The following is a 57,671-nucleotide window of genomic DNA, read 5'->3' on the forward strand; positions in this document are numbered from 1 at the left end:
GTCGGAATCACGTTATCCACGGTTACTTCTTCACCTTTTGAAGCGGCCAAAATCGTATACGTCCCCGCTTCAATCCGGTCTGGGATAATCGTGTGTTGGCATCCTTTTAACTCATCGACGCCTTCAATTCGAATCACATCTGTCCCAGCACCTTTAATATTGGCACCCATACTATTTAATAACGTTGCCACGTCAATAATTTCTGGTTCTTTGGCTGCATTTTCGATCGTCGTCTTCCCTTTTGCTCTAACGGCCGCCAGCATAATATTAATCGTGGCACCAACACTGACAACGTCTAAATATATTTTCGCACCAATTAATTCATCAGCTTGTAAATAAATAGCGCCTTGTTCGTTGGTGACTTGAGCACCTAAAGCTTCGAAACCTTTAATATGCTGATCAATCGGACGTGGGCCTAAATTGCAACCTCCAGGCAAACCAATCACAGCCTTCTTAAAACGGCCGAGCATTGCACCCATAAAATAATACGAGGCACGTAGCTTTTTCACACGTCCGTTTGGTAAAGGCATTGAGACCATATGTGACGGATCAATCGTGATATCCTCACCGTTTTGTTCCACGTCACCGCCGATATCGCGTAATAATTCTTTTAATATTTGAATGTCGGAAATATTCGGAAGGCCTTCAATGGTGACCTCAGATTCAGCTAAAATAGTCGCTGGTAACAAAGCTACAGCACTATTTTTAGCCCCGCTAACCCGCACTTCACCGTTTAATTGATGGCCGCCTTCAATAAGCAATTTATCCATATGCCATGCTCCTTATTAGGTTCGTTCATCCTTTAACTGTTAGCGTACCCTAGCTGAACGCGAATTATTTATTCGCTTCTTCCCAATCGTTCAAGAATTTTTCAATGCCTTGGTCAGTTAATGGATGTTTAACTAGTTGTTGAATGACTTTAAATGGAACTGTTGCAATATGCGCGCCATTAATCGCTGCTTCTGAAACGTGCATCGAATGGCGTACGCTTGCTGCGATAATCTCTGTATCAATACCATGTGTATCAAAAATCGTTGCGATCTCGTTAATTAAATGGAGGCCATTTTGCCCCATATCATCCAAGCGCCCTAAGAAAGGTGACACATAAGTTGCGCCTGCACGTGCAGCAAGTAATGCTTGGTTCGCTGAGAAGACGAGTGTCACGTTAGTTTTGACACCTTTGTCTGTCAATGCTTTACACGCTTTTAAGCCTTCTAATGTCATTGGTAATTTCACCGTAATATTTGGTGCAATTTTAACTAGTTCTTCTGCTTCTTTTAGCATACCTTTTGCGTCTTCCGAAATGACTTCAGCACTGACAGATCCTTCTGTTACTTCTTGCGTGATTTCTTTTAATCGGTCGTGAAAAGACACGCCTTCCTTCGCAACAAGTGAAGGGTTTGTTGTGACACCTGATAATATGCCTAATGCATTTGCTTCTTTAATTTCATCTAAATTTGCTGTATCAATAAAAAATTTCATGTTAATCCGTCTCCTTTAAATGTCTGTTGATACACGAAAAGGCTAACCCAGTCGCGCTGAGTCAGCCAATTTCATCACATGTCTATCGTCAGAAAACCGTCTACATCTACTCGTGAGTTGTGACTAACCTTAGATAATAGTGTGGACACGACGGTTTCCTCCCCTAATGTTATTCTATATCTATTCTCTTACTAGAATACCAAGTGTGTCGATTTTTCGCAACATTACTCCAGGGCTTTTTAGTTATTTTAAAAAATAATGCACGACTTGTGAAACATCTTCTAGTGTGAACGGCTTTTCCAATATGTCTTCGTAAGACACGTCCGTTTCCTGTTCTATTTGGCTTTTACCCATGCCCGTCATTAAGACAGCAGGTGCTGTTTCACCTTCATCTCGAAGTTTTGCAATAAATTGATCACCTTTCATATAAGGCAATAAATAATCAACAAAATAAAGGTCTGTCCGAGTATTTTTCATCGCATCTAAAGCTTCGGAACAGTTTGTAAACTGTTTAACCTCTAGCCCTTCTTGTTTTAAAAAAGCCGCCATTAATGTTGCGATTGATTCTTCATCATCTACGACAACAGCTTGATACTTTCCCATACCATCACCTGTTTCCAGTTCAATTTCTTCAACTTCACTTTACATGATTAAAACAGGAAAATCAATCCATTTCACAATTTTATACACAATTGGCTTATTTTACGCAATGCTCGACAAATTTCTTGAATAACGGCTGTGGTCGAGTTGGTCTTGATTTAAATTCTGGATGGAATTGTGACGCGACAAACCATGGGTGATCACTAATTTCAATAATTTCTGCTAAGCGTCCATCTGGGCTTAATCCTGAGAAAGTAAAGCCAGCCGCTTCCATTTGCTCACGGTACGTATTATTAAATTCATAACGGTGACGATGGCGCTCGTAAACAATTTCATCCTGATAAGCATCATACGCATGCGTACCTTCTTGTAGGCGACATGCATAAACACCAAGACGCAGTGTACCACCTAAATCTTCCACTTCCTTCTGTTCAGGCAGTAAATCAATGACTGGATGCGGCGTTGATGGATCGATTTCTGCAGAATGTGCTCCCTCGAGTCCTAAAACATTTCGCGCATATTCAACCGTTGCAAGTTGCATGCCGAGACAGATACCTAGGAAAGGAATCTTTTCTTCTCGCGCATAACGAATCGCTTCGATCTTACCATCAATCGCACGATCGCCAAATCCACCTGGGACGAGTATACCGTCGACATCGCTTAATTCAGCGTCAACATTATCTCTTGTTAACGTTTCTGAACTCACCCATTTGACTTTAATATCGGAATCAAACGCAAAACCGCTGTGTTTCAAGGCTTCGACTACAGAAATATACGCATCTTGCAGTTGGACATATTTGCCGACTAGAGCGATCGTCGTTGTTTTCGACAAATTTTTCACCCGGTCGATCAGCTCATGCCATTCCGTCATATCAGCTGCTGGAGTCGATAATCCGAAGTGCTGACACGCTAAATCATCTAAGCCTTGTTGCTGCATCTCAAGCGCCACTTCATATAACACTTCACAGTTACGCGCTTCGATGACAGCTTTCTCATTAATATCGCAGAACAGCGCAATTTTATCTTTCATACTCTGGCTAATCGCCATTTCAGTTCTAAGCACGACAACATCTGGTTGAATACCGAGTGAACGCAACTCTTTAACGGAGTGCTGCGTCGGCTTCGTTTTCATTTCCCCTGCTGCTTCTAAATACGGCACTAAAGTACAATGAATATACATGACATTGTCACGCCCGACATCACTCTTTAACTGACGAATCGCTTCTAGGAATGGTAAACTTTCGATATCACCGACAGTTCCGCCGATTTCTGTGATGACGACGTCCGCATTCGTTTCATTTCCAGCTTGATAAACTTTGTCCTTAATTTCGTTTGTAATATGAGGAATCACTTGGACAGTTCCGCCTAAATAGTCACCCCGACGTTCCTTCCGAATAACCGTCGAATAAACTTTACCCGTCGTAATATTGGAGTATTTATTTAAATTTATGTCAATAAAACGCTCATAATGCCCGAGGTCAAGGTCCGTCTCAGCGCCGTCCTCAGTCACAAATACTTCACCATGCTGATAAGGACTCATCGTACCAGGGTCCACGTTTAAATACGGATCGAACTTCTGAATCGTGACATTTAATCCTCTGTTTTTGAGCAAACGTCCTAATGATGCAGCGGTAATTCCTTTACCCAAAGAGGAAACAACCCCGCCCGTTACAAAAATATACTTCGTCATGTTCACAGCCTCACTTTCTATACTTCCATTTATGATGTGTTAATGAATTGGAGTTTAGTTTCAAATTCGTCTATAAAAAACAAAAAAAGCTCCCGAAACCAATATTCGGGAGCTTTAATCACGTTTTTTTAGAGAGCCCACATAGAATAATACGCCTGAACCAAGGGAAAGTCAAGCATACTTTATAAGTCTTCTTCCTCGTCACCTTTATCTAGGTTCTTCTCGAGATCATCGACTTCATCTTCAAACGGCTCCTCTGCTTCTGGTTCTTCTCCAGTTGTATCAACATCGTCTTCAAGCAGGGTTTCATCTTCAGCTGCTGGTTCTTCTGCTTTATCTTTTTTCTTTTTCTTCTGCTTCTTCTTCGGTTTTTCCTCAGCAACAAACGCATCTTCAACCGTTTGATCAAATGGATACCAATGCTTTAAGCCCCATAGATTGGAACCAACTGATAAGAAACGACCGTCAATATTAAGATCGGTATAAAATTGAGAAATGTATAGTTCTTTTTCCTTCTGACTGAACTCTTTCGCTTCAGCAACAAGCTGGTACATATCTTGGAAATTTCTCGCTTGATTCTCACCATGCATGATTTCATAAGCAATATCAATCATCGACATTTCTTGAACTTCTTCTTGTGTATACTTTTCTAAGCTCACAACCAGCACTCCTTTATCCAGTTAGCAGTAACTTTAGCTACTTTCCTAGTTTACAGAATATCATATATCATCGTCAATTCAAGAACAAATTATAATGATTGATATGGAGGAGTAGCTTTGGAGACTTTTCGGCGCTCGCCGTTATATTTCGGCGAACGCTGAAATATTTGCTGAGGCGCCGATATATTCTAGAGGGCGCCGTTATTTCTGAGATGGCGCCGATAAAATTTTGAAGGCGCCGTTACCGCTTATTTATCGGCGCTATCATATACGAAGACGCTTATATACCAAAAATATCGGCGACTCACTCATCCTTACTCACAATTTAAACTCACTGATACCCACGCAAAATCTCCAATAAATAAAAAATCGTAGGATTCGACCCCAGATCGAATCCCACGACTTAGTTAAAAGCTTTTACATATTACGGCGATATTGGCCACCGACTTCGTATAGCGCATTGGTAATTTGGCCAAGGCTAGCAACTTTGACGGTATCCATTAGTTCCGCAAAAATATTGCCGCCTGATGCTGCCACTTCTTTTAAGCGCGCTAAAGCCACTTCAGCTTCCGCAGCATTTCGTGCTTGGAAATCGCGTAAGTTCTGGATTTGTCCTTGTTTCTCTTCTTGCGATGCACGAGCGACTTCCATTGAGTTGATGTCATCTTCAGATGGCGGGTTCGGATTCTGGTACGTGTTCACACCAACAATCGGTAATTCTCCTGAGTGCTTCTTACCTTCATAATAAAGCGACTCTTCTTGAATTTTACCGCGTTGATATTGACGTTCCATCGCACCTAGCACGCCACCACGTTCATTTAAACTTTCGAATTCAGCTAACACAGCTTCTTCCACAAGATCCGTTAATTCTTCTAAAACAAACGCACCTTGCAGGGAGTTTTCCGTCTTCGTTAAGCCGAATTCTTTATTAATAATCATCTGAATCGCCATCGCACGTCGAACAGATTCTTCTGTCGGCGTCGTGATCGCTTCGTCATATGCGTTCGTATGAAGCGAGTTTGTATTATCTTGAATCGCGAGTAACGCCTGAAGCGTCGTACGAATATCGTTAAAGTCGACTTCTTGCGCATGCAGGGAACGGCCTGACGTTTGAATATGGTACTTCAATTTCTGACTGCGATCGTCGGCGCCGTATTTGTCACGCATTGCGACCGCCCAAATTCGGCGAGCAACTCGACCAATCACGGTATACTCTGGATCCAACCCATTCGAGAAGAAGAACGATAAGTTCGGCGCGAATTTATTAATATCCATACCACGACTTAAGTAATATTCAACGTACGTAAAGCCATTCGCCAACGTAAAGGCAAGCTGACTAATCGGATTCGCACCCGCTTCAGCAATATGATACCCCGAGATCGACACAGAATAATAGTTCTTCACATCCTGCTCAATAAAGTACTCTTGAATGTCACCCATCATACGCAGGGCAAACTCAGTTGAGAAGATGCATGTATTTTGACCTTGATCTTCTTTCAAAATATCAGCCTGAACCGTTCCGCGTACCACCGAAATCGTTTCTGACTTCAATCGCTCATGTTCATCTGCGCTTGGCTCACGACCATTTTCATCTTTAAATTTATCAAGCTGTTGATCAACCGCGGCATTAAAGAACATCGCTAAAATAATTGGCGCCGGCCCGTTAATCGTCATCGAAACAGACGTCTTCGGATCACTTAAATCAAAGCCATCATACAGTTTCTTCATATCTTCAACGGTACAAATACTGACGCCTGACTCGCCGACTTTACCATAAATATCTGGACGCTCATCTGGGTCTTCACCGTATAACGTAACCGAGTCGAACGCTGTACTCAAGCGTTTGGCTGGTTCATTCTCGGATAAATAGTGGAACCGACGATTCGTTCGTTCTGGCGTTCCTTCCCCAGCAAATTGACGCGTCGGATCTTCTCCGCGACGCTTGAACGGGAACACACCGGCTGTATAAGGGAAATAGCCTGGTAGATTCTCAAGCATCATAAACTCTAAGCGGTCGCCCCAGTCTTGATAACTCGGTAGCGCCACTTTCGGAATCTTTATACCTGACAGACTTTCTGTATTCATCTCGACTTTAAATTCCTTACCGCGCACTTCATAACTCATTTCATCTTTAGAATACGTGTCCTGGAATTGGTCGTAATCAGCTAATTTCTGTGTACTTTCTAAATCTAATTGCTGTTCATAATCGGCAATCAGCTGATCAAGCGCATCGACTTCGTGACCCGCGAGTTCATCTTTCGTGCCCTTCAACTGATAAACTTTACTCGCAATCTCGCTTTGACGACGTGCATGGTCTTTATAGCCACGAACCGTCTCGGCAATATCACGTAAATATTGGCGTCGTTCAGGCGGGATAATTAAGTTTTGCTTCTCAGCAATTTTCACACTGGTATCAAACGGGACTTCTACATTCCAATCATAACGCTCATTTAGCGTTTCGACCATCGCAGCAAATAAAGTATTTGTCCCCGCATCGTTAAACTGGCTCGCAATCGTTCCGAAAACAGGGAATGTCGCGTGATCTTCATGGAACAACATATGACTACGCTCATACTGTTTACGGACTTGTTTAAGTGCATCATCAGAGCCTTTTTGTTCAAATTTATTAATGACAATAAAGTCTGCAAAATCGATCATGTCGATCTTTTCAAGCTGTGAAGGCGCACCGAATTCGGCGGTCATCACATACATGGACAAGTCCGTGATTTCAGTAATTTCTGCGTCACCCTGACCAATTCCGCTCGTTTCAATGATAATAAAATCAAAATGCGCCGCTTTCGTCACGTTAATCGCATCCGTAATCGCTTTTGACAATTCGCTCTTAGAGTCACGTGTTGCCAGTGAACGCATGTACACACGCGAATCAAAAATCGCATTCATGCGAATTCGGTCACCAAGCAAAGCGCCGCCTGTCTTCTTCTTCGTCGGGTCAACTGAAATAACCGCAATCTTCTTATCAGGGACTTCATTTAAAAAGCGACGAATTAACTCATCGGTTAAGGAACTTTTACCAGCGCCACCCGTTCCGGTAATCCCCATAACAGGCACGTTTGAACCGTCAATCGCTAGCAATCGGTCCAACTCTTCACTTGAAACTGAACCATTTTCCACATGCGTGATTAAGCGAGCAACCGCTTGATTGTCGCCATCCTTCGCCGCTTTAGCGTCCGCTTCTAATTCAATAGGCGTCGGGTGATCGCACTCTTCTAACATCGTGTTAATCATCCCTTGAAGCCCTGTTTCACGACCATCTTCAGGTGAAAAGATGCGCGCAACCCCATAGTCATGAAGCTCTTTAATTTCACGCGGCAAAATAACACCGCCACCACCACCGTAGACTTGGATGTGGCTTGCACCTTTTTCATTTAATAAGTCGACCATGTATTTAAAGTATTCGACATGGCCTCCCTGATAAGACGAAATCGCGATTCCTTGTGCGTCTTCTTGAATCGCGGCATTAACCACTGCTTCAACCGAGCGATTATGGCCTAGATGAATAACCTCTGCACCACTCGCTTGTAAAATTCGTCGCATAATATTAATCGATGCATCGTGACCATCGAATAAACTTGATGCCGTCACAAACCTTACAGGATTCTTGACTTGATATGCTTCCACTTGCTGCATTATGACACGCCTCCTTGCTTTTGATTATAAGCTTCATACGACAATTGGTTCGTTAACCATTTAAATTGAAGATTCGTATAATCCTCTAATGTAAATGTTTTTTGTAGCGTCCAACGACGAAAGCCCCACATCTGTCCTTGAATAAAAATGTTATTCGCCATTAACACAATGTCTTGATCACTTAAAACTGACGCATAATTATTGGTTAAAATCTGTTCAAACAAGTGCATCATTTCGATTTCTTTATTCAAAACATAATCTTGTGCTTCTTTTGGTAACGCTTTTAATTCTTGATATAAAATCAACACTTCATCTTGTAAATCATCCATGACATGGAAATACGACTTCACCGCTTGATAAAGCGCATCTTCTGACGTCTCATTGGTATCAATGACTGCGTCCATGCGCGACTTCACTTCATCGTAAATCGCATCACAGACGAGAAAAAGGACGTCTTCTTTCGTCCGAATATATTCATAAAGCGTCCCAATACTAAAACCAGCTGCTTTAGCGATCTCCCGCGTCGTTGCGCGGTGAAACCCTTTATCTTTAAAAAGCGTCACCGCACCTTTCTGCAGTTGAGCTCGCCGTTTTTGAATCAGTGTTTCATCCTTAATGGAGGAACTAATTTCTTTAACCATCACCTGCCCCCTTCCACACTCTAAGCCATTGATCGGCTAGTTGATAAGGGTCTGTTACACTGTTTAATTCTTGTATTAAACTTTCATCTTTTTCGATCATTTGAATCACATCTTTATAGACAGCATCATGTATTAAGTCGTAAACTTCATGCTTCAATTGTTCTTGGCGTTTCTGGATGCCTGCTTCTGAGTTTAGTAAATGATCCCTGTGCTGCTCGAAAGCTCGGACCATTTTATCAAAACCTTTAGGCTCATTCGTCGAAACAGCTTCGATGACGCGTGGTTCAAATTGTTCGTAACCGACCATATGAATCATGTCATACAGCTGATTTTTCAATTGACGAACACCTGGTAGATCAGCTTTGTTAATAATAAATAAATCGGCAATTTCCATAATGCCTGCTTTAAACACTTGCATGACATCGCCAGAGTTAGGCGTCAGCACAACCGCCGTCGTATCGACTACTTTCATGATATCGAGTTCTGACTGGCCAACGCCGACTGTTTCAACAAAAATATAATCAAACCCGTAGGCATCACACGCTCGGATCGCGTCTTTGGTTGCACGCGCTAAACCACCGAGGCTCCCACGTGTTGCCATACTTCGAATAAACACGTTCTCATCCGTGAAATGTTTATGCATCCGCACGCGGTCGCCGAGAAGCGCACCACCGCTAAAGGGACTCGTCGGATCAACGGCGATAATCGCAACTGTTTTGCCTTGCTCACGTAAATGGGTCACAAGATGATCAAGCAGCGAGCTTTTCCCAGCACCAGGTGAGCCCGTGATCCCGACGTAATGCGAGCCTTGCTTACGTTGATTGATCGCACTTAAGAGCGCCAATTTCTCCGGGTGATCATTTTCCACCATGGTAATCGCTCGGGCTAATGCCCTCTGATCTTGTTTTGCGATTCGTTCCGCCAGTTGCTCCATACGAGTCCTTCCTTTCAATCAATTAGTCTTTCGTGACCATGCGGCCAACGACGAGACGTTGAATTTCTTGTGTACCTTCATAAATTTGCGTGATTTTCGCATCGCGCATATAACGTTCAACCGGATAATCTTTCGTGTAACCATAGCCACCGTACACTTGCACCGCTTCTACGGTGACGTTCATGGCTGTATCACCAGCAAACAATTTCGCCATTGCGGATTCTTTTTGATACGAAAGACCTTCTGATTCGTTATAAGCCGCTTGATAGGTTAATAGACGAGAAGCTTCGATATTTGTTGCCATATCAGCAAGCTTAAACGAGATGCCTTGATTTTTCGCAATCGGTTTACCGAACTGTTCGCGCTCTTTCGCGTAATCCGTCGCTTTATCAAGCGCACCTTGAGCAATCCCGACCGCTTGAGCTGCGATACCATTACGACCACCATCTAATGTTGTCATCGCAATCTTGAAGCCGTCACCTTCATCACCTAGCATATTTTCTTTTGGAATACGGCAATTTTCGAAAATCAGTTCAGTCGTTGGTGATGAACGAATCCCGAGTTTTTCTTCTTTTTTACCAAAACTGAAGCCTTCTGTTCCTTTTTCAACGATAAACGCGGAAATGCCTTTATGTTTCGCATCCATGTCTGTCTTCGCAAACACAACATAAATATCAGCGACACCGCCGTTGGTGATCCATACTTTAGAACCGTTAAGCACGTATTCATCGCCATCAAGTTTCGCCGTTGTCTTCATGGATGACACATCACTACCTGCGCCAGGCTCTGATAAAGCATACGCACCTAAGGCTTCACCCGTTGCTAGACGCTGCAGGAAGTTTTGCTTTTGTTCTTCATTTCCGTATGTGTAGATTGGCCAGCTCGCTAGTGAAATGTGTGCTGATAGAGTCACGCCAGTGGATGCACAAACGCGTGATAGTTCTTCAACAGCTATCGCATAACTGACGAAATCTGAGCCGATACCGCCGTATTCTTCTGGCCACGGGATTCCGGTTAGACCGAGATTGGCCATTTGGTCAAAAATTTCACGGTCAAAGCGTTCTTCCTCGTCTCGTTCTGCCGCCGTTGGTTCAACTTCATTGACTGCAAAATCGCGGACCATTTTTCGTAACATTTGTTGTTCTTCGGATAGTTGAAAATTCATCGATTGGTTCCTCCTTTTATTTCAGCAACTGACGACTGATGACCATGTTCTGGACTTCGGTCGTTCCTTCGTAGATTTGAGTAATTTTTGCGTCACGGAAATAACGCTCAACAGGATAGTCTTTCGTATAACCATAGCCACCGAAAACTTGAACAGCTTCGATCGCTGCGTCCATCGCTGTTTGTGATGCAAATTTCTTTGCCATCGACGCTTGCATGCTTGCATCTTCTCCTGCTTCATAAGTTGAAGCGGCGTTATAGACTAATAGTTTCGCAGATTCAACAGCTGTTGCCATGTCTGCTAATTTAAATGACACACCTTGATGCTTCGCGATTGGCTTACCAAATTGTTCACGTTCTTTCGCATAATCCGTCGCAGCCTCTAATGATGCTTCTGCAATACCAAGGGCTTGAGCTGCAATGCCGATCCGGCCGATATTTAAGTTCGCCATCGCGATTTTAAAGCCTGCACCTTCTTCACCGAGCATTTGCGAATGATGGACGCGGCATTGATCAAAGCTTAATGAAACCGTACTCGAGCCGTGTAAGCCCATTTTTTCTTCTGCTTTACCAACTTCAAAACCTGGCGTGCCATCTTCAACGATAAAAGCGGATACCCCTTTATGGCCGAGTTCTGGGTTAGTATTCGCAAACACGATATAAGTCGTCGCAAATCCACCATTTGTCATAAACACTTTTGATCCTGAAAGAACGTAATCATCACCATCTTTAACCGCTTTTGTTTTCAGATTGCTAGCATCACTACCAGCCTGAGGTTCGGTTAAAGCAAAGGCACCAAGATATTCTCCCGTGGCTAATTTCGGGATATAGTGATTGATTTGTTCTTCCGTACCAAACTTCAAAATCGGGAAAGTTCCAACTGACGTGTGCACAGATAAAATCACGCCTAGTGTCGCACTCACTTTCGACAACTCATGAATCGCGATAATATATGACGTGTAATCCATGCCTGCTCCGCCACGTTCTTCACTAATTGGGATGCCAAGTAGACCGAGTTCGCTCATTTTTGCGATTAATTCTTCAGGAAAACGATCTTCCCTCTCCATCTGTTCGACAGCAGGTGCGACTTCTTGTTGAGCGAAATCACGCACCATCTTTCTCATCATCGTTTGTTCTTCTGTAAATTGCAAATTCATGAGGGGTTCCTCCTGCTCACCTTAATCATAGACGTAAAAACCACGACCTGACTTCTTACCTAGCCAGCCAGCGCTCACGTATTTCCGCAAGAGCGGGCACGGACGATACTTACTGTCACCAAATCCTTCGTGTAAGATTTCCATAATGTAAAGACACGTATCTAATCCAATGAAATCAGCAAGTTGAAGCGGTCCCATCGGATGATTCATACCAAGCTTCATCACACTATCAACATCTTCAGGTTTCGCAACGCCTTCAAAAACCGTATAAATCGCTTCATTAATCATGGGCATCAAGACACGATTAGAAATAAAGCCAGGATAGTCATTCACTTCAACTGGTGTTTTTCCGAGCTTTTCAGTTGCTTCTTGAATCATTTGATAAGAGGCGTCACTCGTTTGAATCGCACGAATCACTTCAACCAGTTTCATGACTGGCACTGGGTTCATAAAATGCATGCCGATTACTTGTTCAGGGCGATTTGTTACCGCTGCAATATCCGTAATAGGTAGAGAGGACGTATTCGTCGCTAAAATCGCATGTTTCGGTGCGACTTCATCCAGTTTTTGAAAAACCTTCGTTTTGACGTCCATCGTTTCGACGACAGCTTCGATAATTAAATCGCGATCACTCGCATCATTGATATCTGACGTTGTCTGGATTTGATTCAGCGTGTTCGTCTTATCATCAGCTGTGATGCGTTCCTTTTCGATTTGTCGATCAAGTCGTTTTTCAATGCCTTGATAGCCTTTTGTTAGTGATTCTTCTGAGATATCATTTAATTGCACGTCGAAGCCAGCTTGTGCAAAAACTTGAGCAATCCCTGCCCCCATTTGGCCAGCTCCAACGACCATAACGTTTTGTACAGCCATGCCGATTCCTCCTTCGATTATTGCTTCGGTACTTCGATTAATAAGGCGTCACCTTGACCGCCACCTGAGCAGATTGACGCAATACCTAAACCGCCTCCGCGACGTTTTAATTCATAGGCTAAAGTTAAAATAATACGCGCGCCACTTGCGCCGATCGGGTGACCTAAGGCAACTGCTCCACCATTGACGTTAACTTTCTCTGGATCAAGTCCTGCGATTTCACGACTCGCAAGTGATACAGCTGCAAAGGCTTCGTTCACTTCGAATAAGTCGATATCGTCTTTGGTATATCCGGTCTTCTCAAGTAAATTGTTGATGACGATGCCTGGCGTTTCAGGAAAACGTTCAGCTTCAACTGCCACTTCCTCATGACCTAAAATCGTTGCAAGTGGCGTTTGACCGGTTTGATTGGCTTTGTCTTCGGACATTAAGACCATTGAAGCGGCTCCATCGTTAACACCAGGTGCATTCCCTGCTGTAATCGTGCCATCTTTATCGAATGCAGGTTTTAGTTTAGCTAAGCTCTCTGCTGTGGTATCTTCACGTGGTGCTTCATCTTCTGTCACTTGAATCGGGTCTTTTTTCCGTTGTGGAACTTCGACCGTCGCGATTTCATCAGCTAATTTACCGTCTTTTATTGCTTGAACTGCGCGTTCATGACTGCGCGCCGCCCATTCATCTTGTTGTTCACGTGAGAGATTGAATTTATCAGCTGTTCGATTACCGTAACTTCCCATATGAACATTTTCAAAAGAGCATGTTAGGCCATCATGGACCATCATGTCTTTCACTTTCTGATCACCCATACGGAAGCCCCAACGAGCATTCGGCATGAAATATGGTGCTTGACTCATGCTTTCCATACCACCTGCGACAATAACCTCTTCCTCGCCGAGACGAATAAGCATGTCACCTAAGGCGACGCTACGCATGCCTGATGCACACACTTTGTTGATCGTTTCTGTTTTCGTACCCCATGGCAGTCCAGCTTCACGTAACGCTTGCCTTGATGGCAATTGTCCTTGGCCCCCTTGTAGTACTGATCCCATGATGACTTCTTGAACATCCTCTGCTTCGACATTCGCTCGTTTCAACGAATCTTTAATCGCTATACCTCCGAGTTGAACTGCTGTTAAGGGTGCTAAGGCGCCACCGAACTTTCCGAACGGTGTACGTGCACCTGCAACAATGACTGTTTTTGTCATACTAAACCTCCTCATTCGTTATGTAACCGCTATCATGTATTATAACATATATTGATTGAGCGTTCGTTCAATTTTGCAGATTTTTTATAATTTTTGTTCAATATAGAGTGAAGCTGTATTTAAATTGAGCCAACTATTTAATAAATAAGCTTTGTTAAAGTCCGTTGTTGACATTGTGATACGCTTTCGGTGGACGCTTTTACCCATAGGGCACAAGTGCAACATCTACTCAAACTCACTCCGTTCGCTTTTCGTAGTGTTTTCTATGCAGGGGCACGGTTCGAGCCTCCTCGGCAACTAAAGGAACTTCGGCTAAGTTCCGGACGTCCTGTCCGAACGCCGAAGTGACCCACATCCTGTGGGCCTCTGGGGGTCTCGAGACTCGTGCTATTCCCGCAGGAGTCGGCACCTTCGCTTCTCACAATTCAACAACTCTCTGCTACATCATTAAAAAATCAACACTTAACTTTAACAGAGCCATAAATAAAAATCTTCAACAAGAAAAACGCCGAGAGACTGAGTCTCTCGGCGTTTAATCAACTTAATTATTCAGCTGTAACAGGTTCTTCTTGTGTTACGCCTACATCTTGCCATTCAAGCTGATATCTTGTGATATCATAATTTGTTACACGCTCGTTAGCTGGATAAACTTCAGAACGATATAGTGTAGGGAATACTGGAATTTCCTCTACCATAAGTTCTTGCCAGTCGCTATAAACTTCTTTACGATACTCTTGATCAAATGCTTCTTCAGAAATACCTTTTTCTAGAAGTTCAGTGTTTTCTTCACTCTCATAACGAGGGAAGTTAAAGATTTGTGAAGGTCCATATAGACCAGTAGGGTCAACGTCTGAACCAACACTCCACGCACCTGCATAGATATCGATTGCAGGATCATCTTCACCCGTTTGACCAACGCGGTCATAGAATTGGTTGAATTCAAGTAAGCGGCCATCAACTAATTGTACGTCTAGACCAACTTTTTCCCATTGTTGCATGTAGTAGTTTGCAATCGGTTCAGCTGATTCGCCACCTGACATAGAAGCGAAGTTAATCGTTAACTCATCGCCATTTGGCTTCTCACGTAAACCATCGCCATTCGTGTCTTCATAACCAGCTTCATCTAGAATAGCGTTCGCTTCTTCTGGATCATAAGTTGGTGTTTCAATTGATTCATCATGGAAGTTTTCGTGCCAAGGCGTAATTAGAGTTGTTGCATTCCAACGTAAGCCGTTATAGAAGTTCTCACCAACACCTTGGTTATCAACTGCGTACCACATTGCACGGCGTAGTTCAACGTCTCCCATCTTCATTTCGTCTGGCTTATAATTAACTCTGCCTTCTTCGGCATTCCAATCACCTAGTTTAAAGCCAATGTAGCTATAAGAACCAGCAACATCGCCTAACCATTCAACGTTACCCATATTTGAGTTTTCTGGATACTGATCTGTTGGGAATGCGTCAACAACATCAACCCCACCAGTTTCAAGTTCTTGCGCTACTACGTTCGGGTTAACAACTTTAACAGTAACACCGTCTAAGTTCGGTTCACCGTCCCAATAGTCTTCGTTCGCTGTTAACTCAACTGATTCACCCGGTACAATTGAATCCACTTTAAATGGTCCCATACCGATCGGGTTTTCACGAACTGGGGCACTTTCAGCCATATCAGCTACTGGAATATCTTCAAATACGTGTTTCGGCATCGCATACGTCCAGATACCACCTGATGTTAATGATGGTGTTAGACGCTCATAATTAATAGTAAATGATTTTTCGTCATGAATCTCAATACCAGAGATTTCATCCGCTTCACCATTGTGATACTCTTCCATACCTTCAATCATAGTGAAACCAACTGTACCGTAACGAACACCTGTGTAATCAGGGTGTCCAATTACTTCATAAGAATAAACCCAGTCTTCAGCTGTAACCGGCTCACCATCGTGCCAGTTAACACCATCTTTGATTTCAAATGTGATTGAACCTTCTTCTTCATTCGCCTCAAATGTCGCAGCGCCTTCATTGTTATACGTATGGTCTGTGTCCATACCTAGCATAGCTTCATCAATGAATTGTAGGATTTGCGCATCAGGGTTACCTGAATAGAAGTTATAGTTTAGTGTACCTTCAAACACTGTATCGGAAACAAGTCCGAAGTTTAAATGGCCACCATCAATCGGATCTTCTTCATTTGAAGTTTGGTTTGGAAAATTCTCAATATCATAGATTTTATCTTGCGGATCTTCACTACTTCCTTCAGATCCTTCTTCTGAACCTTCCTCGCCACCTTCACTACCTTCTGATTCTTCTGAACCTTCTCCAGAGCCACCACCGGCTTCTTCATTTCCTTCGTCATCGCCGCCACATGCAGCTAGAACAAGGAACAGAGCGAGCATTAGGACAAAAAACAGTTTGCCCGTCACAGATTTGCTCATGTAAATACCTCCCCTTTTTTCTTAAAGTAGTTTGTCAGATTAACTGACATAAAATATATACTAATCGTCGTCTCAATTATGAGACGAACGACTGTATCAAAATTAGGATGCGCGGCGTTGCCTTGCATCTGCCGCACGTTTTAATGCTTCACCGACGTTACGAACAGCTAACATTAGGACTAAGATTAAAATAGCAGCTGGCACCCATATCCACCAACGTTGTTCTAAAGTGGTTGGGTTCGTTGCATAACTCAGTAATGTTCCTAAACTCGGAGTATCTTGCGGGAACCCGAAACCTAAGAATGAAAGGCCCGATTCAATCCCGATATTTGCTGCTAAGTTAAGCGTCATCGTCACCACAATCAGTGACATAATATTCGGTAATACTTGTGTGAAAATGATTTTTGTATGAGAGGAACCTAATGTCCTGGATGCTTGGACATAATCAAGTTCTTTCTCCTGTAAAGCTCTCGACCTGATCAACCTCGCTATCCCCATCCACAGGAATGCTGCCATCACAAGCGAGAAGGTCAGAACACTATATTTCGGAACAATCGTAACGAATACGATAATAATCATAATGTTTGGAAGTACCATAAAAAAGTCAACAATACGCATCATCACGTTATCTACATGGCCACCGAAATACCCGGAGACAACTCCAAAAACAATTCCAACAAAACCTGATATAAGCGTAACTAAAATTCCAACTGATAACGAGTTACGAGTACCGATAATTAACTGACCAAATATATCACGACCACCTTGGTCTGAACCTAAAATAAATTCTTCTGAAGGTGGCTCGTAAATCGCAAAAGGATCAACTCGAACGATTTCTTCCTGATTTAATAATATCGAAACGCCATAAACGACAAGTGAAATTAACACCAAAAAAACCAGGGACACTAACGCTAATTTATCTCTCATTACTTCCTTCCAGAATATCGATAAACCAGAAGGACTTTTTTCTACTTTTTGTTCAACGACTTTCTCTGTTTGTTGATTACTCACTCGTTTCACCCCCTGCAACTCTGTTATTTAATACGGATACGTGGATCAACAATACTTAAAATGATGTCGGATAATAATGCACCGAGTATGGCCGCGAGCCCAAACAACAGAACGACTGCTGTTACAACTGGGAAGTCACGAATTAAAATCGACTCGATAAACAAGTTACCCATCCCTGGATAGCTGAAAATTTGCTCCACAAAGACTGATCCAGTAATAAGCATCGTAATCTCATAACCGAAAAATGCTGCAATCGGTAAAACAGAGTTACGGAAGATATGACGGTTGTATACACGAGACTCTGGTGCACCTTTTGCTCTGGCTGTAACAATAAAATCTTTTTGCTTCGTGTCTATAATTTCACTACGGAGATATTGCACTGTACCAACCACACCGATTAACGCAATCGATAAAGCTGGTAATAATAAGTGATGCAACTTACTCATGATGTATTCGAATGAACCTGGTTCTAAACCTGAGGCGACAGAACCACCTGTCGGGAACCATCCTAGTGTGAAACCGAAGAAAAACAGGACAACTAGCGCGAAAATAAATATTGGTGTCGCAAACCCTAAGTATGTATAGCCTGTTATGATTTGATCGACTAAGCGATCATTCCAACGTCCACTGATAATACCTAAAGGAATACCAATCGCATAAATGAAAATAACAGATAATAAGGATAACCAAATCGTATTGATCATTCGCTCCCAAATCAAATCAGTTACTGGTCGGTAATGCGCTGTTGATGTTCCGAAATCACCTTCAGCTACATTAGAAATCCATCTACCATATTGCTGATACCATGGGTCATTTAGACCTAACCGTTCACGCTGTTCTTCAATCGCTTCTGGCGAAAGACTTGGGTCAACTTGGCTAGTAAAGGCATCCCCTGGCATGAGTGAAGCCATGAAGAACACGAGTAAACTCATCAATAATAACTGTGGCAGTGTAATGATTAATCTTCGTACGATAAATTTCCACATAATCGATCAACCTCTTTCTGGTAAAGCTACTTTGTGTGTGTCTGTAATCTGCTTGAGGTTAAACGCCAAGCCTTCTTCATTAAAGTAGTCATAAAATGATTGCTGATATTCTTCTTTAATCTGCGAACGAAATTCTCGATGTTTTTCTCGATTTCGTGGATCAACATCTGGAATAGCCGCGACTAGACGTTTCGTATAAATGTGCTGTGGATTGTTGAAAATTTCTTCCGTTAATCCCTCTTCAACTAAACGACCTTGATACATAATGCCGATGCGGTCACACATATGTTTAATAACGCCTAAGTCGTGAGCAATGAAGAATAACGTTAAATCCATTTCTTTTTGGATATCTTGCAAAAAGTTCAGCACTTGAGCTTGAACAGACACATCTAAGGCTGATACAGGCTCATCTGCAATAATGAGTTTTGGATTTAATGCAATTGCACGGGCAACACCTATACGTTGCCGTTGACCACCTGAGAATTCGTGTGGATACTTCATAATACTGTCTGAACTGATTCCAACGCGTTCAAGTAACTCTTGTACCCGCTTTTTCTCATCATCCTTCGATAGTTTCTCATAATTTCGAATCGGTTCAGCAACGATATCAATCACCCGTTTTCTTGGATTCAAACTTGAATACGGGTCTTGGAAGATCATTTGAATATCATTACGGACATCAATCTTCTTACCTTTCTTAGCATTCAAATGACTATCTTCAAAGTAAATATCGCCATCCGTAATATTATTCAAGCCCATAACCGCTTTTCCTGTTGTCGTTTTTCCTGAACCTGATTCACCAACAAGTCCGTATGTTTCACCTTCTCGAACTTCAAATGAAACGCCATCGACGGCTTTAACTTCATCAATTTTTCTGTTCAATATTCCCCCATGAATAGGAAAGTGTATTTTAAGATCATCAACCTTCAGTAACGCCATTTGCTTGGTCCTCCTTGTTCTCATCTGGGAAGTAAAAATGCTGATAACACGTGCATCTCACAAAGTGGTCTTCACTCACTTCATGTAGGACTGGATGATCTTCATGGGCATCATCATCAATCCAAGGTATTCGTTCTTTAAACCTGCAACCAGTACGTGGTAAATGCTTAAGTGATGGCACAATGCCTTGAATCACATGTAAACGATCTTGTGCGTAATCTGTTGCTGGAATGGAACTGAGTAGTGAACGCGTATAAGGATGCTGTGGATTAACGAAAATCGACTCCACATCCGACTCTTCAACAATTTGGCCCGCGTACATAACAGCCACACGGTCAGCCATTTCAGCAACAACTCCTAAATCGTGAGTGATTAGAATAACACCTGAATTTAAGTCATCTTTTAACTCTTGCATCAAGTCAAGAATCTGAGCTTGGATTGTCACGTCTAATGCTGTTGTCGGCTCGTCTGCTATTAATAATTTAGGCTGATTAGCAATCGCAATCGCGATAATCACACGTTGTCTCATACCGCCAGATAATTCATGCGGGAATTGATCGATGGTACGCTCAGGTCTTGGAATTCCTACTCGACCCAGTAGTTCAATCGCATAATTTCGTCGTTCTGTCTTAGACATATTTTTATTATGTAATAATAAAACTTCTCCGATTTGTACACCGATTTCCATCAGTGGATTAAGAGCTGTCAAAGGATCTTGGAAAATCATAGACATATCTTTACCACGAATCTTATTCATCTCTGATGTTGATAATTTAGCAAGGTCTTGACCTTGGAGTAAGATTTCACCTTCGATTTTACCTCGATTGTGTAAACCCATAATCGAGAAGGCTGTGGCACTTTTACCTGATCCTGATTCTCCTACAATCGCTAGCACTTCATTTTCTCGTACCGTTAATGAAACGTCATCAACAGCTGCGTAATATTCTTCGTCAATCTGAAACGACGTTGATAAATTGTTAATCTTTAATAGTTCCTGATTCAACACCATCACCCTTGATCATTATTTTCTTGCCGATTGTTATTGATAGTAAATTCTGAAAATTAAACTTAAAAAAACTTTAATATTGTCATTGTTCTGTTAAATAAATTTACAAGTGTTATTGTAATGAATGAAATTTAGAAAAGCAAGATGTTTTTTAATTTTCTAAAAATATTGTTTATTGTCATTTGGCTTTATTTTCTGAATTCTTATTCGTTTATTTTATCATGGTTTATTAATTAATCAAGCCATTTTTTGTAGAAGATTTATTAAATTAGTATAATAAATTACCGACAATTAATGACAAATGAATAATCATTCACACCATTGCATGAAAAACCCTATATGGCTATAACAAACCATATAGGGTCTATTTAATTATGCTGGTTGTTCTACTTTTGCTTCTTCACCAAAGATTGAGCGTTCTAATACTTCTGCTACGTCTTGTGTGGTGACTTCTTCTTCGACTTCTTTGGCCTTTGTTCCGTCTGTTAACATCGTTAAGCAGAACGGGCAACCACTGGAAATCGTATTTGGATTCACTTCTAACGCTTGTTCTGTACGGGCTTCATTTATACGGTTACCTGATGTTTCTTCCATCCACATCATACCGCCACCAGCACCACAACACATGCCATTCTCTTTGTTTCGTTTCATTTCGACATATTCCACTCCTGGAATGGACTGTAGAATATCACGTGGTGGGTTATAAACTTCATTATAACGCCCTAAGTAACAAGAGTCGTGGAAGGTGATCTTCTCATTTACCGCTTCTTTCGGTTCAAGGCGACCTTCATTAATGAGCTCTGCTAACAGTTCGGTGTGGTGATAAACTTCAGCTTCAAATCCGAAATCTGGGTACTCATTTTTGAAAATATTATAAGCGTGCGGATCGATGGTTACGATCTTCTTAATATCATTCTTCTCGAATTCTTTGATATTCTTTTCAGCTAATTCTTGGAATAAGAATTCGTTACCCATACGACGTGGCGTATCACCAGAGTTACGTTCTTTGTTACCTAAAATCGCAAATTTAATGCCTGCTTTGTTCATCAAGCGAGCAAAGGCCATTGCAATTTTTTGGCTACGATTATCGTAAGAGCCCATTGAACTAACCCAGAATAGGTATTCAAATTCTTCGCCTTCTTTTTCTAGTTCCTTAACTGTTGGAACGTTTAACGTTTCATCTTCTTCGCGCCAATTTTCACGGTCTTTCTTTGATAAGCCCCATGGATTACCTTGGCGTTCAATGTTTGTCATCGCTCGCTGCGCCTCAGGGTCCATTTTACCTTCTGTCATCACCAAGTAACGGCGAAGGTCAATAATCGTGTCAACGTGTTGGTTCATAACTGGACAAGCGTCTTCACAGTTACGGCATGTCGTACAAGCCCAAAGCTCTTCTTCTGTCACAACATCACCAATTAATTCTTTACTTGTCACTTGACTAGATATTTGACTGTTTGGATCAACAACTTGGTTTCCTGTCGCATCAGAGAATGCATATGAAGGTACCCATGGTGTTTGACCTGTTACAGCAGCACCTTTTTCAGTTAAATGATCGCGAATTTTCACTAACACATCCATCGGCGATAACATTTTACCTGAAACAGATGATGGGCAAACATCCGTACAACGACCACATTCGACACAAGCGTATAAGTCGAGTAGTTGTAAATCGCTTAAATCTTCAACTTTTCCTACGCCAAATGAAGGTTCCTCATCTGATTCTTCCATTTCATCCATGTCAAAATTAATCGGCTCAAGCTTACCATGGTTCTTATCGCGATTGAAGTAAACATTCGCTGGACCTGCTAGTAAGTGAGCGTGTTTTGATTGTGGTACATAAACTAAAAAGGCAAGTAAAGCCACTAAGTGAATCCACCACATGACGTAGAAGAGAACGGCCGCCACAGTCGGACTCACCCACGAGAAGGCCATTGCTATAACGGATGCAACCGGCTCGGTCCATGCCGCTTCATGACCGTGCCAAATCATACCAAAACCATTACCAGCTAATACCGTGACCATCAGTGTACCGATGAAAATTAAAACTAATCCAGCTTTAAAACCGCGCTTTAAGCGAACGAGCTTCTCGATGTAACGGCGGTAGAACGCCCATACAACTGCCACTAAAATCGTTAATGTGACAAGCTCTTGGAAAAAGACGAACCCTGGATAAAATATCCCGAACGGTAAATGCGATCCTGGGTTTAACCCTTTCCATATGTAATCAATCGCTCCAAATTGCACGAGTAGAAAACCGTAAAACATCATCACGTGAATCGCGCCTGACTTGGCGTCTTTTAACAGTTTCTTCTGCCCAAATACATAAACACCAATATCTTTTAACCGTTGTTTTACGTCATGGTCAAACTCTGTTTTTCGACCCAATTTAATGTAAGCAATTCGCGTACGCACAACATTGACGAACAAGAATAATGCGTATACTGTAATCGCTAGAAATGCAACCCAATTCACCCATAACAACATTTCCATCTGTCTCCCCCCTAGTAGTATAACCTGTGACCGCTTTCATACTATACATTCTAACATGAGAGCGTCTGAATTGAACAAGTTTTCTTATAATTTATTATACACTGAATGAGCATTCAGTCAATGCCTTTTTGCATAAATCACAAGCCTTTTCGAAAACTAGTCAAGAAGGAGGAAGCTGTTTATGTGGGTGTTAATCACGATTGCTATCATTATATTAGTCACACTTTGGCTTCAAACCAGCCAATCATCTAAACCTGAACCCACCTACCCCGTTCGACAAGGCAATATGACTTTTTTCGTCAATGGGCATCGCTTGTTTCAACATTATATAGAAGATATTCGCAACGCCAAGACTTGGATTTGTGTACAATTCTTTATTATTAAAAACGATTTATTCGGCCATCACGTCTTAACAATTTTGCAGGAAAAAGCAGCTTCTGGTATTACTGTATATTTACTCATTGATCAAATGGGTTCACGAACATTAGCAAAAGATAAAATTGAAATGTTAAAACAAGCTGGCGTCCAAGTCGTTTATAGCAATCGGTTTTCGATTAAGCATCCTATTCAATCCATTAACCAGCGTAATCACCGAAAAATTACCGTGGTTGATGGACATATAGGCTATTTAGGAGGATTTAATGTAGGAAATCAATATATTAACCAAGGCGACCAATTCTCACGATGGCGTGATTATCATTTAAAATTAACTGGAGAAATTGTTGAGGACTTATCAGAGCAATTTATATTTGATTGGCAAAATAACACTTCAGAACTGATTTCCATACCAAGAAGTGAGCTAGAACGTGAAGATACTCGAATGCAACTCATTGCTTCAAGTGGTGGAACGTTAGAATCTACATTTCTACAACTCATTAATTCCGCTCAGGAGACCATCCAGATCGGTAGCCCATATTTTATTCCAAGCAAACAGCTCAAAGGTTTATTAATTGAAAAGTTGAAAGCGGGTGTTCACATCGACATCCTCTACCCACACGATTCTGATCACCCCTTTGTCAAAGAAGCATCCGCTCCCTATCTTCGTGAAATGGCCAAATATGGCGCTAGTGTTTATTTATTTTATCGAGGATTTTATCATGCGAAATCCTTGATTATTGACGGTAAAGTAGCCGATGTTGGTACAGCTAATTTCGACTTACGCAGTCTTTATTTAAATGAAGAAGTTAATATGTTGATTAAAGATGAGATCGCTGTTAAAACGATCCAAGGTTATTTTAACCGTGATCTTCGAGCGGCCATTCCTTTGTACGATGCTTGGTTTAAGACACCTAATGCATTTGTTTTCCGTATCAAAAAGTGTCTGGCTTGGGTATTGCGTCCTCTTCTTTGAATTTAGATTAAAGAAATAATTATACAATGAACCGAAATGCTCCGGAGATACAGTTCTATTAATTAATCAACGTTATGACTGATGTTTTCGTCGAAATTCAGGGTTTATCAGCGACATTACGGTTTTATCAGCGCGGTCCATGATTTATCGACGACTCTGCAATTTTATCGGCGCCATACGCAATTTATCAGCGCGATTCGCAATTTTATCAGCGACCTTCAATATATCAGCGCGATTCGCAATTTATCGGCGCTATAGCATATTTATCGGCGACCAAGTAAAAACCCGGTGAGCGTCAAAGGCTCACCGGGTTTTATTACATTTTTTCAGGTGCGTGAACACCAATTAGATTAAGCGCATCTTCAATGACAATACGCGTTGCTTGCATGAGGGCAATCCGGGCTTGAGTTAATTCCATATTTTCTGTATCAATTACTTTTTCTGCATTATAGAAACTGTGTAATTCAGATGCTAAATCAAAGACATATTGCGGAATGCGGTGTGGCATTTTTTTTGTTGCCGCTTCAGAAACCACTTGCGGATAGTCACCTAATCGCTTGAGTAAGTCAACTTCTTTCTCGGCTGTTAACAACGCTAAATCAGGTGTCGCATCAATATCCACGCCTTTTTCCTCAGCCTGACGTAACATACTACAAATACGAGCATGAGCGTATTGAACATAATAGACAGGGTTATCATTCGACTCTGAACGTGCTAAATCCATATCGAAATCGAGATGAGCATCGTTAGAACGCATGATGAAGAAGTAACGTGTCGCATCAATGCCTACTTCATCAATCAATTCTTTCATTGTCACGGCTTTCCCTGTCCGCTTACTCATCTTCACTTTTTCTCCGTTTTCGAATAAATTCACCATTTGCGTGATTTTAATATCGAGTAAATCGTCGTAACCTAGTGCTTGGATCGCCGATTTCATCCGGGTGACATAACCATGATGGTCAGCACCCCAAACATTAATTAACTGGTCAAAGCCTCGACTGATTTTATCTTGGTGGTAAGCAATGTCGGGTGTGAGATACGTATAATTTCCGTCGTTCTTAACTAATACACGATCTTTATCATCACCAAAGTCAGTTGAGCGGAACCAAACGGCCCCTTCAGATTCATAGACATAGCCACGTTCACGAAGCGCATCGACAGCACCTACTACACGATCTTCATCATACAAGGACTGCTCCGAGAACCAAGTATCAAACGGAACACGAAAAGCTTCTAAGTCTTGCTTGATTTGCTCAAGTAAATGATTGAGCCCATGTTCACGGAAAGCAGCTAGACGTTCAGATTCTTGCATATCTAAAAATTGACGACCATACTCGTCTGCTAATTGATTCGCTAAATCAATGATATCTTGACCACGGTAACCATTCTCAGGCATTTCCTTATCTTCACCAAAAGCTTGAGCATAGCGAACATCGATCGATAAGGCTAATTGATCAATTTGATTACCTGCATCGTTAATATAGTACTCGCGTTCAACATCGTAACCAGCTTTCGTCATGACATTAGCTAGAGTATCACCGTACGCAGCACCACGCGCATGGCCTAGGTGAAGCGTGCCAGTTGGATTGGCTGATACAAACTCAATTTGCACCTGTTCGCCGCCACCATCATTCGTTTCTCCGTAATGTTTGCCTTGTTCAAAGATTGTCGTTACTACATCTGTTAAATAAGACGTATCCATAAAAAAGTTAATAAATCCAGGGCCAGCAATCTCAATTGACTTAATGGATGCACCGTCTTTATTAATTTGTTCGACGATCTCTTCGGCAATAGCACGCGGTGGTTTCTTTGCGATCCGTGCTAATTGCATCGCCATATTCGTCGCGTAATCACCATGAGTTTTTTCCTTAGGTGTTTCTAAAATCACTTCTGGCATCTCGTCTTGACTAGCTAAATTAGCAGCTAATACGGCTTGTTCGATCGCTTGTTTTAACTGTTGTTCTACCTGTTCGACTACGTTCAACTCAAGCATCCTCCTCTGCGAAATTTAATTCGAGTACGTGTTCACGTGGCTCATCATCGTTTAAAGCAACATGATAATTCAAATAAATTTTCCCGGATCGATTTTCTGTTCCTTTTATATATTCCATTCGGTTCGTCGTCGTTTCCATTCTAAAATGGCCGTATGGATGACGGTACACCGTTTCTGTGCTTGTACCGATTCGAAACACTTGATGCATTTTAATAGCACCTTCGCGTTTTAATGTAATTTTATCATCAGTAATAATCATCGACGTTTTAACTGTTCCAGCGCCATCCATATTCTCATTATATTTAAGTAAATGGACTCCACCGCGCTGAACGTATGACCCTTTTTCTTCACGTTGGATCCATTCATCGGCTCCATTTGGGTCTTTAATTTCTGTATCGACCGTAATATCTACAGTTAAGGCTTGATTTGTCACGCTATTTCGACCTTCCTTCACTTACAATCATAACACTTCCAAACATATATTATAACGAATTTTATCACAAAAGAGAAGTAAAGATTCATCACACGTTTAAGCACGCTTTTAAACGCCCATACTAAACGTTGAAGGGGTGTGGTGTGATGATTAAATGGATCAAACGTTTAATGCTCTTTTTTATTATAAGTGGTTCTTTTGCTATTGGTTGTATGAGCACGATTCTGATCTGGCTTTGGCTACAAGGGGCACCGGCGATTCAATTGGATGAAAATACCGTCATTTATAGCGACGACCAAGTTATTTTAGCTGAGCAACATGGACTTAAAAGCCGTTATGCCGTCGATTTAGAAGCTATTTCACCCCATGTAACAGAAGCCGTTATCGCTGCAGAAGACCAGCAATTTTATAATCATCTAGGATTTAACCCTAAGCGTATTGCAGGGGCTGCTTATCAAAATATATTATCAGGTGATTTGAGCCAAGGGGCGAGCACCATCACCCAACAATTAGCACGGAACTTATTTCTAACACATGATAAAACATGGCACCGGAAAATTGAGGAGTTATTAATTGCGATTCGCTTAGAAATGTTTTGGGACAAAGATGAGATTTTAACGAGTTACTTAAATACGATTTATTTCGGTCACGGGCAGTATGGCATTGAAGCGGCCAGTCAGTATTATTTTGATAAATCAGCAAGTGACTTATCCGTGACTGAAGGAGCGTTATTAGCAGCCATTCCTAAAGGTCCTTCGGTTTATTCCCCTATTGATCATAAGGAACGAGCAATGGAACGACAAGAATGGATTTTAAAGCAAATGAATGATAGTCAGTTTATCAATGACGAGCAATTTGCCCAGGCGATAGAAGAACCTGTTCGTTTAACACAGCCTGTAACGAGTGAGTCGGAGCAAGGGCAATATGCAGTGGATTACGCGATTCAAAAAGCGGCTGATAAGTTAGATATCACACCAGAGCAACTCACGACATCAGGTTATAAAGTTTATACGACAGTAAAGGAACGTGCTCAGACTAACTTAGAAGAAACGTCTGAACAACACTTACCAGATGATAAGGACTTCCAAATCGGAGCGATGACACTTGATCATGAAACAGGCGCGATTGTCGCCATGCAAGGCGGGCGTGATTTCGATCAATCGACTTATAACCGATCAGTCCAATCTAAGAGAATGACAGGATCAACATTTAAAGCATTTCTGTATTATGCTGCTTTAGTTTATGGCTTCACACCCTCGACGACTCTAGAAAGTACTGAAACAAGTTTTGCTTTAAATAATGATGAACCTTATGAACCATCAAATGTAAGTGATGTCTATGCTGACAGACCTGTCACGTTATCCCAAGCATTAGCTGTTTCAGATAATATTTATGCCGTCAAAACAAATCAATTTATTAAGCCTGAGAATTTAGTAGAAGCAGCTTCATTATTTGGTATCGAATCAGATGAAGAGCCTGGTCTGGCAATGGCGTTAGGTACTGAATCGGCATCAGTTTATGAGATGGCGCGTGCTTATAGTTTATTAGCTAACCACGGTGAAAACGTGGAACCTTATATAATTGAGAAGATTGAAGATCGTCACGGAGAAGTCGTTTATGAACACGAAGCACCTGAGGAAGAAGCAGTGTTAGATGAGCGTTACGCTTTTGTATTAACCCATTTGTTAACGGGCATGTTTGATAATCGCTTAAGTGGTTATTTATCCGTAACGGGGTCACCAATTAGCCATCAACTTAATCAAGCTTATGCTGGAAAATCAGGTACGACAGACTTTGACGCATGGATGATCGGGTACAGCCCTCATTATACAACTGCGATCTGGACAGGTTATGACGAAGGTCAACCACTTGAAAGACGTTCGGAAACACAAGCAGCGAAACAGATTTGGGGTGAATACATGAACCAGCTCCATGCAGAATTACCTGCTGACCCATTTTCCGTGCCAAGTGGTGTCGTCGGGGTTGAAGTCGACCCCGTAACAGGCAAACTAGCGACCGATGCATGTGCAGAACGTGCTAGATTGACCTACTATATCGAAGGAACCGAACCCACCACTTATTGCGAGGCCCATTAAGTTTTGAAATAAATTCGGTTGTTTTTGAGATAACTCACTGAAATTATGAGATAATTCGAGCGATTAATGAAATAAATGAGGTGAGTTTTGAAATAAATTCGAGGAATTATTTCAAATCTTAAAGTTGAATATAAAAAATAGGTTAGCCGGAAAATCCGACTAACCTATTTTTTGTCCTAATAAACATGTCTTTGCCCATGTTTAATTCTATTTTACAAGGAAATGATGTTTTGCACAATCATGAGATTGATTGTTCATAAATCATTCAAAATTAAGCAAGGACTTCTTTCAGTTCATCTGAAGCTAATTCCCAATACTGTTCATTGAAGTCTTTAAGGAAATCACGTAACAATGCTTTCGAATGATCATCCATGTGTTCTAAAATGATTCGACCTTTAAGCGATTTATCCATACGATTGACATGTTCTGCCAAGATCTTATAACCACGGCGTGCTTCGCGGTCTACTTCTAAAAAGCAAGCCGCTACCCCATGATAATACGGGCCTACTTCACTTTGTTCAACAGTTACCCATACGATCCAATAAGGTTTGCCATTCGGGACTTCTTCCTTATCCGCCACGAATTTAATCCGTTTCTCGACTTCACTACGAGCATGCATGGCACCCATATCAACAAACACGCGATCTTCGTTTGGATCCACAACGACGGGCGACATGTTTTCTAAGCTGAATGCGCCAGCACCGCCACTATAGCCTGGGTGACCATCTATTGGATCATCTTTCATAATGGTAAATTGGTTCGTTTTCTTCTGATTATTTTGTTCATCAGTCATGCGTCGCACCTCCTCACATGTTTCACTTCCATTTTGCCACATTCACGCTTTTATTAAAAGCTTTGTTAAAGTCCGTTGTTGAATTGCGATCCGCTTTCGGTGGACGCTTTCCGCAGGCACGGCTCGAGCCTCCTCGGAAGAAAAGCGCTTCCTGCGGGGTCTCGAGACGCGTGCTATTCCCGCAGGAGTCGCCACCTTCGCTTCTCACAATTCAACAACTATGTGCTTCTTCAATTTATAAATACAGTACTGAATTTCAACAAAACAATTCTAAAAGGAAGGGCTATGCGAATAGGTTCCCAATCCAACTAAACAAGCTGCCAAACCAGCTCCAAAATCCGCCGTCATCCTGATCAACCTCGAAATTCGATTCTAAATAATCGAGCACTTCATCCGTATAAGGCAGTTCCTTTACAGCATCTCGGTTAAAAAAGTGCCATAACTCATCGGCCGCTTCTTGATCAATTTGATTTGTTAGCATCTCTCGTTCATCTTCGTCATCTGTAAAAACAGCATCGAATGTGTACGACAAATAAGGCATTTCGATTTTCTCGTATTCGTCCTGTACTGGATACCATTCAGCTCCCACCGCGATACGATATTGTTCCACTTTATCTGCTTCACCGTCTGCTTGTACAATCAGCGGGGAGAAAAAGGTCATCACCAGTACAACTATTAAAGTGATTTTTAGTTTATTCATCACTAATCCCCTTCACTTATTAATCTTCTTATATCATATAGCAAAATCATTCCATATGAAAAGTATTTTAATTTATCACTTTGTTGAAGTCCGTTGTTGATATTGTGATACGCTTTCGGTGGACGCTTTCCGCGGGCACGGCTCGAGCCTCCTCGGAAGAAAAGCGCTTCCTGCGGGGTCTCGAGACACTTGCTATTCCCGCAGGAGTCGCCACCTTCGCTTCTCACAATTCAACAACTAAGTACTAACCCATTCATGAATACGCTAAATACTAACAAAACCTAATTTAATTAAAACACCCTCAAAACATAGAAAAAAGCTCCCACCTTCTCGTGAGAGCTAATTGTTTAAACGACGATTTTAGTGACAGCATAAGCCACAATTGCCCAGCCAACTAAAAAGGCTAAGCCTCCAATAGGTGTGATCATGCCGAATACTTTCGCGCCTGATAGCGAATAAATATATAAACTACCAGAAAAGATTAAAATACCGACAATGAAAAACCACCCAGCGGTTTGGAACATAGTCACGTCAGATTTTAGTGCTAAAATAGCTGCGATAAAGATCGCTGTAGTATGGAACATCTGATACTGTACAGCTTTTTCCCAAGTATCCATCATTTTCGCACTTAAACGACTTTCAAGACCATGCGCCCCAAATGCTCCTAAAGCAACGGTAATAAAGCCACTAATGGCGCCGATTATTAATAATAATTTCATCTGTTAACGCTCCTTTAGAAATCAAAAATTGATTCACCGTTCGCATCACTTTCATGCCATGTCGGTTCTGACGACTTTGACGGTTGTTCAATTCCCATCATTTTAGCTTCTATTGGCGAAATGTCAGATGTTTTGCTAGATGATTGTTTAGGCTCAGGCTGAACAGAGGATTTTGTCTGTTCATCCTTCACCTCATCAGCTAACACCACATCTGCTAACGACCGAATTGCATACATTTTAGCACGTAAATCGGCTTCATTAGAAGAAGCATCAACAGATTGTAATTCAATTTTCATTTTTTCAATTATTTGTTGATAAGACACTGACATATCGATCACCACAAACTATTATAGCATAAACTTTAAATGCCCAATAGAGACGTGATCATAATAATTAATAACACAATTGGAGCAATAAAACGAATAATCGCTAACCAAATGACCTGCAGAATCGGTGTTTCAATTTCACTGAATTGAACGGCCTTCTCACGCGTTAAATACCAACCAACAAAAATGGCCATTAATAAGCCTCCAAGTGGCAAAATAACATTAGCCGTAATATTATCCATTATATCGAGAATATTATTGCCGTTCACTTGAATATGACTCCAAATACCAAAGCCTAGTGAAGCCGCAATACCTAATACGAAAATAATCGATCCAGCAATGAATGTTGCTGCTTTTCTAGTGAAACCAAGCGTTCGGTGAATGTAAGCAACGGGTAATTCGAGTAATGACAAGGCAGATGAAAGAGCCGCCATCGTCAATAACACGAAGAAGATTATACCGATGACACCACCTGCTGGCATGCTTTCAAAAATGCTTGGTAAGATAATAAACACTAATGGTGGCCCTGATTGTGGTTCTACACCAAAACTAAATACGGCTGTGAACACCATAATACCTGCAATCACAGCAAACAATGTATCTAATAGACCGACACCAACTGTTGCAGCTGGTAATTTATCTTTATCTTTCAAGTAACTGCTGTACGTCAACATGCCGCAAATCCCGATACTTAAAGAGAAAAAGGCTTGCCCTAATGCCATTAGATAAACATTGGGATCGCCAAACTTAGACCAATCAGGTGAAAATAGAAAAGCTAACCCTTCACTCGCACCGTCTAACGTAAGGCCATAACCCGCCATGAAGACCATAAGCAATGCTAACGCAGGCATCAACACATTATTGGCTTTTTCAATACCTGAACCAATACCACGCCTTACAATGACAATTGTCACAATTAAAAATAATGCTTGCCAAAATAAAGGGGCAATAGGGTTAGTAATCCAAGCATCAAAAGCTGCCCCAAAACCGCCATCCGGCTCAGTCCAAAAACTTCCTGTTATATATTGATATAAATAAAATAAAGACCAACCTGATACAACACTATAGAAACTTAAAATTAAAATACCGCCAATAACACCCATAATGCCCGTTATATGCCATTTAGTGTTAGGGGCTAATTTTTTAAACGAACCGACGGCATCCATTTTACCAGCTTTACCAATACTGAATTCTGTAAGTAATAGTGGGATTCCGATTAACAATACAAAAGCAAGATATATAAGTAAAAACGTCGCACCGCCACTTTCACCTGCAACATAAGAAAAGCGCCAAATATTACCTAAACCTACCGCTGATCCCATAGCTGCAAGCATGAAACCAAATCTTGATTTCCATTGATCATGGCCAATGCCACTTTGTTGACTCATCATGTTCACTCCTAACTCATCATTATCATTAGTTTATCATACTGACAAAGAAATATGATTGTTCATTTTACCACTCCAACCCTTTTATGTGTCAATACTTTAAACCGATAAAATTATGTCGTATAAAAATACACTGCTTAATGACCACAGACGCAGTGTATCAGGGAGTTGTTTTTATGACTAACTAATATTACTCTTCTTTTCTTGATCACACATCCAATAGACTAAATGCTTCTCTTTATCTTTTAAATCTCTACCTAATTCTAACTCGAATTGACTCACCCAACGCTCGTATTCCTTATTAATCAATCCCAAGAACCCCCTATATAACTTTCTCGTTATACTATGAAGAACACAAAATACATTATACTACAGACTTATTCACTGGTAAACAGTTTTTTGAAAATTAGCAATGTTATGTTCATATAATAAACTTTATGTTATCATTCAAATTGACAGGCAATTACTAATATTTATTTTATCTTTTTGCATGTTGTTGCATAATCATGAATGTGTCATAATGTAAGCGACTAAGGAGGTAGACTTCCATGAGCGATAATGCAATTCATATAAAGTATCATTTGAAATTTATTATCTTGTCATTGATCGGGGTTTTCTTATTCATGACACCCATTCAATACAAGGGGCAAACGAATATACCCGTTGCTGTTTTAGCTGAAGAACTTCAAGTTTTCTTAGGACATGGTACAACCTTACTTGTCTTATTATTAATTTGTATATCAGCTATCGGATCATTAATTATAACAATCACTAAGAAAAATCAAATTCCTGAAGATACATTATTAGGCCGTTTATTTAACGTTGGCCCCGTTTGGCTCACCATTCGCTTAATCGGGATGATTATCGCGATCATAACCTATTTCGAATTAGGTTGGGGAGCGATCTATAATGGAGAAAACGGTGGCATGCTGTTAAGCGACGACGGCTTGCTCAGTTTCTTATTAACTGTCTTTCTATTTGCAGGCTTACTATTACCATTACTCTTAAACTTCGGTCTAATGGAGTTAATTGGTTCATTATTCACGAAAATTATGCGCCCGTTATTTAAGTTGCCAGGTCGATCAACAGTCGATAATTTAACGTCTTGGTTCGGTGATGGCACAGTCGGTGTCCTATTAACCAATCAACAATATGAACAAGGCTATTATACAAAACGTGAAGCGGCTGTCATCGGAACGACTTTCTCTGTTGTCTCGATTACATTTACAATTTCGATCATTCAACAAGTTGATTTGATGAATATGTTCTTACCATTATACGGAACCATTTTTGTAGCTGGTTTAGTGGCCGCTTTGATCATGCCACGCATTCCACCATTATCACGGATTCCAGATGAATTATATCAAGAACAATCAGAACAACTCGACGAATCGATTCCTAAAGGCTATAACGTCTTTTCATGGGGCTATAAACAATCAGTTGAGCGCGCCAAACAGTCACCTGGTATAGCGGGTTATCTGAAGTTGGCTACTAAAAATGTACTCGACATGTGGATTGGTGTATTACCAATCGTTATGGCAGTCGGAACCATTGGGTTAGTCGTTGCCAATACGACGCCTGTATTCACTTGGCTTGGCGTGCCTTTTGTTCCACTATTAGAACTGATGCAAATCCCTGAAGCTAAAGCCGCTTCAGAAACGATATTAATTGGTTTTACGGATATGTTTTTACCGGCATTATTAATTGAGTCCGTCGCCAGTGATATGACACGCTTTGTTATTGCCGCATTGAGTGTAGTGCAGTTGATTTATTTATCAGAAGTCGGGGGCGTTTTACTCGCTTCAAACGTTCCTATTAATTTCAAACGACTGATTGTCATTTTCTTATTACGTACATTGATTACACTACCAGTCATTGTAGCCATGGCTCATATTATTTTTTAAACACAAAAGCCGGGTGATTTAAATTAAAATCACCCGGCTTTTTGTATTTCAAACATTATTTTACAACAGAAAATCATCTGATGCATATTTAAAACATTCAGCAGCGCGTTTATATTTTTTCCGTTCAAATAATAATGTGCCACATAAATAATGATAATGTTTTAACTCAACGGCTTCTCCATTCTTCTCAAAAAACGGTATAACATCCTGCTCTAAATACGCCATTAATTCTTCTTCTTGCCCATCCAGACGATAATCTAACACGCGAAATTTCATATCGTAATGTGGATGCTCATATCGATCAGCCACTAACAACCCGTTCTGGATATGTTCTTTAGCTTTCTGAGCATCATCTTCAATCATGGCAATATAGGCAAGCCAATACCTTGAATTCAAAAAATCCATTTCAATTGTATCGAAGCTCAGTGCCGTATTAAACGACTTCTTCGCTTGTTCATACTCCTGTTTGCGAAAATGAATATACCCGATGTGGTGATGGATATTTGCCCGCGTCTTATCTAACAAATGCTCCCCGTCTACTTCTAATAACTGATTGAAATATGTTTCAGCTGAATAGAAGTCTCCCACTAAACTGTAATTCAAACCCAAGACAATTTGACAATCAATCATTCGAACATAAAACAGTTTTTCTTGAAATATAGTAAAAGCCATTTGTGCATACTTATTCGAAACAACAATATTACTCATCTGGCTATAAACGGTCGCCATCGTTAAATACAATTCGGCATCAGGTTGATCTTGTGCTAGAGTGTTAGCTTCTTCAAGCTGTTCAATCGCATGACTGTACATGCCTTTTCGCTGGTAATATAGCCCTGTAAATTTGTAATAACTAAAAGCGTCACAAGCTAAATATAGCGATTCTCTTTTTTGTAGATAATCAAATTGATTGGTTGCATCTAGTAATCGATCTTTCAACAAATAATAGCCTAGTAAAGCCAAATCATATAAACATTGGTCAGATAAAGCTTCAATCTGATCAATGTCCCTAAAAATAGCAGGAGATTGTTTGTCCACTTCTATAATATGAAAAATATGTATTTCATAAAGCCACTGAGATATGGCCTTATGAAATGTAGGATCTGACTCTGCAATAAATGGTGTTGAATTCATACTTAATCGACGACAAATTGATTCGATTGTCTGTCGGTGAGGTTCAGCTTTTCCATTTTCTAATTTGCTTAAATAAGCCACCGAACAAATTTCTTCGGCTAACTGGTCCTGTGTTAGCCCCTGATTCGTTCGGTGGACTTTAAGCGCTTGTCCTAATACGCTCATCGCTTTCACCTAGCGGGGAATTGCCCACTCACCATTTTCAATAATCGGTTCTTTTTCTCCGTCAGCTGTTACACCATAAACCGTTAAGTCAGCTGAGCCAACCATGAAATCTTCATGAATGATGCTTGAATTGACACCAATTTCGCTTAACTCAGCATCACTCATCTTCTCACCGTTCTGTACATTAGTTGGGTAAGCTGAGCCTAATGCTAAGTGGCATGAAGCATTTTCATCATAAAGTGTGTTGAAAAACACTAGGTCTGATTGTGAAATTGGAGATGAATGTGGTACTAAGGCAACTTCACCTAAATATTTAGCTCCTTCATCTGAATCTAGAAGATGTCTAAAGGTTTCTTCACCAGTACCAGCTTTCATATCAACCACTTGCCCGTCTTTGAACGTTAATTCAAAATCATCGATTAAGTTTCCATTATAATTAAGTGGTTTCGAATTCTTCACCGTTCCGTTGACGCCACGGTAATCTGGAGCTGTAAAGACTTCTTCTGTTGGCATATTTGGATTAAATGAAGCACCTGTTTCTGCAACAGCTCCACCACCAGCCCAGACGTGATTTTCTGGTAATTTAACAGTTAAATCAACATAGTCTGATTGATACTCTAAATGGTCGTATTGCTTTTCATTTAAGAAATCGCGAATCTCAAATAACGTTTCGTTGTGTTTCTTCCAAGCTGCAATTGGGTCTTCTTGATCCACACGAACAATACTAAAGATTTGCTCCCATAAATCATTCACCGCTTGCTCGCCATTATCCGAGTTAAATACTTTCTTCGCCCATTTTTCAGTTGGGACTGATACGATAGACCACTGGATTTTATCGTTAATAATATACTTCTTATAATCTTTCATCGCTTCACTACGTGCTTTATTTGCTTTAGCAACGCGTTCAGCATCAATGCCTTCTAGTAAATCTGGATTAGGCGCTAAGATATTCAATACAGCACCACCATCCTGTGCATGGCCTAATACGCGCTCGATTTGCCATTTCGGGACATTTTCTAAAACGCTAAGTGGTTCACTCTCATAACGTTTACGTGTTAGCACCTCATCTGCCCAGTTGACTTGCACATTCTCAGCACCAGCTGCATAGGCTTCGTCAACCACATGGTGTACATATTCTCGCGCTTCAAGTGGTGCGTTAATTAAAAGAGCTTGCCCTTCTTGAATATTAACACCCATTTGAACTGCTAATTTTGCATACTTGGTTAATTGTTCCGACGTTGGAAAAGCCATTACTTCCACTCCTTCTTCAATGTTCGACAAATCTATTATTTCATATTTTCAAACGATTAAAAAGTTATCTGCCAAAATTTTCACCCTCATAAAGATGCATAGGGCTTCGCTTCTTCTACCCAATGACGCACACGATGATAACTCTCTTCAAAAAATGTTTCACTTAATGCCTCACGGTAAATCGTTTCAAACTCGTGTTGCTTCTCATGTAACTTATATAACTGTGTTCTCGCTTCAGCCATCTCATCTTGGTACATTTGTTTATATTTAATTAATTTTTCACGGTGCAAGGCATCAGGATGACCATCTATAAATCGTTCATAAACATCAAATATTAAATCACCTTGGCGAACGGGTTTATGTTGATGAGGAGGTGTTGCATCAAAAATTGCAAAATTAAGTTCTCGAACAATCACCATATCCAAACTGCCCGGGTCAAATCCACAGTGATACACTTCAACATCAAAGCCACGATCATGAGCTTCATGAGCAATCTTTCTTAACATCGTCGATTTTCCTGTTCCTGAACGACCTTTAATGAAATAACGATTGGTTATATCATCGGTCAAATCTAGGACATAATCTACAGGTCCATCTGGTGTCGCAGCTCCTAAATATCGATGCTTAACCGAAGCAATGCGGTCTTGCTGTTTATCTTTTAATAAGGCATCCATTAATTCAGTCGTATGTTCATTGGCTCGTCGAATATTTAAATAGTCACTATAAACTGATTCAACTTTTTCATGATGATCAAGTGCCCGTTCAAAATGCTGTATCGCTGTATAGTGAATATCATGAATCGTTTTTTTCAGATCCAACAACTGCTGGTGATGCTTATTCAATCGATTCAATTCATACCCATCACCAAAATAGATGAGATGCTCTTTTAATCCCGGAAGTGACAAACGCTTTTGTTGCATCTTCGTCCGATCAAAAATACCAATTCGGTAATCTGGTAAAATGACCGCTTCAAAACATGTTGGCATCAAATGACTTCGAACAGTCTCGACATCCGTCAAACTTGAATAATCATTTGCCAATCGCTCGAGTAATGGACTTATAATCGTTGTAAAACCACCATCTAAATAAATAACATGGTCTAATTGCTCAACTGCATTGTCATAAAACTGCACATACCCTTTTGCTGTTGTTCCACCCATGAAATAATCGAATTGTGCCATGACACCCCTCCTTCACTACTATCAACACTATATGTGAAAAAGGCTTGGCACAGAACTGATTATGATTTCATTACACTCATCATTTCATCTGTATCAGAATCATCGGGATCTTTTTTGTCACTTGCGAACCAACCTGTTACCGCAATTCCGACTAATACGGCATAAAAGATAATCTTCCAAAGCGTTGAATGAGCGAAGTCATACGGTATAATGGCTAAATCTTCATGTGCTAAGGTGATAACAAGTAATTTTACACCCACCCAACCAACAATCATAAAGGCGGCTGTTTCTAACCCTGGGCGTCGTTTAATCAACTTCACGAAATATGTGGCGGCAAATCTCATAATAATGACGCCAATCAGCCCACCAAATAAGATCACGAGAAATTGGCCACCATCCATTCCACCAATCGCTGGAATAGGCGTTGGCGGTAGTGCCATGGCGATTGCTACAGCAGCTAATATAGAATCAACGGCAAAGGCAATATCCGCAAATTCCACTTTGACGACCGTCATCCAAAAGCCTGCGCCGTCCGTTTTTTCAGCTTTTTTCTTTTTGTCCTCTTCATTGTCACGCCTTAAAATAAATTTCTTCACTAAATGATTACCCGCTATAAAAAATAAATATAAAGCTCCTAAACCTTGTATAAACCAAAAATCAACTAGCAATGAAATTATAAATAAAGATCCAACTCGAAAGATGAAAGCACCTAGTAACCCATAAAACAATGCTTTTTTCCGTTGTTTTTCAGGTAAATGTTTAACCATGATCGCCAATACCATGGCGTTATCAGCTGCTAATACTCCTTCTAATACAACTAATATAACTAATACCCAACTATATTCTAATATTAATGACCATTCCATATTTGTCGCTCCTTAATCTTAGGATCACAACGATTAGCTTATCCAGAATGGACATGTTCAATTCCTAAATACACGAAAACAGGCGATACCTATTATGGTATCGCCTGCATCGTCCACAGATTCACTCTGTTATTCGGTATATTCTGCGATTTCTTCTTCAAGCTTATCTAAAATCGCACCATCAACGGTTGATACTTCGTTTCGGTAGAATTCTCGAACTTCCTTCGCTTCTTCGCGGAAAGTTGCAACTTCTTCATCTGTTAATTCTACAACATCCGTTGGGTTTTCTTCGTCATTTTTAATTACTTCTAGATACTCTTCGTTTTGAGCTTTTTGCTCTTCGAATACCCAATCTTGCATTTCTGTTACTGTTTCTTCAACAATTGTTTGAAGTTCTTCATCCAAACCATTAAACCATTCAGTATTAACGGTTGTCATCGCCACATAGTTATTATGGTTCGACATTGTTAAATAATCTTGAACTTCGTGGAATGAAGCATCACCAATGAAGAAAATCGGGTTTTCCTGACCTTCAACGGTACCACGGTCAAGTGCTGTATATAGTTCACCCCAACTCATTTCTTGAGGATTCGCACCATATTGTTCATAAGATTCCATAATTAATGGTGACGTTTGAACACGCATTTGGAAGTTTTCAAAGTCTTCTGGTGTTTTTAGTGGGTGATCGTTAGACGTCCACTGCATAGCACCTTCTGACCAGTAAGCTAGTGGCGTAATACTATGCTCCTCATACTGTTCACGTAAATCTGTATTTAACGCTTCACTATTGTTTAAAATTTCTTGTGTTGTAGCTTGATCTGTTGGGAACAAGAACTGTAAAGCAAATAATTGGCCTTCATCGACCATGTTTCCTGTGAAACCTGGTGACATAACAGCCATTTCAACTGTACCTTGCATCAATTGGTCGACTTGGTCTGTTTCACTACCTAGTCCACCAAATTCATACGGCTCAACTGTGATCGCGCCATTTGTCTTTTCAGAAATACGTTTACCAAACTCTTCTGCATACACATACTGAACTTGGCCTTCAACTTCTTCTGTTACAAAGCGCCACGTATCTTCTTCAAATTCAGTGTCACCACTGTCACTACCGCTATCGCTACTTCCTTCACTATCAGATGATTCTTCTGTATCACCTGAACCATCCCCTTCACTACTTGTGTCGTCACCGCCGCCACAAGCAGCTAATAAACCTAATGTTAAAAAGATCATTAAAGCTAAGATAAAACTTTTCTTGTTAAAAATGATCATTACCCCCTAAATTGTAATTATATAGTGTTTTAAAGATTCTCTTACTCTGGTACAAGTGCAAGAGAAATCTGTGGAAACAAGATCAATAAGACTGAAATAGCAATCATCATCAGTATATATGGTGGCGTGCCTTTAATAACTTCCATATACGGCTTATTAAACACGGCACTCGCTGTAAATATATCGACCCCGAATGGTGGTGTCGCTGAACCTAATGCCGCCTGGAATGTGATAATGATACCTAAATGAACTAAATCGATATTCGCCGCTTCTGCCGCAGGTAAAAAGATGGGTGTTAAGACTAAAATCACCACGATTGGGTCCACAAACATACAACCTACGAAGAAGAAAACACTGACGATTACTAAAACATATATAGCTGATGGATCAGATCCTAAAACTGCATCTGTTAACATTTGTGGAATGTTTTCTAAGTTAATTAAAAAGGTGAAAACTTGCCCACCAGCAACTAGTATGAAGACAACCGAAGTAACTAACCCGGTTGATAAAGCTATACTAGGAATTCGTTTAATATGAATCGAACGATAAATAATTACTTCTAATAATAAGGCATATATTACCGATACTCCTGCTGCTTCAGTCGCAGTAAAGTAACCTGAGTAAATACCACCGATAACTAAAATTGGAAAGCCTAATGGTAAAAGAGCCTTGCGAAATGTTTGAAAGCGTTCTTTCCAATCTGCTTTAGATGCTAAAGGTATATCTTTAACTTTGGCATAAAGGATGCTGTATGTAGCGAAAGCTAAAAAGACTAATATACCCGGTAAAATACCAGCTAGAAATAGATCACCAATCGATTCTTTTGACGCTAAACCATAAATGATCAGACCAATACTCGGCGGAACGAGTAATGCCACGTCACTAGCATTAATAATTAAGGCCATAGCGCTCGAATCTTTATAACCAGCCTTTAGCATACGTTCGCGCATCGGACGACCAATGGCAACAACTGTCGCTTGCGTTGAACCAGAAATGGAGCCAAACATCGTACAAGCCGCAGCTGTTGTAACGGCATACCCACCGCGAATATGGCGAACGAATGAACCAACAAAATCTAGCAATCTCTCAGATGTTCTACCTGATGTCATAATATCGGCCGCAAAAATAAACAACGGCACACATAAAAGTTCGTAAGTCTCAATTCCAGTAATTAATTGCGGCACCATCATCGATGTATCCAAAAGTGGTGAATAGAAGATCGCCACAATGAAAGGTGCAATAATTAACGGAATCATCATTGGAAAATTAAGCATCAAGAGAACAAACATTATTCCAAGTAGCGCTGTTAACATAGCTTGTTCCTCACTTTATATTTTATAGTTGTGTGCTTTCTTCTTCGTCACGCTGTTCAGGATCCGTATCATTATAATCCTTTGCATCAGTCCCGATATAGACTTCCTTATTAATTAAATTCACAATTAGATTACGTAAGAACTGAATCGCTCCAGTTAAGAAACCCAGTGGAATGAATAAATATAACCACCACTGCGGAACTTGTAAGGAAGTAGTCGTTCTACCAGACTCAATCACTGTGAGCATGTATTCATAAGATACGTAAGACAAATAAAATAAAATTCCTGAAGTGACAGCTGGAATAAAAATCGCCATCGCCTTTCGAACTTTCCATGGCACTGTATCGTAAATGGCTGACATACTAATATGTCGACCTTTACGAGCAGCATAGCTAATCCCCATAAATGTAGCGATGACAACCGCGAATAAAGAAACTTCTGCATGGAACCATATGCTTGGGCCAAAGAATTCCCGACTAATCACATTACCGCCGATCATGACAGCAATAACAATAATTGCAGCACTTAAGATAAATTCTTCAAGCTTTAGAAAAGCATAATCTATTGCACGCAGACCTTTACCAATTGCTTTAAACACTGGATTTTGCCAAAACGATTGCTCTTTCACGTTGTTCCTCCTCAATTGGTCGGCATCAAGGCGAGCTTGACTCACCCTAAAATTTTCATTGGTAAACAACTTATTGAAAAATCTAGTTACATTTTGTAATTAAAAAGTCATACTAAAATATTATCGAAGAAAAATGGTTTGCTACAAACGCTGAATTTTTAGAAATAGTCGAATAATTTATGATGAAGTCTTATTCTACATGGCTTATCCTTAACATTCTTTTTAATAATGTCTATTTCGTTTAATTAATCCTTATAACTAAAAATTTGCTGTTTGACTTCTAGGTTGCAGGTAAAAAAGAGGGAATCTGTAGGTCATTCTGTGGAGCTTTTAATTGTGCTAATATTCTAACATATTTTCATATAAAGAACAAGCTATTACTGTCTAAACACAAAAAACCGTTCTTTGCAGCAGAAGCCACAAAGAACGGTTTTTTTAATCAACATTCGGTTTCGCTAAACTAATGACTAAGTCCCCAGGTTCGCCAATTAATGTTTGTTTCTCTGGTGAATAGAAATCTAACATACCTGATTGTCTTAACATGACAAGTAATACGTCTTCCGCATCACAATCATCTAAGAAATCATTGTAAGTGTATTCTTTCGTAATTAGTTTCTTCTTGAATATGAACCCTCGATTGATCTTCTCGTTTAACGTCGTCCATGTAATATCATCACTAAATAATACCGTACCACTAATGTGATGACTAACATCATTTAATGTATCACCAGCATCTGATTGAAGTGGTAGTTGATAAAGTTTTTCCTTACCATATTCAGGCTTAAATGTTGAACTGACAAGCGTATTATAAGAATCATATTCCGTAACACTTAACATGAAATCATAAGGTGTCATATCAAGTTGGTATTCCATTTGTTCTGACAGAATTTCTTCATGCTCATGTGGTACGCCTGCTTGCTTCGCATGGGTCAAACGACTGCTTGAAGCATCCGTCACGATCACAGGAATATCTAAATTCTGCAATGTTTTAGCAAAACTAGTTGAGAATTTATTTGATCCCACAAAGATAACGCCTGGTTTATCATCCATGGAAAGTCCTAATTTACGTGATAGCCAACCAATGGAAAAACCATGTGCCACAACTGTGAAAAATACCAAACCAAACGTTAATGATGTTAATATACCTGCGTCATCATAGCCAGCATCCAATAAGATACTTGCGAAATAGGCTGAAACGGTTAACGCCACAATACCTCTTGGTGCGATCCAACCAACGAGTAGCTTTTCACGGAATTCTAAATTAGTTCCAATCGTTGATAAGAAAATGGTTGCTGGACGAATCACAAACAACATCATCGCTATAAATAATAAAATATTCGGATCAAAAATCGATAATAAAGTGTCACGACCTAGTGATGCTGTTAACATGATAAAAATCGCTGATATGAGTAAAACAGATATATTTTCCTTAAAGTGACGCATGTCATTAATCGAAGCAATATGCATGTTAGCAATCACAATACCCATGACGGTAACAGCTAATAGTCCAGTCTCATGCATAATCATATCGGGAATCACAAAGGCCATAATCACGGTCACAAGAACGACAGGTGATTTTAAGAACTCAGGCACTGCGCCTCGTTCAAAGGACCAGCCAATCATATAACCAAATAAACCGCCGATAATCGCTGCAACTAATGAAGCAAGCAAGAACATGAGAACAGCGCTAAATTCAACTGATTCTGTTGTTAAGAATTGAATAAACTCAAATGAGAAGACAGCAATTAACGCACCGAACGGGTCAACAATCACGCCTTCCCACTTCAAAACGGCCGCTGCTCGCGGCTTTAATTTCGCTTGGCGTAATAAAGGTAGGATGACAGTAGGACCTGTCACGATAAAAATACCACCAATAACGAAAGCCACAGCCCAGGATAAACCTGCGATATAGTGAGCTGCTAGGGAACCTAATATCCAGGCTAACATTGCTCCTATTGTTACAATGCGAAACACAGGTTTTCGCATGCCACGAATTTCTCGGTAATCGAGATTAAGACTTCCTTCAAATAAGATAATCCCGACGGCAATCGAAATTAATGGTCGAAACAATTCCCCCAAGTCCTCTTGCGGGTTCATAATTCCTAATATTGGCCCTGCAATCAGTCCGACAATCGACATGACCACAATAGCAGGCATACGCGTTCGCCAAGCTAGCCATTGTGAGAAAACACCGAAGCCACCGATTAACATGAGCACCATTAAGATATGATCCATCCTGATTCCCCCTAACGCCTGTTATATTAAATAAGAAGGATGATGTACGTGTCATGACACATCCTTTAGTATTTTTGGCACAAGATACCCTGCCATTATAAATACGTGTTATGCCACCGTCAATCGAAAACTTCTACCCCTTGCCATGACAGTTTTTAGGCGTCAGTTTCACTTGATAAAAGTAGTCTTATCATAACGATAAAATGACGGAAAATCAATTCAAAAGGTATTAGGGCTCATGGACCAAATGGTGATCAGCTAAAGTAAGGACTATTAACTCAAAATTACACTAAATTAATAATTCATCGACAAATTACAAGGCATTCAATCATAAAATATGCTATATTAAAATTAGACGTATTTATCATCCAAGCAATCGATGAAGGAGTATGTATAATGATTGGTTCAAGAGTTAAAAAATACCGCAAAGAAGCTGGTATGACTCTGTCTCAACTTGCTGAAGAGGCTGGAGTCGCTAAATCTTATATTAGTGCGATTGAACGAGACTTACAGCACAATCCATCCATTCAGTTTCTTGAAAAGGTGGCAACTGTATTAAACATCGACATCGACCAACTCATTAAAGATGAATCGCTTGATGATGATTGGGAAGAATTAGTGAAAGAAGCCATGGATTCTGGTGTTTCAAAAGATGAATTTCGTGAATTTATCGAGTTTAATAAATGGAAGAACAGTAATCACAATGAATAACCAACACCATATAAATAAACACCCGTTTATAACTGATTAAGTCGTTATAAACGGGTGTTTTTTGCTTGCACGATCAATCGATTTTCTCCGTCAATTGTACACGTAATCAATGTGACAATCGATTGATCGCCTTTATTATGAAGAATGTCAATTTCTTCAGGCGACACAACAGTGGTCTGAAACACTTCATATTCAATCATCTTATCTCTTGTTTCAATTGTAATGTCGTCGCCACGTTCTACTTGATCTAGGGTTGAAAATAGCCGTCCTTCCGTTCGTGAACGATGAGCTGCTACTCCAATATTTCCAGGTTCTCCAAACCTATTGCCTTGTCGGATCAACCCCGCTCCAATGTCTAATGATTGAGCAGAAATATCGTCTAATAAGGGTAAGGTTAGACCTAGCTTTTCAATATGGATTAGCCCATAAACATTTTCATCTTGAAAAGTCTGACTGTTAGGCTTGCTCGTCGTTTGTGCCTCCACTTTTAAGTGATCATTAATAGCCTGGAAACCTTCCACTAAATCCTGCTCTTTTTGCATATGCTGTGCTTGTTGTAAATCAGGCCACGCTATCACCACAAGTCCAATCACAATGAAACCTACAGCAATCAACCTGGTCATCAATCATTCACCCACATCTCTTTCAATCGTTTATGCCACAACATCAAGCATATACCAGCTGATACCAACAAAACTCCGATAACATAATATGGGTAAGGAATCGTTTCACCCGTTTGCGGAAGTAATCCACCAGGTAATGAACCACCCGTGAAAGGTAAGAAACGGTCTTCTTCACCCGGGACAGACTCATTATCCTCTACTAGTTGAGTTGAAAATGATAACTGAACGCCAATATTTAACCCTTGATACGAATTATCAGATTCCATAGGAAATTCGACGTGAAACAGCAGCTCTTCCTCATCTTCTACATCTAATGTAACCATTTCCGATTCTATAAAATTGGCTAAGGAACCTTGATAAAGTATTGTTTGCTGATCATCCTTCACCGTTAACTCCAATTGTTCATATATATAATTAGAGCCATGTAAGTATTCAGAATCTCCAATTACTACCAATGGCGATTCATGATGATTTTCAACACGAACAGTTTCTGTCATATAATCACCAGGTTTTAGTTGATCCACCTCAAACATGACATCATCTGGACTAACACTAAACAAATGATCATCAGCTTGTGACACGATTGGTTGCATGCTCAGCATCAATAAGATGATAAAGGTGACGAATAACGAACGCATCACGTCACTCCTTTCTATCTTGCGAAAAAAAGATAAGGAGGCCATCCCCCCTTATCTTTTATGGATTTAATTTACTGTGCCGTCTCGGTTTGTATCTGTACTTTTATTCTCATCAATGGAACCATCGCCATCAAATCCTTGACCTTCCCATTGACGTGCTTCGAAGGATACTTCAATGTTTGCAGAATCACCTTGGAAGCGGTTTTGTTTATGTGTACCGTCTTCGTAGGTTTCGCTATCATCCTCAACAAATTCAATCACTAATTTCATCTGATCATTATCAGATGGAACAAGTGGGACACCTTCCCAACCTTCATTCGCAATTGTTGAAACGACTAAACGGTTATCAGCAAGTCTGTCTGGATTTGAGATAGCATTAATAATTGTGTTTCGCGCTCCGTTGACATCACCTGATGGTTTGTCATAAAGCGAGTCCGACGCTAGATAGAGATCCTTAAGTGTTACGTTTTCAATCAACGTATGTGGATAGTTGCTATCATTTCCTTCTAGACCAATTTTCATAAATTTCAACTCAAATTGGTCTAAATACTCTAAAACATCTGTATCAGCTTCATCTGCCCAAGCGTCACCGTAACCAGCTTCACCTTCAGTTGGAACATAATCCTCGAACCCTACATCTTCAATCGTCATCAGCACGTCTTTGATCGCTAAACTACCTGAGTTATTGAATTGAATTTGGCGAGTCATTTTATCACCTGGTTTCAGATCACTAATATTGAACGTATAAGGTTCACCATCAATTTGTGATAAATCCATTTTTAGGGTCCCAGCTTCGACGCCACCTGTAGTAGCTTCAATGTCATTAAATGCTGCCCAAGTACCACCGGCTATCAAGCTAAGCCCCATCGCTCCAGCAATACCACTAACAGCTAATTTCTTTTTCATTGTCATAGTCTATCTTCTCCTTTGCTACGATATATTACTGTGCATTACCGTCATTACTTCTGTCATCGCCACCCATTTGTGTTGCTTCGAAATCAAAGTCTAAAGTTGCACCTTCACCTTGGAATTTGTTTTGTTTGTGATAACGTGAACCATCAAATGTCGAGTTATCATTAACGAATTTAATTTTCACATCATAACTCATGCTATCTTTTGCTTTTAATCCAACATCATTCCCTGAACCTGTAATATCTTCTGGATTATTATGATTAACCAAAGTATTTAATGAAATACCATTATTAGAACCGTTAATAAATACCTTGAATTGACTTAAAAAATCATTCATATCATTTTTAGCTTTTTCACCAAATTTGTCTTCCAAACCTAATAAATCCTCATTTTTCCATCCATCAGCTGATACTTGAGTCAAAATTTTATTAATATCAAGTGATCCTTTATTTTCTAATACAATAGTCTTTTCAAAATAGTCACCCGGTTTTAAGTTTGAAATATCAAATTGAAAAGTTTCCGCTTCATCAACCGCTAAATCCAATGTCCCTGCTGCAAATGTGTTACTTACCTCTTCAACATCATTAAATGCTGCGTACGTTCCTCCTCCGATTAAAGATAGGCCAAGAACACCTGTCATGACACCTACACCTAATTTTGATTTAAAACCCATACTAAAATTCCTCCTTGAATTGTATCTCTTAATAGAGATTTTGATATTTATTTCATCGAAACTCAGTAAGCTTCGATAAAAGCATTAGGAAACATCTTCATTCAGTTTTGGTCGATCCATTCGTTTCTGTTTCTTCTCTTCTTTATAAGCTGTGACGATCATTTTAATCGACCAACCAATTAACCATAAGCCTGGGATCACAAGAAGTAGCATGATGCCCATACTCGAATTCGCAAAATCCATAACATAACCTATATACGGAACATTAATGCCACCGAACTTGCCGTAGATATTTTCTGGTAACACAGCATTTGCATCAGCTGCATCATTGTTGTCTCCCTTAGTTCGGAACATCAGTTGACCATCATTATTTAATACATCGATAATTCGATGTGTGACAAACGTTTGGTTATCTTCTTGAAACATAATGATGTCGCCTTCTGCTAGATTACGAACATCATAGTTTTGATTAATACCAATCACAGACCCCGTCTGAATCTCTGGTTCCATGGATCCGGAATAGACCACTTTTAACTCTTGCCCAAAAATAGTCGGCTCTCCATTTGACGTGACGTTCGTGATGACCATTGTGAATACGACTAATAGCATACTCACTAAAATTATGTTCATCGTTCGACCTAGCCATTTGAGTGTTTTTGTTTTCATACCATCACCCCTATTCCTTCTCATTTTGAGCCCCCTTTGATGATTCATCTTCTTTCACTTGAGTGTCATCATCTTTTGAATTTTGAGATTTTGTAGTTTGATCGTCTTGTTGCCTGTCATCAGTTGAATTAGTTTCAGCTGTTTCTTTTTCTTGTTTAGAGTCTTGCTGTTGTTCATTCTTAGTACTAGGTTGCTTTTTCTTTTGATCTTTTTTGTCATCTGGACTGTCTTTAGCAGCATCCTCGGATTTTTCTTTTGCTGCTTCATCTTTACTTTCTTGATCTTTTGAATTTTGTTCAGATTTTTGTTCGTTTTCTTGGTTGTTGCCATTATCTTGTTTAATTTCTTTATCTTCTTCTAACTCTTCATTGTTTTCTTGATTAGATGATTTTTTGTTTTGATTTTGTTCGCTATTGTTATCTTTACCTTTTTTTCCATTGCCTTTATTATTTTCTTTTTTATCTTTATGTCGTTCATCTTGGTTATTTTTCTTGCCATTATGACCTTCGCTATTTGCTGATTGCTTTTCTTCACAATCTTTTAGTTTAATTGCTTCACTTTTACCACCGTTGTCACCGCCTGGATGTCCGTCTTGTCGAACAAACTTAAAGTAATAACGACCATTATTGTCAGGGTTAAAAGTCAGTTCATCTGATTCTCCTTTACCAAGTAACTCTGTCTCGCCTTCAAAATCTGATACCCGCTGCCATTCCGGTTTTCCTTTAAGATTAGCCGCACGATACACATGATATTCCCAAGGGGATGTCATATCTTCACCCGAGTTCTTAATCGTGGCTATTATTTGCTCACAACCTCCATGAACTCCTCCAGTGAAAGTCAGTGAACTTTTATCCCAACCCTCTTCTTCCTCATCCTCGTCGTCATCCGGGATATCCGGCGTCCATTCCCCTACTTGAAATGCACCCTCAACTGATGTGATGTCATTAAATTTCGCTGCTGTTCCATCAACCGTCAAGGCTAATAGCAAAAATGCAATGTACACCGTTACTAGCGGTTTTATATACAAATTCCGTTTCATTTGCCGTCGTCGTTTTTTCGTCAAACGTCTTTGCCTCAAGGCCTTCACCACCATATTAAATTACTCCAACGTTTTATTATATGCTTCCGTTCTTTATTAAGAACAATTCAAAGTATATATGCTTGTAATCTATTTGAAAAATCCAATATAACCTCTTTTGTTCTCAATAATGAACAAAATTGCGTTATTTACTTTGAATTTCTAGTTTTTTCTTAAAATTCCGCCTATTTATTCTTTATAAAGAACAAAAACATTAAAAAAGAGCCTACGTTAAACCATTAAATGATTTAACGTAGGCTCTTAGAACCTGTTTTATCCGTTTCTATAGAACTATTCTGCTCGTTGGTGTTGTTGGCGTAATTCTGCTAGTTCATCCTCAATTCGATTAAGTGATTTCTCTAGCATTGCGACGTTACCTCCGTTTGCTTCCATCTTATCTAAATCACCTTGAATTCGAATATAATCCATTTTTAATTGATCAATTTGAGCTTGAATTTCATCTTTAGTCATTCTATTCACTCCAATCACAAAATCAAGTCTATTGTAACGGATATGTGATTTTTCATGCAATTCATACGTCTTTAAACAAAGAAAACCCGCGCTTCATCTCAATAATCAAGATAAGCACGGAACACGATTAGTTTTGATCATAGTCTGTTAATGGTGAAAAACAAAACTTTTAAGTGGGACCGTTTGTTGTTTGGATTCGTTGTTGATTTGATACTGAATCTTCAAGTCACTTAAATCAAATTGATAGTTTTGTTCATGCATCGTTACTTTAAATACGACTGTCATTTCATTTTCTGTCATGTTGAAATCATCTGGTTGTTCATACTCGCCAACAACTTCTCGCATATCAGGGCTGAATCCGTAATATAGATCTGTCTGGTTATTCGGATCGATGAATGTTTCAATATAAATACTTGGATCAGTTTCAGTTAAGACAGATCCATCATCCTTAATAATTTCTAACCCTTCAATGGTTGGTAGCGTTTCTCCTGTCCATTTGTATGTGTGACCGATATAGACATCGAGATATTCATTAAACACCTTGGCGTGAGCACCTGTATGACTAACGTTGACAAACTCACCCTTATCACTGTTCGCATCTACAACAAAATAACCCATAAAAGCGACAATGACCAAAAGGGGACTTATTAACAGCCACCTGACTTTATTCATTTTGACACCTCTACCCAATATTCTACTATCATTATATGCCTACAGATATTATTCTATACTTTTTGTCAAAATCCTGCTAGGGGTGAATTTTACCTTTCCAATATGAAAACAGAACATGAGCTGCTACACGGCTGGTCATGTTGCGGAAATCAAGGGTTGGGTCTATTTCAACAATATCCATCGCTTTAACGGCGTCAGAATTTGAAGCTCGCTCAACACCTGTCAATAAATCATGACTCGTCATACCTCCTGGTCCAATTGCTGGGCAGCCTGGTGCATATGCTTGGTCGAGGACGTCCATGTCAACTGATAAATAAATTAGATCGACTTGATTAATAAGATGCTGAATCGCTTGGTCAACTAATGCCTCAACGCCTCGCTCTTTCACATCATCCATCGTAAAAACGGTCACACCGTACTCTTTTGCAAATTGATCATAAGCAGCAGCATTCGTAAAATCACGGATTCCAATTTGAACGAGATGATCGCCACTTAAAACTTGGTCCTCTATTGCACGGCGAAAAGGAGTCCCATTCGTTGGGCCGCCATCTTGTAAATTTCGAAGGTCATGATGGGCATCAAATTGAATCACACCAATTGTTCCTACTTGTTGCTGATACGCTTTTAGTGAAGGGTACGTCACTGAATGGTCGCCACCTAATAGAAAGAGTTCATCCACTTCTTGACGGTTTAATATTGTCTTAATCGATTCTGTTATTCGATCTTGTGAACCTGGAATATCAGTTGGATGCATATTGATATCTCCAAAATCAGTCACTTGTTCGTGATTAAAATCTATCCCTAACCCATTAGAATAAGTCGAGTAACTAGCCATTGCCTGACGAATAGCCCCCGGTGCGAAGGCTGCCCCAGAATGACTAATGGATGGCTTGGATAGAGGTGCTCCAACCAGCCCGTATCGACGGTACTCACCGTCCGCTTCAATAAGCAATTCATCAAACTTCGTGACGTGCTGGTCTTTAAATTTAGCCTGACCAGCAGGTTTTAAATGATCAGCCAATTAAACCACCTCTCTGGTATAAGATTCGTCCTGCTTTCATCACTGTATTCACGTGGTTAACCCCGTAATGATAAGGAATGTATTGATAATTAGGCGCGTCCCAAATCACGATATCAGCTTGATGACCTTCTACGATCTTTCCAGCTGTATCGCCACGGTTAATCGCATGCGCCGCGTTCGTTGTCACGGCATACCAAATCTCTTCAGGTGTCATCTTCATCTTCAAAGCTGCAAGTGACATAATCAGCTGAATATTCTCTGTGACCGAGCTTCCAGGGTTAAAATCGGTCGATAAAGCAATGGCAGCGCCCGCTTCAATCATGGCACGCGCTCGTGCATAATCACCTTTTCCTAGATAAAAGATCGTCCCTGGCAAAAGCACTCCAATTGTCTCTGAGTTTCCAAGTTGGCGAATACCTTCATCAGTCGCTACGGCTAAGTGATCTCCTGACACAGCGCCTAATTCAACGGCTAACTCAGTTCCACCTAATGGATCAATTTCATCCGCGTGCAATTTTACATCGAAGCCATAATTTTTCGCTTCGTTTAAATAACGTCTAGATTGTTCAACGGTAAACACACCCGTCTCAGTAAAAATATCAACGAATTCAGCTAAATTCTCTTCTTTAATTTGCGGAAACATCTTGGCCATTTCATCTAAGAGAGCATCTGGATTATCACGATAATCCTCAGTAATCGCATGTGCGCCTAAGAATGTCGACACTATATCTAGTGGATGATCTTGACTAGCTTTCTGAGCCACACGTAATTGCTTAAGTTCTGTCTCACGGTCCATCCCGTAACCACTTTTAGCCTCAACCGTAGTGATTCCGAATTGTGCCATACGATCTAAGTGAAACATCGCTTTATCATAGAGATCGTCTTCCGAAGCTTCTCGAGTCGAACGAACCGTTGATAAAATGCCGCCACCTTGTTTTAAAATATCTAAATAAGGGACGCCCTGCTGTTTCAAGGCCATTTCATGCTCCCGCGACCCACCAAATACTAAATGCGTATGTGGCTCAACAATACCTGGTGTGACAAGCTTACCGTGACAATCTATCTTTTCGTCTGCTGTCACTTGCTCCAACTCAACACTAGGTGCGATTCGTACCACTTTTCCATCCTCTATTAAGATAGCATATCGTTCATACGTGGATAATTGCTGCATGGCCTTTCCATGAACAGGTCCATCGTGGTCATCCATCGTTAATAATTGTCCGATTTGATACAGTAGTATTCTCATAGAGACGCCTCCCTTAATTATGATCAATCATTGGAATGTGAACACCTTTTTGGCGCGCCGCTTCTTCAGCCTTTTCATAGCCAGCATCAACATGACGAGCGACTCCCATACCTGGATCAGAAGTTAACACGCGATTAAGTCTAGCTTCTGCTTCTTTTGTTCCATCAGCTACAATGACCATGCCAGCATGAAGCGAATAACCCATGCCGACGCCACCACCGTGATGCACAGACACCCAACTAGCGCCGTTCACACTATTAATTAGGGCATTCAAAATCGGCCAATCCGCCACGGCATCGCTCCCATCTAGCATCGATTCTGTTTCTCGATTGGGCGACGCAACAGAACCAGCATCTAAATGATCACGTCCAATGACAATGGGAGCTGATACCTCACCTGATGCAACTAAATCATTAATCACTTGGCCAAAGCGCGCTCGCTCACCATAGCCTAACCAACAAATCCGCGCTGGCAAACCTTGAAATTGCACACGTTCTTGCGCCATATCAATCCAACGATGCAAATGATCGTTATCAGGAAATGTCTCTTTTAACGCTTGATCAATTCGGTAAATATCGTTTGGATCACCTGATAATGCTGCCCAACGAAAAGGCCCTTTCCCTTCACAAAACTGTGGGCGAATAAAGGCTGGAACGAACCCAGGGAAATCGAAGGCTTGATTTAAGCCGACATTATAAGCTTCTTGGCGAATATTGTTTCCATAATCAAATGTGACCGCGCCACGCTCTTGTAAAGTCAGCATCGCCTTTACATGTTGCTTCATACTTTGTCTTGAATCGGTTAAATACTGCGATTCATCATCTTGACGTCTAAGCGCCGCTTCCTCCAATGAATAGCCAATCGGTACATAGCCATTAAGAGGATCATGTGCTGACGTCTGATCAGTGACTAAATCAGGTGTCACACCACGTTCCACCATATCCTGAAACACGTCAGCTGCATTGCCAACAAGCCCAATTGACAGTGCCTCACCGTTTAATTGAGCTTGATTAGCCATCTTCAAGGCTTCATCTAAAGAATGAGCGATCTGATCTAAATAACGATGCTCGATTCGCCGTTTAATCCGAGCTTCATCAACTTCAACCACAATCACAACGCCATCGTTCATGGTCACAGCTAAAGGTTGTGCGCCACCCATTCCTCCTAACCCAGCCGTTAACGTCAATGTCCCACGCAATGAACCATCAAAATGTTGTCTAGCTGCCTCTGCGAATGTTTCATAAGTTCCTTGCAGAATACCTTGCGTCCCAATATAAATCCAACTTCCTGCTGTCATTTGGCCATACATCATGAGACCAGCTTGATCTAATTCACGGAAATGATCCCAATTCGCCCAAGCTGGTACTAAATTAGAATTGGCGAGTAACACACGCGGTGCATCAGCATGTGATTGAAAAACGGCAACAGGTTTTCCTGACTGAATCATCAAGGTTTGATCGTTTTCTAGCTGTTCTAATTCACGCACAATCGCATGATAGCTCTCCCAATTTCGCGCGGCTTTACCTATTCCACCATAAACAACGAGTTCATCTGGATTTTCTGCAACATCTGGATCTAAATTATTCATTAACATGCGGAGCGCTGCTTCTTGCACCCATCCTTTTGTCTTTAATTCCTTCCCGTGTGGTGCTTTAATTGACTTTACCATTAAATGACCTCCTTACGTTTTGAATCATCCTTTAACCATGTTGTTAGAGCTTCAATGTCGTATGAAAATGGTCGGTCTTCGGTAATCGAAGGAACGATTTCTCTTGCTTCATCCAATAATTGGCGCGTCCTCTGAGCCATTCGGTTAACGCCCTTCACCTCGACTGCCTCCATCGCACAAATTAACTCAATCGCTAAAACACGCTGGACATTATGAGTAATCTGTTGCGCATGACGAGCGGCAATCGTCCCCATACTCACATGATCTTCTTGATTCGCAGATGACGGAATCGAATCCACACTGGCGGGATGGGCTAATGTCTTATTTTCCGAGACGAGGGACGCTGCTGTATATTGCATGATCATCGCTCCAGATTGTAACCCTGGCTCAGGGCTTAAAAATGGCGGTAAATCATTGAGTTGCGGATTAACCAATCGTTCAATTCGTCTTTCAGCGATATTAGCAATTTCTGAAACGCCTATCTTTAATAAGTCCATGGCAATCGCAATCGGCTGCCCATGGAAATTACCACCTGAGACAACATCGCCATTTTCAAAAATGAGTGGATTGTCTGTCGCTGCATTGATTTCTATTTCTAACTTATCCCGAACATAATCAAGCGTTTGCCAAGAAGCTCCGTGAACCTGTGGCAGACAACGGATTGTATAGGCATCTTGAACACGTTTTTCGCCTTGTGATGTTGTTAATTGACTGTCTTGTAATAGATCTCGCATTCTTCTAGCAACAGCGGTTTGTTCATCATAACCACGCGCTAAATGGATGCGTTCATCAAACGCGTCAATAACCGCCTCGAGACCTTCCATTGTCATCGCAGCTATTTGTTCAGATTGTTTGAGCAATCGCTCGGCTTGTAAATACGTTTGCACACCCATTGCTGTCATGGCTTGCGTACCATTAATTAAAGCTAATCCTTCTTTGGCTTGTAAGTTAATAGGTTGTATGTCATGTTGTTTTAAAACCCCTCTAGCTGGTTGACGTCCCTCTTCTGTAAACACCTCCCCATCACCAAGTAACACTAGTGCCAAATGAGCAAGTGGCGCTAAGTCACCGCTCGCACCTAACGATCCCTGTGACGGGATAACAGGGGTGATCTGTCTATTGAGTAATTGACAAAGTGTTTCAACGACAACTGGACGTACGCCTGAGTAACCTTTTAATAAGGCATTCGCACGTAATAAGACCATCGTTCGACTTACCGATTCTGAAAATGGTTCACCCACACCGCAAGCATGCGAATAGATCAAATGTTTTTGTAGATCATCTAAATCGGTTTCATCAATTTCCACATCACTAAACTTACCGAATCCTGTATTAATACCATACAATTTTTGATGACCGGCTAACGCCTCTTCAACATGAGCGCGACTTTTCATTAGACGGGTATAAGCATCACTTGAAATAGCAACGGGTTCAGCGTTTCGCACGATTTTCTCAATATCCTCTAATGTCAGATCATACCCATTTAACTCAACGGTCATATCATCACCTCCAACACATAATAAAAGGGGACTTATTCTTAGACACACTAAGAATAAGCCCCCTATTCGCTAATGACTTATGGGCTTCATTTATATATGATTAATTCCTAAACCAGCTGTTTCATGTTCTAAACCACGCACTGGCGCACCAATCGTCCCGTATAAAGCAACGGCAATCCATTCACCTTCAGCCCTATTTTCATAGGCTACACCACGGACGATGACAAATTTGAGTCCAACTGTCCGCATCACGTCACCAAGTTGCGCTTGTCCACGCGTCACACCTTGTACGGCTTCTAAAATCGCATGATAAAGGGCGTGCATTTCACGGTATAAGGATTCATCAATTAATCCCTGGCGCTTAGCTGCGGTTTCGATGGCTGAAACAACCTTTTGTAATTCCATTGATCCTGTCTTACCTAAACACGTCTGATAATCAGCGGCCTCGATTGTTTCGACTAACGCTTCTTGCTCTTCACTAGTGGCTAATACTAATTGAAGCGCTGACTTGCCAATCGGCCGATGAGGTTGGTCAACCATTCACAACACCATCATTTCATTCAATTTTCATCTAAAATTGTAAAACAATTTCGAAAATAAGTCAATGTAAACTAAAACGCTATTCGATGAGGTCATCAAATAGCGTTTCAATCTATACCTATTCATTATTCTTTGTGATTATGCGTTGGATCCCAAGGGAAGTCGGCACCAAAACGTTCAGCCAACATTTTTGATTCTTTACGGCGTTTTTTACGGTAATCCGCACGTTCAGCCGCTCCTGCATTTAGCCATTTCTCTTCACTGGATTCAGGATAAACAGGCGGTACTTCAAGTGGTGTACCATCTTCACCAACTGCAACCATTGTTAAGAACGCTGTGGTACAAACAGTACGCTCACCTGTTAATAAATTTTCTGTGATGGCTTTAACAAACACTTCCATTGACGTTGTCGATGTCCACGTCACAAATGCTTCTAAACAAATGGTGCTACCCTCTTCCACTGGGACTAAGAAGTCGACAGAGTCTGTTGAAGCTGTCACAACTGGTGTGCGTGCATGACGAGTTGCGGCGATTGCTGCTACATCATCCATATAACGCATGAGCTGGCCACCAAATAATGTGCC

General features: G+C 40.6%; 52 protein-coding genes (2 of these 52 cut by a window edge). 4 read left to right on the forward strand and 48 right to left on the reverse strand.

The annotated features are described in order from the left end of the window. The 18 genes from FHR85_RS06095 to FHR85_RS06180 all read right to left on the reverse strand — a co-directional run. A protein-coding gene (locus FHR85_RS06095; protein WP_167261980.1) for a UDP-N-acetylglucosamine 1-carboxyvinyltransferase crosses the window boundary here: on the reverse strand, window positions 1-770 show its 5' portion. It extends 517 nt beyond the left edge of the window; the window shows 770 of its 1,287 coding nt (coding positions 1-770); the start codon lies at window positions 768-770; its stop codon lies beyond the left edge, outside the window. Window positions 771-834: 64 nt separating this feature from the next. After that, complete coding sequence (gene fsa / locus FHR85_RS06100) at window positions 835-1,482, reverse strand: fructose-6-phosphate aldolase (protein WP_167261981.1); 648 nt, start codon at window positions 1,480-1,482, stop codon at window positions 835-837. 243 nt (window positions 1,483-1,725) lie between these two features. Beyond that, window positions 1,726-2,085: a response regulator gene (locus FHR85_RS06105; protein WP_167261982.1), complete on the reverse strand. Its 360-nt coding sequence runs from the start codon at window positions 2,083-2,085 to the stop codon at window positions 1,726-1,728. Window positions 2,086-2,179: 94 nt separating this feature from the next. Next, window positions 2,180-3,772 carry a CTP synthase gene (locus tag FHR85_RS06110; protein WP_167261983.1) on the reverse strand — a complete coding sequence of 531 codons (1,593 nt, stop codon included), beginning with the start codon at window positions 3,770-3,772 and terminating at the stop codon, window positions 2,180-2,182. 182 nt (window positions 3,773-3,954) lie between these two features. Then, entirely contained in the window at window positions 3,955-4,431 is a 477-nt protein-coding gene (rpoE, locus tag FHR85_RS06115; protein WP_167261984.1) for a DNA-directed RNA polymerase subunit delta, read from the reverse strand. Window positions 4,432-4,848: 417 nt separating this feature from the next. Then, window positions 4,849-8,079, reverse strand: a complete 3,231-nt coding sequence (gene icmF / locus FHR85_RS06120; RefSeq protein ID WP_167261985.1) for a fused isobutyryl-CoA mutase/GTPase IcmF — start codon at window positions 8,077-8,079, stop codon at window positions 4,849-4,851. Further along, entirely contained in the window at window positions 8,079-8,720 is a 642-nt protein-coding gene (locus FHR85_RS06125; protein ID WP_167261986.1) for a TetR/AcrR family transcriptional regulator, read from the reverse strand. The genes icmF and FHR85_RS06125 overlap by 1 nt, the downstream gene beginning before the upstream one ends. After that, window positions 8,713-9,654 (reverse strand): methylmalonyl Co-A mutase-associated GTPase MeaB, encoded by a 942-nt coding sequence (gene meaB / locus FHR85_RS06130; protein WP_167261987.1) that lies wholly within the window; start codon window positions 9,652-9,654, stop codon window positions 8,713-8,715. The genes FHR85_RS06125 and meaB overlap by 8 nt, the downstream gene beginning before the upstream one ends. Window positions 9,655-9,676: 22 nt before the next feature. Continuing rightward, entirely contained in the window at window positions 9,677-10,819 is a 1,143-nt protein-coding gene (locus FHR85_RS06135) for an acyl-CoA dehydrogenase (RefSeq protein WP_167261988.1), read from the reverse strand. Between the two features lie 16 nt (window positions 10,820-10,835). After that, entirely contained in the window at window positions 10,836-11,975 is a 1,140-nt protein-coding gene (locus tag FHR85_RS06140) for an acyl-CoA dehydrogenase (protein WP_167261989.1), read from the reverse strand. A gap of 21 nt (window positions 11,976-11,996) precedes the next feature. After that, window positions 11,997-12,848 carry a 3-hydroxybutyryl-CoA dehydrogenase gene (locus tag FHR85_RS06145; protein WP_167261990.1) on the reverse strand — a complete coding sequence of 284 codons (852 nt, stop codon included), beginning with the start codon at window positions 12,846-12,848 and terminating at the stop codon, window positions 11,997-11,999. 17 nt (window positions 12,849-12,865) lie between these two features. Continuing rightward, entirely contained in the window at window positions 12,866-14,053 is a 1,188-nt protein-coding gene (locus tag FHR85_RS06150; RefSeq protein ID WP_167261991.1) for an acetyl-CoA C-acetyltransferase, read from the reverse strand. A 545-nt stretch (window positions 14,054-14,598) separates the two neighbouring features. After that, window positions 14,599-16,491: an oligopeptide ABC transporter substrate-binding protein gene (gene opp4A, locus FHR85_RS06155; RefSeq protein WP_167261992.1), complete on the reverse strand. Its 1,893-nt coding sequence runs from the start codon at window positions 16,489-16,491 to the stop codon at window positions 14,599-14,601. Window positions 16,492-16,593: 102 nt separating this feature from the next. Beyond that, window positions 16,594-17,502: an ABC transporter permease subunit gene (locus FHR85_RS06160; RefSeq protein WP_167261993.1), complete on the reverse strand. Its 909-nt coding sequence runs from the start codon at window positions 17,500-17,502 to the stop codon at window positions 16,594-16,596. A 23-nt stretch (window positions 17,503-17,525) separates the two neighbouring features. Continuing rightward, the gene (gene opp4B, locus FHR85_RS06165) at window positions 17,526-18,488 is read right to left on the reverse strand and encodes an oligopeptide ABC transporter permease (protein ID WP_167261994.1); all 963 of its coding nucleotides are present in this window, start codon (window positions 18,486-18,488) and stop codon (window positions 17,526-17,528) included. Between the two features lie 6 nt (window positions 18,489-18,494). Next, window positions 18,495-19,427, reverse strand: coding sequence for an ABC transporter ATP-binding protein (locus FHR85_RS06170; protein WP_167261995.1), 933 nt, complete (start codon window positions 19,425-19,427; stop codon window positions 18,495-18,497). Further along, on the reverse strand, window positions 19,408-20,430 hold the full coding sequence (locus FHR85_RS06175) for an ABC transporter ATP-binding protein (protein ID WP_167261996.1): 1,023 nt from the start codon (window positions 20,428-20,430) through the stop codon (window positions 19,408-19,410). Before FHR85_RS06175 ends, FHR85_RS06170 begins: the two co-directional genes overlap by 20 nt. 375 nt (window positions 20,431-20,805) lie before the next feature. Then, window positions 20,806-22,923 carry a (Fe-S)-binding protein gene (locus FHR85_RS06180; RefSeq protein WP_167261997.1) on the reverse strand — a complete coding sequence of 706 codons (2,118 nt, stop codon included), beginning with the start codon at window positions 22,921-22,923 and terminating at the stop codon, window positions 20,806-20,808. Window positions 22,924-23,104: 181 nt separating this feature from the next. Between FHR85_RS06180 and FHR85_RS06185 the strand changes: the two genes are divergently transcribed. Beyond that, complete coding sequence (locus FHR85_RS06185) at window positions 23,105-24,274, forward strand: phospholipase D-like domain-containing protein (RefSeq protein ID WP_167261998.1); 1,170 nt, start codon at window positions 23,105-23,107, stop codon at window positions 24,272-24,274. Between the two features lie 316 nt (window positions 24,275-24,590). Here FHR85_RS06185 and argS read toward each other — a convergent pair whose 3' ends face one another. Continuing rightward, on the reverse strand, window positions 24,591-26,258 hold the full coding sequence (gene argS, locus FHR85_RS06190) for an arginine--tRNA ligase (RefSeq protein ID WP_167261999.1): 1,668 nt from the start codon (window positions 26,256-26,258) through the stop codon (window positions 24,591-24,593). A 1-nt stretch (window position 26,259) separates the two neighbouring features. Continuing rightward, window positions 26,260-26,700 (reverse strand): DUF1934 family protein, encoded by a 441-nt coding sequence (locus tag FHR85_RS06195; protein ID WP_167262000.1) that lies wholly within the window; start codon window positions 26,698-26,700, stop codon window positions 26,260-26,262. A 146-nt stretch (window positions 26,701-26,846) separates the two neighbouring features. Here FHR85_RS06195 and FHR85_RS06200 point away from each other — a divergent pair, with 146 nt between their 5' ends. Further along, window positions 26,847-28,796 (forward strand): transglycosylase domain-containing protein, encoded by a 1,950-nt coding sequence (locus FHR85_RS06200; RefSeq protein ID WP_167262001.1) that lies wholly within the window; start codon window positions 26,847-26,849, stop codon window positions 28,794-28,796. Window positions 28,797-29,067: 271 nt separating this feature from the next. Here FHR85_RS06200 and FHR85_RS06205 read toward each other — a convergent pair whose 3' ends face one another. The 6 genes from FHR85_RS06205 to FHR85_RS14480 form a co-directional block, all read right to left on the reverse strand. Continuing rightward, entirely contained in the window at window positions 29,068-29,589 is a 522-nt protein-coding gene (locus FHR85_RS06205; RefSeq protein ID WP_167262002.1) for a YwhD family protein, read from the reverse strand. Between the two features lie 283 nt (window positions 29,590-29,872). Then, window positions 29,873-30,289 carry a hypothetical protein gene (locus FHR85_RS06210; protein ID WP_167262003.1) on the reverse strand — a complete coding sequence of 139 codons (417 nt, stop codon included), beginning with the start codon at window positions 30,287-30,289 and terminating at the stop codon, window positions 29,873-29,875. A gap of 347 nt (window positions 30,290-30,636) precedes the next feature. After that, window positions 30,637-31,008 carry a DUF423 domain-containing protein gene (locus FHR85_RS06215; RefSeq protein WP_167262004.1) on the reverse strand — a complete coding sequence of 124 codons (372 nt, stop codon included), beginning with the start codon at window positions 31,006-31,008 and terminating at the stop codon, window positions 30,637-30,639. Window positions 31,009-31,022: 14 nt separating this feature from the next. After that, window positions 31,023-31,337: a YwdI family protein gene (locus FHR85_RS06220; protein ID WP_167262005.1), complete on the reverse strand. Its 315-nt coding sequence runs from the start codon at window positions 31,335-31,337 to the stop codon at window positions 31,023-31,025. Between the two features lie 32 nt (window positions 31,338-31,369). Further along, entirely contained in the window at window positions 31,370-32,722 is a 1,353-nt protein-coding gene (locus tag FHR85_RS06225) for a sodium-dependent transporter (RefSeq protein WP_167262006.1), read from the reverse strand. Between the two features lie 180 nt (window positions 32,723-32,902). After that, window positions 32,903-33,031: a hypothetical protein gene (locus FHR85_RS14480; protein ID WP_279588348.1), complete on the reverse strand. Its 129-nt coding sequence runs from the start codon at window positions 33,029-33,031 to the stop codon at window positions 32,903-32,905. Between the two features lie 239 nt (window positions 33,032-33,270). Here FHR85_RS14480 and FHR85_RS06230 point away from each other — a divergent pair, with 239 nt between their 5' ends. Further along, window positions 33,271-34,626 (forward strand): YjiH family protein, encoded by a 1,356-nt coding sequence (locus FHR85_RS06230; RefSeq protein WP_167262007.1) that lies wholly within the window; start codon window positions 33,271-33,273, stop codon window positions 34,624-34,626. Between the two features lie 60 nt (window positions 34,627-34,686). On the opposite strand, the gene FHR85_RS06235 is transcribed toward FHR85_RS06230, so the two are convergent. From FHR85_RS06235 to FHR85_RS06270, 8 genes are all read right to left on the reverse strand, one after another. Then, the gene (locus FHR85_RS06235; protein ID WP_167262008.1) at window positions 34,687-35,922 is read right to left on the reverse strand and encodes a helix-turn-helix domain-containing protein; all 1,236 of its coding nucleotides are present in this window, start codon (window positions 35,920-35,922) and stop codon (window positions 34,687-34,689) included. A gap of 9 nt (window positions 35,923-35,931) precedes the next feature. Beyond that, entirely contained in the window at window positions 35,932-37,173 is a 1,242-nt protein-coding gene (locus FHR85_RS06240; RefSeq protein WP_167262009.1) for an aminopeptidase, read from the reverse strand. Between the two features lie 86 nt (window positions 37,174-37,259). Continuing rightward, complete coding sequence (locus tag FHR85_RS06245; RefSeq protein ID WP_167262010.1) at window positions 37,260-38,354, reverse strand: hypothetical protein; 1,095 nt, start codon at window positions 38,352-38,354, stop codon at window positions 37,260-37,262. Between the two features lie 59 nt (window positions 38,355-38,413). Continuing rightward, a complete protein-coding gene (locus FHR85_RS06250; protein WP_167262011.1) occupies window positions 38,414-39,220 on the reverse strand; it encodes a TerC family protein in 807 nt (268 codons plus the stop codon). Window positions 39,221-39,349: 129 nt separating this feature from the next. Beyond that, window positions 39,350-40,492, reverse strand: coding sequence for a DctP family TRAP transporter solute-binding subunit (locus tag FHR85_RS06255; protein WP_167262012.1), 1,143 nt, complete (start codon window positions 40,490-40,492; stop codon window positions 39,350-39,352). A gap of 41 nt (window positions 40,493-40,533) precedes the next feature. After that, window positions 40,534-41,805, reverse strand: a complete 1,272-nt coding sequence (locus tag FHR85_RS06260; protein WP_167262013.1) for a TRAP transporter large permease — start codon at window positions 41,803-41,805, stop codon at window positions 40,534-40,536. Between the two features lie 22 nt (window positions 41,806-41,827). Then, window positions 41,828-42,433, reverse strand: a complete 606-nt coding sequence (locus tag FHR85_RS06265) for a TRAP transporter small permease (RefSeq protein ID WP_341770937.1) — start codon at window positions 42,431-42,433, stop codon at window positions 41,828-41,830. Window positions 42,434-42,868: 435 nt separating this feature from the next. Beyond that, complete coding sequence (locus FHR85_RS06270) at window positions 42,869-44,668, reverse strand: cation:proton antiporter (protein ID WP_167262014.1); 1,800 nt, start codon at window positions 44,666-44,668, stop codon at window positions 42,869-42,871. A gap of 396 nt (window positions 44,669-45,064) precedes the next feature. Between FHR85_RS06270 and FHR85_RS06275 the strand changes: the two genes are divergently transcribed. After that, window positions 45,065-45,379: a helix-turn-helix domain-containing protein gene (locus tag FHR85_RS06275; RefSeq protein ID WP_167262015.1), complete on the forward strand. Its 315-nt coding sequence runs from the start codon at window positions 45,065-45,067 to the stop codon at window positions 45,377-45,379. 44 nt (window positions 45,380-45,423) lie between these two features. Here the strand turns inward: FHR85_RS06275 and FHR85_RS06280 are convergent, their stop codons facing one another. From FHR85_RS06280 to FHR85_RS06345, 14 genes are all read right to left on the reverse strand, one after another. After that, window positions 45,424-46,002, reverse strand: a complete 579-nt coding sequence (locus FHR85_RS06280; RefSeq protein WP_167262016.1) for a class D sortase — start codon at window positions 46,000-46,002, stop codon at window positions 45,424-45,426. Further along, window positions 46,002-46,640, reverse strand: a complete 639-nt coding sequence (locus FHR85_RS06285; RefSeq protein ID WP_167262017.1) for an LPXTG cell wall anchor domain-containing protein — start codon at window positions 46,638-46,640, stop codon at window positions 46,002-46,004. The genes FHR85_RS06280 and FHR85_RS06285 overlap by 1 nt, the downstream gene beginning before the upstream one ends. 66 nt (window positions 46,641-46,706) lie before the next feature. Continuing rightward, the gene (locus FHR85_RS06290; protein ID WP_167262018.1) at window positions 46,707-47,552 is read right to left on the reverse strand and encodes a TasA family protein; all 846 of its coding nucleotides are present in this window, start codon (window positions 47,550-47,552) and stop codon (window positions 46,707-46,709) included. Window positions 47,553-47,580: 28 nt separating this feature from the next. Then, a complete protein-coding gene (locus FHR85_RS06295) occupies window positions 47,581-48,225 on the reverse strand; it encodes a TasA family protein (protein WP_167262019.1) in 645 nt (214 codons plus the stop codon). Window positions 48,226-48,309: 84 nt separating this feature from the next. Further along, window positions 48,310-48,891: a signal peptidase I SipW gene (gene sipW / locus FHR85_RS06300; protein ID WP_167262020.1), complete on the reverse strand. Its 582-nt coding sequence runs from the start codon at window positions 48,889-48,891 to the stop codon at window positions 48,310-48,312. Window positions 48,892-48,901: 10 nt separating this feature from the next. Beyond that, window positions 48,902-49,969: an amyloid fiber anchoring/assembly protein TapA gene (gene tapA, locus FHR85_RS06305; RefSeq protein ID WP_167262021.1), complete on the reverse strand. Its 1,068-nt coding sequence runs from the start codon at window positions 49,967-49,969 to the stop codon at window positions 48,902-48,904. 291 nt (window positions 49,970-50,260) lie between these two features. Further along, window positions 50,261-50,440 (reverse strand): SE1832 family protein, encoded by a 180-nt coding sequence (locus FHR85_RS06310; RefSeq protein ID WP_167262022.1) that lies wholly within the window; start codon window positions 50,438-50,440, stop codon window positions 50,261-50,263. 147 nt (window positions 50,441-50,587) lie between these two features. Continuing rightward, window positions 50,588-51,112 (reverse strand): hypothetical protein, encoded by a 525-nt coding sequence (locus FHR85_RS06315; RefSeq protein WP_167262023.1) that lies wholly within the window; start codon window positions 51,110-51,112, stop codon window positions 50,588-50,590. Between the two features lie 76 nt (window positions 51,113-51,188). Continuing rightward, window positions 51,189-52,133: a formimidoylglutamase gene (hutG, locus tag FHR85_RS06320; RefSeq protein ID WP_167262024.1), complete on the reverse strand. Its 945-nt coding sequence runs from the start codon at window positions 52,131-52,133 to the stop codon at window positions 51,189-51,191. After that, the gene (gene hutI / locus FHR85_RS06325; protein WP_167262025.1) at window positions 52,126-53,379 is read right to left on the reverse strand and encodes an imidazolonepropionase; all 1,254 of its coding nucleotides are present in this window, start codon (window positions 53,377-53,379) and stop codon (window positions 52,126-52,128) included. Before hutI ends, hutG begins: the two co-directional genes overlap by 8 nt. Before the next feature lie 13 nt (window positions 53,380-53,392). After that, window positions 53,393-55,048, reverse strand: coding sequence for a urocanate hydratase (gene hutU, locus FHR85_RS06330; protein WP_167262026.1), 1,656 nt, complete (start codon window positions 55,046-55,048; stop codon window positions 53,393-53,395). Beyond that, on the reverse strand, window positions 55,048-56,547 hold the full coding sequence (gene hutH, locus FHR85_RS06335; RefSeq protein WP_167262027.1) for a histidine ammonia-lyase: 1,500 nt from the start codon (window positions 56,545-56,547) through the stop codon (window positions 55,048-55,050). The genes hutU and hutH overlap by 1 nt, the downstream gene beginning before the upstream one ends. A 90-nt stretch (window positions 56,548-56,637) precedes the next feature. Beyond that, a complete protein-coding gene (gene hutP / locus FHR85_RS06340; RefSeq protein WP_167262028.1) occupies window positions 56,638-57,087 on the reverse strand; it encodes a hut operon transcriptional regulator HutP in 450 nt (149 codons plus the stop codon). Window positions 57,088-57,212: 125 nt separating this feature from the next. Then, window positions 57,213-57,671 carry the 3' portion of an acyl-CoA thioesterase gene (locus FHR85_RS06345; protein ID WP_167262029.1) on the reverse strand. 75 nt of this gene lie beyond the right edge of the window, so the window shows 459 of its 534 coding nt (coding positions 76-534); the start codon falls outside the window, past its right edge; it ends in the stop codon at window positions 57,213-57,215.

The organism is Alkalibacillus almallahensis (assembly GCF_011761495.1).
GTDB lineage: Bacteria > Bacillota > Bacilli > Bacillales > Alkalibacillaceae > Alkalibacillus > Alkalibacillus almallahensis.

Bases quoted from the DNA above. Each gene is read 5' to 3' on its own strand.
- FHR85_RS06135 (WP_167261988.1), bottom strand. From the start codon at position 10,819: ATGAATTTTCAACTATCCGAAGAACAACAAATGTTACGAAAAATGGTC.
- hutU (WP_167262026.1), bottom strand. From the start codon at position 55,048: ATGGTAAAGTCAATTAAAGCACCACACGGGAAGGAATTAAAGACAAAA.
- FHR85_RS06245 (WP_167262010.1), bottom strand. From the start codon at position 38,354: ATGGCACAATTCGATTATTTCATGGGTGGAACAACAGCAAAAGGGTAT.
- FHR85_RS06255 (WP_167262012.1), bottom strand. From the start codon at position 40,492: ATGATCATTTTTAACAAGAAAAGTTTTATCTTAGCTTTAATGATCTTT.
- FHR85_RS06290 (WP_167262018.1), bottom strand. From the start codon at position 47,552: ATGACAATGAAAAAGAAATTAGCTGTTAGTGGTATTGCTGGAGCGATG.
- FHR85_RS06110 (WP_167261983.1), bottom strand. From the start codon at position 3,772: ATGACGAAGTATATTTTTGTAACGGGCGGGGTTGTTTCCTCTTTGGGT.
- FHR85_RS06210 (WP_167262003.1), bottom strand. From the start codon at position 30,289: ATGAATAAACTAAAAATCACTTTAATAGTTGTACTGGTGATGACCTTT.
- FHR85_RS06250 (WP_167262011.1), bottom strand. From the start codon at position 39,220: ATGGAATGGTCATTAATATTAGAATATAGTTGGGTATTAGTTATATTA.
- opp4B (WP_167261994.1), bottom strand. From the start codon at position 18,488: ATGTGGAAATTTATCGTACGAAGATTAATCATTACACTGCCACAGTTA.
- FHR85_RS06185 (WP_167261998.1), top strand. From the start codon at position 23,105: ATGTGGGTGTTAATCACGATTGCTATCATTATATTAGTCACACTTTGG.
- FHR85_RS06225 (WP_167262006.1), bottom strand. From the start codon at position 32,722: ATGAGTCAACAAAGTGGCATTGGCCATGATCAATGGAAATCAAGATTT.
- FHR85_RS06240 (WP_167262009.1), bottom strand. From the start codon at position 37,173: ATGGCTTTTCCAACGTCGGAACAATTAACCAAGTATGCAAAATTAGCA.
- FHR85_RS06170 (WP_167261995.1), bottom strand. From the start codon at position 19,427: ATGGCGTTACTGAAGGTTGATGATCTTAAAATACACTTTCCTATTCAT.
- fsa (WP_167261981.1), bottom strand. From the start codon at position 1,482: ATGAAATTTTTTATTGATACAGCAAATTTAGATGAAATTAAAGAAGCA.
- FHR85_RS06310 (WP_167262022.1), bottom strand. From the start codon at position 50,440: ATGACTAAAGATGAAATTCAAGCTCAAATTGATCAATTAAAAATGGAT.
- FHR85_RS06275 (WP_167262015.1), top strand. From the start codon at position 45,065: ATGATTGGTTCAAGAGTTAAAAAATACCGCAAAGAAGCTGGTATGACT.
- opp4A (WP_167261992.1), bottom strand. From the start codon at position 16,491: ATGAGCAAATCTGTGACGGGCAAACTGTTTTTTGTCCTAATGCTCGCT.
- FHR85_RS06270 (WP_167262014.1), bottom strand. From the start codon at position 44,668: ATGGATCATATCTTAATGGTGCTCATGTTAATCGGTGGCTTCGGTGTT.
- FHR85_RS06280 (WP_167262016.1), bottom strand. From the start codon at position 46,002: ATGACCAGGTTGATTGCTGTAGGTTTCATTGTGATTGGACTTGTGGTG.
- FHR85_RS06220 (WP_167262005.1), bottom strand. From the start codon at position 31,337: ATGTCAGTGTCTTATCAACAAATAATTGAAAAAATGAAAATTGAATTA.
- FHR85_RS06125 (WP_167261986.1), bottom strand. From the start codon at position 8,720: ATGGTTAAAGAAATTAGTTCCTCCATTAAGGATGAAACACTGATTCAA.
- FHR85_RS06295 (WP_167262019.1), bottom strand. From the start codon at position 48,225: ATGGGTTTTAAATCAAAATTAGGTGTAGGTGTCATGACAGGTGTTCTT.
- FHR85_RS06315 (WP_167262023.1), bottom strand. From the start codon at position 51,112: ATGAATAAAGTCAGGTGGCTGTTAATAAGTCCCCTTTTGGTCATTGTC.
- FHR85_RS06285 (WP_167262017.1), bottom strand. From the start codon at position 46,640: ATGCGTTCGTTATTCGTCACCTTTATCATCTTATTGATGCTGAGCATG.
- FHR85_RS06200 (WP_167262001.1), top strand. From the start codon at position 26,847: ATGATTAAATGGATCAAACGTTTAATGCTCTTTTTTATTATAAGTGGT.
- FHR85_RS06140 (WP_167261989.1), bottom strand. From the start codon at position 11,975: ATGAATTTGCAATTTACAGAAGAACAAACGATGATGAGAAAGATGGTG.
- FHR85_RS06150 (WP_167261991.1), bottom strand. From the start codon at position 14,053: ATGACAAAAACAGTCATTGTTGCAGGTGCACGTACACCGTTCGGAAAG.
- sipW (WP_167262020.1), bottom strand. From the start codon at position 48,891: ATGAAAACAAAAACACTCAAATGGCTAGGTCGAACGATGAACATAATT.
- FHR85_RS06235 (WP_167262008.1), bottom strand. From the start codon at position 35,922: ATGAGCGTATTAGGACAAGCGCTTAAAGTCCACCGAACGAATCAGGGG.
- FHR85_RS06105 (WP_167261982.1), bottom strand. From the start codon at position 2,085: ATGGGAAAGTATCAAGCTGTTGTCGTAGATGATGAAGAATCAATCGCA.
- hutP (WP_167262028.1), bottom strand. From the start codon at position 57,087: ATGGTTGACCAACCTCATCGGCCGATTGGCAAGTCAGCGCTTCAATTA.
- hutH (WP_167262027.1), bottom strand. From the start codon at position 56,547: ATGACCGTTGAGTTAAATGGGTATGATCTGACATTAGAGGATATTGAG.
- FHR85_RS06215 (WP_167262004.1), bottom strand. From the start codon at position 31,008: ATGAAATTATTATTAATAATCGGCGCCATTAGTGGCTTTATTACCGTT.
- FHR85_RS06260 (WP_167262013.1), bottom strand. From the start codon at position 41,805: ATGTTAACAGCGCTACTTGGAATAATGTTTGTTCTCTTGATGCTTAAT.
- hutI (WP_167262025.1), bottom strand. From the start codon at position 53,379: ATGAGAATACTACTGTATCAAATCGGACAATTATTAACGATGGATGAC.
- icmF (WP_167261985.1), bottom strand. From the start codon at position 8,079: ATGCAGCAAGTGGAAGCATATCAAGTCAAGAATCCTGTAAGGTTTGTG.
- FHR85_RS06145 (WP_167261990.1), bottom strand. From the start codon at position 12,848: ATGGCTGTACAAAACGTTATGGTCGTTGGAGCTGGCCAAATGGGGGCA.
- FHR85_RS06205 (WP_167262002.1), bottom strand. From the start codon at position 29,589: ATGACTGATGAACAAAATAATCAGAAGAAAACGAACCAATTTACCATT.
- FHR85_RS06230 (WP_167262007.1), top strand. From the start codon at position 33,271: ATGAGCGATAATGCAATTCATATAAAGTATCATTTGAAATTTATTATC.
- meaB (WP_167261987.1), bottom strand. From the start codon at position 9,654: ATGGAGCAACTGGCGGAACGAATCGCAAAACAAGATCAGAGGGCATTA.
- FHR85_RS06180 (WP_167261997.1), bottom strand. From the start codon at position 22,923: ATGGAAATGTTGTTATGGGTGAATTGGGTTGCATTTCTAGCGATTACA.